A 56,686-nucleotide genomic window follows, 5' to 3' on the forward strand; every position below is an offset into this window, starting at 1 on the left:
GGGCCGGAGCCGACCGTGACGAAGGTTTCCGCCGAGCCCTCCGGCGCGGTGAGCGTGCCGTCGGGGCCGCCGGTCGCCGTGGCCGAGTACTCGATCGCGCCCTGCGCGCCGACCGCGGCGCCCACCGCGGCCCGTACCCTCAGCTGGACCTGCGCGCTGTAGCGGGTCGGCACGTCCCCGGTGTCGCACACGGCGACGGTGCCCGCGTCGTTCGGCGTGCAGTTGTCGGGCCAGGACACGTCCGCGACCCCGGCGAGCCCGGCGACGTCGACCGTCAGCCGGCCGCCGGTCACGGTGAAGTTGTCGTTGTCGTGGTAGAGACCGAGCGCCAGCGACCGGTACTGCGCCGTGCCGCCGTCCGGGGCGACGGTGACCGACTGGTCGTACGGTGCCTGGATCCACAGGTGGTCGGACTGCGCTGTGTCGTCGGCAAGCGCGGCCCCGCTCCCCGGACCGGCGACGACCAGCGCGCCCACGGCTGCGGCACATGCCCCGCGGCGCAGCACGCGCCCGACGGAGACAGGACTCATGACATCCCCCATGGCATCCCCAGATGGGACAGAGACGGACTCACTCCGGCGCACTGACCGGCGTCGGACACGAATTGGACGGGTTGGGGAGGGAGAAGGTTGTCTGCGGAGATCGTTTTCTTACCGTTTTCTTGAGAGGCGTCGCTCTCGTCTCAGGACCGGCTCCCCGCCGACCTGATCGCCGCCTCCACCGCCCCCATTCGTTCCGCCAGCAGGCCCAGTGCCGCGACCGCGCGGGTGAGGGCGTCCGTGTCCGGGCCGCCCAGGGTCCGGGTGCGGACGTGGGCCTTCTTCAACTCCGCCCAGCAGGAGGCCTGTTCAGGCGTCAGAGTTCCTCGCAGTTCCGCCAGCTTGAGCAGGTTCGCCTCCGCGTCCGTCGTCAGGGTCTGCGCCTCGGCGCGGTAGTGGTCGTCCAGGACGGCGGACAGTTCCTCGGCGTTCATGGAGGGGCGGATGCGCTGGGCGATGCGGTTGAGATTGCGGTAGGAGCCCTGGAGGCGAAAGAGGGGTTCCGTGCGGGTCGTGGCGGGCCGGGTCGCCGAGGAGATGTACGCCGCGTTGACCGCCAGCACCGTGTCGCGGGCCGTCAGCAACTGACGCAGGACCGCGAGGATCTGGGTCAGTTCCGCGGGGGCGTAGGGGTGGGTCAGGCGCTCGGGGTGCGCCGTGGGGTCGTTCTCGGCCAGGCGGAGCAGGAGGTCGAGGTCCGCGCGGTCGCGGCCCGCGACCGGGGCCAGCACCGGGTTGGAGGTCAGCGCGTTCTCGACGAAGCTGAGGGCGAAGGTCTTCTCCTTGCCCGTCAGTACGTCGCCCAGGTTCCACACGTCGGCCCGGTTGGCCAGCATGTCCGGGACGCGGAAGCCCGTGCCGGACTCGGTGTAGGGGTTGCCGGTCATGCAGACGGCGAAGCGTTTGCCGCGCAGGTCGTAGGTGCGGGGCTCGCCGGACCGTACGCCCTCCATCCGGCGCGTGCTGTCGCACAACGGGACGAATCTCTGGAGGAGTTCAGGGCTTGTGTGCTGGATGTCGTCGAGGTGGAGGAGGGTGTTGTTGCCCGCGGCCAGGGCGAAGTTGATCTTCTCGACCTCCTGGCGGGCGGCCGCGTTCGGGGCCTCGGCCGGGTCCAGGGACGTGACGGACCGGCCCAGCGACGGGCCGTCGACCTTGACCATGAGGAGCCCCAGACGGTCGGCGACGTACTCCATCAGCGTCGTCTTGCCGTAGCCCGGCGGGGAGATGAGCAGGAGCAGGCCGCCGGTCGGGGGGCGGCCGTCGGGGCCGGCCGTGCCCAGTTGCCCGGCCAGGCTGTCGCCGATCAGGGGGAGGTAGACCTCGTCCACCAGACGGTTGCGGACGAACGTCGTCATGACCCGGGGGCGGTGGTCGTCCAGGCGGACGCGGGCGCGTTCGGCGGTCAGCAGGGCGGTACGGCGGCGCTGATAGACGCGGTGGCCGGGGACCGACCGGGTTCTGAACTCCTCGGTGCGGTGCAGGAATTCGTCGATACGGAGGGTGAGGGTGCCGGCCGTGACGCGGGGGTGGGTGCCCAGGAGGCCGTCGACCGTCGCGGTCAGCGGGGCGTCCGACGTGTAGCGCGTCAGCCCGTGGCAGAGTTCGGCGGCGACCGCCTCCGCCAGGCCGCCCCCGGACGGGTCCACGTGGCCGCTCGCGGTGGCGTACGCGGACAGCCACGCCTCCACGAGCTGGCGGCGGGCGGCCGGGGCGGCGAGGGCGGCGAGATCGTCGTCGTAGGCGGAGATCCCCGCCGTGCGCCGGAACTTGTCCAGGAAGTCCCGGGTGCCCGCGCTGATCACGAAGCCGTCCGGCTCGGCGGTCAGTTCCTCGAAGAGGTACGCCGCCGCACCGGTCGCCTCCTCGGCCGCACCGGGCGCCACCCCGGCCGTGCCGCCCGCCTTCGCGCGGTCGGCTCCGCCCGCCGCCCGGGCCGCGCCAGCGGTCGGCGGCGCGGGCTGGGCGGCGCCGATCGCGGACGCGAGTTCGCCGAGGAAGTCGGTGACCGCGGGTGAGAGCCCGAAGGTCTCCGTCGCCCGGGACAGCGAGCGGGCTCGGCGGGTCCAATCGGCCCGGGATTCGGGTGTGGTGCCGTGCGCCCAGAAGAGCTGGGCCGTGGCACGGGCAGCGGGCTGGTGGCGGAGAAGGCCGGCGGAGGCGTGCAGGCGGAGGAGGCTGGTGAGGATGGCGGTCGCGTCGTGGTCGTGGACGCCGCGTTCGTAGCCCTCGTCGTACGACTCCTCGGCCGCGCGGCGGACCAGCGGTGCGAGGTCGGTGCCGGTCAGCGCGGCGGCGCCGTGTTCGTGCAGGAGGCGGGCGGCGAGGTGTTCGGCGCGGTAGACCTCGGGGGACTCCGAGGGCAGCGGGCGGTCCCAGTAGGGGCGGGTGGCCGCGAAGTCGGGGTCGGTGACTGGGGCGCGGTAGTCGGTGCCGGTGATGGCGAGGGCCAGGCCGTCGGTGCCGTCCGGGACCAGGGTGAGGGCCGGGGGCTCGGTGGTGACGGTGAAACGGTGGCGGCCCAGGCGCAGGGTGCGGCCGGCGTCGGCGTGCAGGTCGCTGCGGTCACGCAGGGCGCGGGCGGCCTCCTGGCGGGCGGCGGTGAGGCGTCCGGTCAGTTCCTCGGCGCGGGTGCGGTCGCCGAGGGCGCGCAGGGCGTCGGCGGTGCGCTGGACCTTGGTGACCATCGGGTCGGAGGCGAAGTACGCGCCGATCGCCTCGGCGTCGGGGAGGTGGGCTGCGCGGCGGGTCACCGTCTCCAGGACGCGGTGGGCCGAGACGGTCAACTGCTCGGATCGGCGCGCTTGTTCGTCGGTGAGGGTCTGTTTGCGGGCGGCGAAGGTCTCGTGGATCTCCGTGCGTTTGTCGGCCAGTTGGGTGAGGAAGTCGTCGAAGTCCGCGAAACGGGCCTCCAGGTCCTCCAACTGGACCAGCAGACGGGCGAGTTGTGTGTCGCAGGACTCCGGGTCGGGGGTCGCGGCGAGGGCGCCGGTGACCGACTGGGCGAGCAGCGCCAGCTCCGCGGCGAACTCCGCCCGGCCCTCGCTCCCCCGGAGGTCACGGCGGCGGGTGTCCAACACCGCCCGGGCGCGATTGACGCCGCCCAGCACGTCGGCGACCCGCTGAAGGACGGACGTACGCACCGTGGCCTCGGCGATGTCCAGGCCGGTCACGACGTCGGTGACCGTGCGCAGCTGCTCGGCCAGGTCGTCCAGGCGGGCCGCGAGAGGTGCCGCGCCTGCCGCTGTGGTGAGGGCGTCGGCCTCGGTGAGCAGGGCCTCGATGTCCGTGTGGTAGCCGGCGAACGCGTCCTCGCGGGCCAGCGCGGTCATCGCCCGCTGACCGAACCCGGCGAGATCGGCCTCTACGCCGGCCGCGAGGGCGTCGATCCGGGCGGCATCCGCGTACCGCAGCTCCTTGAGGGTGAGCAACCGCCCCTGCGCGCGGCGGAGTTCGGTCAGCCCTCCGGCCCAGCCGGCGGCGTCGCGCGGAGCCTCACCACGCAGGCGGCGGACGAGGGCGGTGACCCGGTCGGCCGCCTCCGTCAGCGCGTCGGCGGCCCGGCGGGTCAGCTCCCGGACGGTCGCGAACTCGGCCAGCACCTGCTCGGCCGTGTCCCGTACGTCGTCCAACGGCGCGCGGAGATCGCCGAGTTCGGGGTCGCCGAGCCAGTGGTGGGTGTCGGCCGCCCGGACACAGGCGGCGACCAGCGCCTCGTACACCTCGGTCGTGGGGGTCATCTCGGCTGCCGTCGCCGTGAGGGACAGACAGTCGGAGATGCCCCGGACGAGGTCGGCGTTGCCGACACGGGCCAGCGGACCGGGGCCGACGGGGCGGGCGGCGGCGTACGTGTCGGAGACGTACGGCGAGCTCCACAGCTGCACCGGGTGCACGCGGGCGGGCTCGTCCGAGTCGCCGCGCAGGACCACCAGCGCGCCGTCCTCGAACAGGGCCCAGCCGTGGCACGCCAGCGGGGCCGCCACCTCCTGGCGGACCAGGTTGTACGACAGCAGCAGGCCGCGGCCGCTCACCCGCGCGTGGTACGCGAACAGGACGTCCTCGCCGTTCGGCGAGCGCACCGTCCGCTCGAACTCCAGATCACCGGTGTCCACGCCGTCGAAGGTCTTGTACGCACCTGTGGCCAGGCAGTATCCGCCCGGGAAGACGATGCCCTGGTCCTCGGGCAGCCGACGGCAGGACCGGCCGATGCCGTCGAGGCGGACGACCGTCCTGGTCAGCGTGTTGAAGACCAGGTGGCGGTGGGTGTCCTCCTTGTAGGGACGCACGCGCAGCAGGATCAGGGCGCCCACGCGCGCGTAGGCGATCTCGGCGTCGGCGAGGGACTGCAGCGGCTCGTCGACCGGCTCGCTGTGGACGCCCTCGGCGGTCTCGGTGTCGTTGTCGACCTTCACGGTGAGGATGCCGCCGGAGGTGCCGACGAACACCTCCTCCTGGACGGAGACATGCGGGTGGCGGCCGAGGACGTGGTCCTCGCGGGTCGTCTCCGTCCAGGTGAAGTCATGGGCGGGCGGCGGGACATGGTCGCGCTCGCCACGCGCGTCGAGGAAGGAGACCCGGCCGTCGGTGGCGAGCGCCCAGCGCAGGACCCGGATGTCGTCCGCCTGCTCGCCGATGCGGAACACGGCGAGCAACCTGCCCTCTGCGTGCCGCAGTTGAAGCAGCCGTGCGTCGCGGTAGTAGCGGTGCAGCTCGGTGAATTCCCGTACGAAGGCCGGGTCGTCGAGCAGTCCCGGCACCGCGTTCTCGGGCAGGCGGTTCAGGTCGCGGTCGTAGAGGGCGAGGACGCCGGTGACCGTTGTCTGCGGTGCGGGGCCGGCGGGCGGGGCGCAGCCGAGGAGCAGGGCGTCCCCCACGGCGACGAGGTCGCGGGGCAGTCGGCTCTGCTCGGTGCGGAGGGCGGCGGTGCCGGTGAGCTCCAGGCGGGTGGAGCCGAACTCCTCCGCCCTGCGGATGTTCAACGCCTGTGCTCGGCGGGCGAGTTCGTCCGCCCGGTCGGCGAGGCGGTCGCGCAGGATTTCGTACGTGCCGTCGCGCGGACCGTCCGGCGATACGGCCGCCGTATCAGTACTGCCGGCTTTCTTCGTGGTGCCGGTGACACCGGTGTCCTGGCCGGTGGTCATGGATGCCTCTCAACGGGTCGGAAAGGGCCCGGAGCCGCCGTCCCCTGTGCGGCGGCTCCGGAACCGTCGGCGGATCGGAGCCCGGCGCGGGCCGTCAGGCCCTGACGCTGCCGTTCAGAGCGGCCAGCGGAGTGTCCGCCAAACCCAACTCCCCTGCACGGTCGAGCAGTTGCCGCAGCGCTCCGGACTCCGAGCCGCCCGTCTTCATGAGCTTCATCAGCAGGGCCGAGACGGTGAGGTTCTGCACGTCGGCCGTGGAGACCGAACCCAGGACGCGGGCCAGGTCGTCGGTGAAGCTGCCGGTGCCGTCCAGCCAGGGCCGGGCGAGCGCCTGTGCCGTCTCGGAGTTCCGCACGAAGCCGTCGACGCCCTTGCCGAGCCCGACCGCGGAGACCAGCCGGTCGAAGAAGACGGAGTCCCCGCCGACGATGTCGATGTCGGCGTTCTCCAGGCCCGTCGCCAGGACCGTGGCCTGGGCCTCGGCGACCTGCCGCTGCACGTCGAGGCCGGCCAGCCGGACCTCCTTCTCCGCCTGGAGCCGCAGCCGGTACTCCTCGTGACCGCGCGAGGCGTCGTCCAGCGCGGCCATCGCCGCCGCCTTCTCGGTCAGGCCCTCCGCCTCCGCCTTCAGCTTCTCGCCGATCGCCGTCGCCTCGGCCAGCGCCTTGGCCCGCGCGCCCTCGGCCTCGGCCCGCAGCAGCGCCCCGGTGCCCTCCGCCTCCGCGCGCATCCGCGCCTCGGTGGCCACGGCCTGAGCGCGCCCGGCCTTCTCGGTGACCTCGGCCTCCTTGTCGCGGACCTGCACCGCCGCGAGCCCCTCCGCGGCGGCCTCCGCCTGCACGCCCTCCGCGAGCCGCAGCTTGGCCCGGGCGTCGAGGTCGGCCGACTTCAACCGGGCCTCGGCGAGGGTGAGTTGCTCGGCCGCCCGGTGTTTGGCCGCGGACTCGGCCGCCTCGGCGGCCTTGATGTCCTTGACCAGCTTCTCCTGTGCCTCGGCCTCCGCGGCGATGATCACCGACTGCCGCTCCCGCTCGGCCTCCTCGACCACGCGCAGCTTCTTGATGGCCTCCTCCTGCTCGGCCACCGTACGGTCCACCGTGATCCGCTCCCGGACCACGTCCGCGACCTCGCGGCGTTCGGCCTCGACCTCCTTGTCCTTGGCGATCTGCGACAGCGAGGTCTCCCGTTCACGGGCGATGACCTCCAGCAGCCGGTCCTTCTCGATGCGCTCGTTCTCCACGGCGATGACCCGCTCGCGGTTCTTCTGCGCGACGGCGATCTCGCGGGCCTGGTTCTCGCGCTGGACGCCGAGTTGCTCCTCGGTGCGCAGGAACGCGGTCTGCGCGCCCAGGCGTTCCTCCTCCTGCACCTTCGCGGTGACGGCCTCCTCCTTGGCCCGCAGCGTCTCGACCTCCCTGCGCTGCCTGATCTCGGCCTCGGACTGCCGGCGCTCAAGCTCCAGGATGGTCTCCCGGGCCTCCACGTCCTGCCGGGTGATCTCCTTCTGCTCGGTGCGCTGGTACTCGTTGGTGCGCACGTGCTCGAGGGTCGTCAACTCGGTGATCTTCCGGATGCCCTGCGCGTCCAGGATGTTCGCCGCGTCCAGCTGGGTCAGCGGCGTCTGCTCCAGGAAGTCGATGGCGGCGTCGTCGAGGTGGTAGCCGTTGAGGTCGGTGCCGATGACCTGGATGATCCGGTCCCGGAACTCCTCGCGCTTGGTGTACAGGTCGACGAAGTCCAGCTGTTTGCCGACCGTCTTGAGGGCCTCGGAGAACTTCGCGGCGAAGAAGTCCTGGATCGCCGCCGGGTCGCTCGCGGTGTGCGTGCCGATGGCCTGGGCGACCTTGATGACGTCCTCGACGGTCTTGTTGACCCGCACGAAGAAGCTGATGTGGATGTCGGCGCGGATGTTGTCCCGGCAGATCAGGCCCTCGCGGCCGGTGCGGCGGATCTCGATGGTCTTCACCGAGATGTCCATGTACTCGGCCTTGTGCACCACCGGCAGCACGACCGCCCCGGTGAAGGTGACGTCCACCTTCTTCGTCTTGGAGATGATCAGTGCCCGGCCCTGCTCCACCTTGCGGAACAGTCGGCCGACCACCAGCAACAGGGTGAGCGCGATGAGCAGCACGACGGCGACGAGCACGCCGATGCCCACGGAGATGGCGTTCATGACATGAGCCTCTTGGGTCCTGTGGAGGAGAGAAGGGAGAAGCGCGGCGCGTGCCGGTGATCAGCCGGAGTCGGGGCGCGGGTCGAGCGCGCCGTCGTAGGGCGCGACCCAGAAGAACTCGCCCACGTCGTCGTAGGCGTAGAGCAGGGCGGTGCTGCCGCTGGTGAGGGCGTTGCTCACGCTCCTCGCGTCCTCGCCCGTCTGGCGCACCTGGACGATCGCGCTGGAGCCGTCCGCCGCCCGGACCTCGGCCTGTCCAAAGGTGCCGTCCACCCGTCCCGTGCGGACGGTGCAGACCAGGCCGACGAAGTCCTGCCGGGAGGGGCCGGGCGCGTCGGGGAAGAGGTGACGCAACGGCCGTACCAGCAGCCGGGTCGTCCACCAGGCGGCGACCACCGCGCCGGCCAGGACCACGGCCCTGACAGCGACGCGGGCGAGCCCGTTCGGCGCGAGCGGATCGAGCAGCACCGTCGCGCTCAGGCTGACGAACCAGGCGATCGCGGTGAGCAGTGAGAAGGCGACCGTCACCGGTACGCCGCCCATCCCCCAGGCCTCGACGTTCCGGTGCCCGTGGAAGCCGTGGTGGTCGGCCGCCCCGAGGGCCGCCAGCAGCCAGAAGACGACGACCACGGCGAGGGCCGAGGTGAACAGGATGGTGGGAAGCCCCACGGCGGCCGCGAGAAACGCCCGCATGATCCCGACCCCCCGTCCAGGGTCCCGGTGCCGAAGTCCGGCACCGGGACCGCCCGTTGTGCTCCCCTGGCGCTCATGGTGCGCGCGTCGCGCGCCCCCGCGCATTGCCGGTTTCCGGCAGTGTTCACTAGGGTTTCGATGCCGGGCAGGCGCTAAGAAAGCGTCACCGGCGCGTCAGGAAAACGGGGGACGAAGTGGCGGAGCACGCGATACCCGACCACTATCTGGACGGGTATGCCCAACTGCTGGCCGACGTCTCCGCGACCGGCCGGCGGCTGACCCGGGGCGAGCTGGAGGCCCGGCGGGCTCTCGGCGAACAGGCCGCGGAGGCCGGACTCGGGCTGCGCGCCCTGGTCGACGCCCACCTCGCTGCCACCCGCGCCGCCTGGCCCCGCACCCCCGGCTCGGCCGACAGCACCCTGGCCGCCGTACAACAGGTCGTCGACGCCTTCGCCGAGGGCTACGAACGCGCCCAACTGCTCGCCGTACGACGGGAGGAGGCGGCCCGCCGCGAGTTCATCGACGACCTCCTCTACGGCCGCAGCGACCTGGGCCGGCTCGCCGAGCGCGCCGAACGCTTCGGCCTGCGCCTCTCGCACACCCACGCCGTCGCGGTGGCCGAGGGCCCGACGGCGTACGACGAGGCGGCGCCGGTCCCCCGCCGCGTGGAACGCTCCCTCAACGCCCGCTTCGGCGAGCGCAACATCCTGTTCACCACCAAGGACGGCCGGATGCTGTGCGTCGCGCCCGGCGACCAGGACGAGGTCATCACCCACTTCGCCCGGCAGGCGTACGCCGCCACCGACGGCGGCCGGGTCGCCGTCGGCCGACCGCAGCACGGGGTCGGCGGGATCGTCCAGTCCTACGAGGAGGCCCTCAACACCCTCGAACTGGCCCAGCGGCTCGACCTGGATGACCCGGTGCTGTACGCCGCGGACCTGCTGGTCTACCCCGTCCTCACTCGCGACCGGCAGGCCATGGCCGACCTGGTCCAGGACGCCCTGGGCCCGCTCACCGCCGCCCGCGGCGGCGCCGAGCCCCTGCTCGCCACCCTCAGCACCTACTTCGACTCCGGCTGCGTGGCCGCGGAGGCCGCCCGCCGCCTGTCGCTGAGCGTGCGTGCCCTGACGTACAGGCTCGAGCGCATCCACAAACTCACCGGTGCCGACCCGGCCGACCCCGCGCACCGGTACATGCTGCAGACAGCGGTGATCGGTGCGCGGCTGCTGGGGTGGCCTGGCCGGGAACTGTGAGCGCGGTTACTGGTTCCAGCTCTCGTCGTACGGGTCCGACGGCGTCGGTACCGGTTTGGCCGACGTGATCTTCAAGTACGGGATCGGGCCGTTGTTCACCGGGTCCTTGATCTGCTGGGTGGTGTAAGTGCCGGTCACTTCCAGCCACTTGTCCGGCTCCAGGACCGGCGGGACCTTGCCGGTCAGGGCGATCTTGACCGGCTGGGCGTCCGCGGCGCAGCAGTTGAGGGCCATGCGGACCAGGTACGGGGCGCCCGTGTGGTCCAGGGCGACGAAGCCGGTCACGTGTATCTGGCGGCCCGCCAGGGAACGGCCGTGGTCGTAGACGGCACGGCCCGCGTAGTCGACCACGGTGAGGTTCAGCGGGCCGGTCGCGGGCAGCTTGTTGTAGCCGTACGGCTGCTGCAGGGCCGTACCGGTGCGCATCGCGCTGTACGAGCCGAGGGCCGGCGGGGCGACGAGGATGAGGGCGAGGAGGGGGAGGACCAGGAGCCAGGAGATGCGGGGTTCGCGGTGCGTGTGCTCGTGGGCGTCTTCCTGCCCGTGCTCGTGGTCATCGCCGTGGTCGTGGGCTTCCGTCGCCTTGGGCTTGCGGCCTCGCCACTCGTACCAGACCGTCGCCAGAGAGGCGAGGATCAGGATCGCTCCCGACGCCAGCAGCAGGGGTTGCAGGCCCGCCTTGACGTAGCGCAGGTAGAGGTTGGTGAGGCCGGCGTGCAGCAGGGCCGCGCCTGTCAGGAACAGGATCGCCGCCTGGGCCTGCCGGTTCACAGCAGCACCGCCCCGGTCAGGACCGCGCCGACGATCGCCAGGGCGAAGGTGGCGGGCGCGAACCGCAGGGCGAAGCCCCGGCCGAAGGTGCCGGCCTGCATCGCGAACAGCTTGAGGTCGATCATCGGTCCCACCACCAGGAACGCGAGTTTGGCCGTCAGGGAGAACTGGGTCAGCGAGGCCGCCACGAACGCGTCCGCCTCCGAGCAGATCGACAGCAGTACGGCGAGGACGGCGAGGGCGAGGATCGCGACCAGGGGGTTCTCCGCGGCCGTGCGCAGCCAGCTCGCCGGGGCCAGTGCCTTCAGCGTCGCCGCGGCCATCGCGCCGACGACCAGGAATCCGCCCGCGTGCATCACGTCGTGCCGCACCGAGTTCCAGAAGGCGGCGCCCTTGCTGGGGCCCTCGTAGTGCGAACGCTCCGGTGTGCGCAGCCAGTCCGTGCGGCCGAGGCGCTGCCACAGCCAGCCCATCACGCAGGACACCAGCAGGCTGGCGAGGAACCGGGCGAGGACCATCTCGGGGTTGCGGGGGAAGGCCACCGCGGTCGCCGTCAGCACGATCGGGTTGATCGCCGGGGCGGAGAGCAGGAAGGCGAGCGCCGCGGCCGGGGTCACGCCCCTGCGCACCAGCGCTCCGGCCACCGGGACCGACGCGCACTCGCAGCCGGGCAGCATGGCGCCCGCCATCCCGGCCACCGGCACCGCCAGCGCCGGGCGGCTCGGCAGCGCGCGGGCGAAGAACGAAGGCGGCACGAACACCGCGATCGCCGCCGAGAGCAGCACACCGAGGACCAGGAAGGGCAGCGCCTGCACCAGCACGGCCACGAACACCGTCATCCAGCTCTGCATCACCGGCGCGGACAGGGCACCCCGGATGGGCCCCTGCAACAGCACCACGGAGAGCAGCAGCAGCGTGAGGACGAGGGGTGACTTCGAGTCGGCGGGCTTTGTGTCGGCGGCCTTTGCGTGGGGCGACTTCGAGTCGGGAGACTGCGCGTCGGCGGGCTTCGCGTCGGCGGCCGCAGCGTGGGGCGACTGCGCGTCGGCGGGCTTCGTGTCCGGCGACTTCCGGTCAGCCGGCTGCTTGTCCGGCGACTTCGGGGCCGCGGACTTCGGTGGTGTCTCTGTCGGCGGGGCCGGGGCGTGGCTGTTCGGCCCTTTGAGGGCTTCTTCGGTGATGGCCACGGGCGAGGTACCTCCGGTGCTGCGGCAGGGCGCTGGTTCCCTCCCCTTCACTACGGCGGAAGGACGGTGAACGTTCACTGGTTGCTGGAACCACCTGTCTCTTTGGGGCAGTCTTTGACCTCGTGGGGAGCGTTCCGAGTCAAGGTGTGCCGAGTGGTGACCCCTCCGGGCACATGGTGGTGTGCGGCGACGACGGCCTGGCACACCGCCTGGCCGCCGAACTGCGCGGTGTGTACGGCGAACAGGTCACGCTCGTCGTGCCGCCCTCCGAGCGGAGTGTGCGCCCGCCGGTGGTGGGGCGGGCCCGGGCGACCACGGCGGCGCTGCTCGACCGGGTGAGCGCGGCGGTCAACCGCGCGGGCGGCAACGGTGAGCCCGTCGCCGGCGCCCCCGTCGCCGGCGCCCCCGTCACGGAGGCCACCGAGCCGAACGAGGCGGTGCTCGCCGCCGCCGGCGTCGAACGGGCCGCCGCGCTGGCGCTCGTGTACGACGACGACGAGACCAACATCCGCGCCGCGCTCACCGCCCGCCGCCTCAACCCCAGGCTGCGGCTCGTGCTGCGCCTGTACAACCGGCGGCTCGGCCAGCACATCGAGGAACTCCTCGACCAGGCGGCCGCGTTGGCCGCGGGCGACGGCGACGGAGCCGGCGTCGACGCCTCCACGACCGTGCTCTCCGACGCCGACACGGCCGCGCCGGCGCTGGTCGCCACCGCCGTCGCCGGCACCAGCAAGGTCGTACAGACCGACGGGCTGCTGCTGCGGGCGGTGGAGCGGACGCCGCGGCCCGGGCAGGTGGCCGAGCCGGGGCTGGCCACGCTCGCGCTGCTGTCCCCGACCGGCAACGGCTCGGACGTCCCGGAGGGCTCCGGACCCGGCGACGAGGGGCCGTCGCTGCTGCCCGACGCGCAGGCGGTGCGCGGCGCGACCGGACGCGGGACGGTCGTCCTGGAACAGGTCTCCTACGCCGGCCCCTCGCTGCCTCCGGCGCGCGGTGCCGTGCCGTTCGCCTCGCTGTTCTCGCGGCGGCTGCGGTGGTCGCTGGCCGGGATGGTCGCCTGCGTGGTCGCGCTCGCGGTCGCCCTGTGGCTGGTGACCGGGATCCATCCGCTGAAGGCCTTCTATCTGACGCTGCTCGATCTGTTCGCCATCGACGACCCGGCCATCGGCGCCTCCGTCGGGAGACAGATTCTCCAACTCCTGTCCGGGCTCGTCGGGTTGCTGCTGCTGCCGGTGCTGCTGGCCGCGGTGCTCGAGGCGCTGGGCACTTTCCGGAGCGCCTCCGCGCTGCGCAAGCCGCCTCGGGGGATGGGCGGTCATGTCGTCCTCCTCGGACTCGGCAAGATCGGTACGCGGGTGTTGACGCGGCTGCGGGAACTGAGCATCCCCGTGGTCTGCGTGGAGTCCGATCCCGAGGCGCGGGGGCTGGCCACGGCCCGGCGGCTGCGGGTGCCGGTGGTGCTCGGGGACGTCACACAGGAGGGGGTGCTGGAGGCCGCGAAGATCCATCGGGCGCATGCGCTGCTCGCGGTGACCAGCGCCGACACGACGAATCTGGAGGCCGCGCTGTACGCGCGGTCCGTGCGGCCGGATCTGCGGGTGGTGCTGCGGCTGTACGACGACGACTTCTCCACGGCCGTGTACCGGACGCTCAGGGCCGCCCATCCCCGGGCGTCCACCCGGAGCCGGAGCGTGTCGCACCTCGCGGCCCCCGCGTTCGCCGGGGCCATGATGGGGCGGCAGATCCTGGGCGCGATTCCGGTGGAGCGGCGGGTGCTGCTGTTCGCCGCGCTCGAGGTGGCGGGGCATCCGCAGTTGGAGGGGAAGACCGTCGCGGAGGCGTTCCGGGCGGGGTCCTGGCGGGTGCTGGCGCTGGACACGGGGGCTTCCGCCGGGCGGCGGGAGGAGTCGGCCGCGGAGGAGGCGTACGAGGACGGGCGGAACTCGGGGCTGGTGTGGGACCTGCCCGACGCGTATGTGCTGAGCGGGACGGACCGGGTGGTCCTCGCTGCCACGCGGCGGGGGTTGGCGGAACTGCTGGGCCGCCGTCCCCCGGAGCGCGCGGTGCCGGGGGCCACCGCCCCCGGACACCCGCTCCGACCCTGACCGGACCTCGTCCTCGACCGCCGGACGGGCCGACAGCACATAACCGGGGCCGGGAACCTCCCGTCAGCCCAGATGCCGGTCCGCGAAGTCCAGCTCCAGGCGGACCTGTTTGATCCGTTCGTCCACCACCAGTGAGCCGTGCCCGGCGTCGTAGCGGTACACCTCGTGGGTCGCCCCTCTGGCCTCCAGGCGTTTGACGTAGTTCTCGATCTGGCGGATGGGGCAGCGCGGGTCGTTGACGCCGGCCGAGATGTAGACCGGCGCCGTGACCTTGTCGACGTAGGTGATCGGGGAGGACGCCTCGAAGCGGTCGGGGACCTCCTCCGGGGTGCCGCCCAGGAGGGTTCTGTCCATGGCCTTCAGCGCCTCCATCTCGTCGTGGTACGCCGTGACGTAGTCGGCGACGGGGACCGCCGCGATGCCCAGCGTCCACGCGTCCGGCTGGGTGCCGAGGCCGAGGAGGGTGAGGTAGCCGCCCCAGGAGCCGCCGGTGAGGATCAGCCGGGCGGGGTCGGCGAGGCCCGAGGTCACCGCCCATTCGCGGACCGCCGCGATGTCCTCCAGCTCGATCAGACCGACCCTGTGCTTGAGGGCGTCCGTCCAGGCGCGGCCGTAGCCGGTCGAGCCGCGGTAGTTGACACGGACCACCGCGTAGCCGTGGTCGACCCAGGCCGCCGGGCCCGCCGCGAAGGAGTCGCTGTCGTGCCAGGTGGGGCCGCCGTGGATGTCGAAGACCGTGGGCAGGGGGCCGGTGGCGCCCGCCGGCTTCTGCACCAGGGCGTGGATGCGGCCGCCCGGGCCCTCCACCCACACGTCCTCCACCGGGACCGAGCCGGGGGACTTCATGCCGGGCGGGTCGAGGACGACCTCGCCCGTGGTGGAGCGGACCGCCGACGGCTGGGCGGCCGAGGACCACAGGTACTCCACGGCGCCGTCGGGGCGGGCCGTCGCACCGGAGACCGTGCCGGGCGGGGTCGGGATCCGCTCCAGGGAGCGGCCGGCCAGGTCGTACCGGAAGAGTTCGCTGCGCGCCTCGAAGCTGTGGGCGATGAGCAGGCCCGTGCCGTCCGGGTACCACTCGGCGCTGACGTCGCCGGGCAGGTCCAGGGCGAGATCGGTCTCCTCGCCGGTGGCCACGTCCCACACCGCCGGCTCCCAGCGGCCCCGGCGCTGGTGTCCGATGAGCAGGCGCGTGTCGCCCTCGACCGGGGCGAAGCCGAGGACCTCCAGGCCGAGCTCCTCGGTGCCGCCGCGGGTGTCGTCGAGCTCGGCGACCGCCGTGCCGTCGGGGCGCAGGACGCGCAGCGCGGAGTGCATCGCGTCTCCGTGCTCGGTGTGCTCGATCGCGATCAGCGAGCCGTCGTGGGAGAGGTCGCCGACACCCGCGGACTCGCGGTGGCGGTAGATCTCCACGGGGTCCTCGCCGGTGCGCACGAGGTGGATCGTCGTACCGTCCTCGTCCGTGGAGCGGCCCACGACGGCGGTGCGGCCGTCGCGGCCCAGGGCCAGGCCCGCCGGGTAGGAGGCGTCCAGGCCCGGTGCGGCGGGTTCGTCCGCGCCGCCCGTGAAGGGCTGTCTGCGCCAGACGCCGAACTCGTCGCCGTCCTTGTCGTCGAACCACCAGATCCAGGCGCCGTCCGGGGAGAGCACGCCGTCCGTCGTGCCGTTCGGCCGGTCGGTGACCTGGCGCTGGACGCCGGTCGAGCGGTCCCAGGCGTACAGCTCGTACGTCCCCGTCGCGTTCGACACGAACAGGGAGCGGTCCGGTGCGTCCTCCGCCCAGTCGGGCAGCGACACCCGCGGCGCCCGGAAGCGCTTCTCCCAGTCCGGCATGTTCTCGTTCTGTACCTGATCCGGCGCGTCGGACCCGTTGCTCTCAGTCATGGCCCCATAGTGCCCGTCCCCGCCGACAATTCGCTGGCCCGGGACCCAGGCTGTGGATAACTTCTACCCGGCACTTACCGAACACCCGTCCAAGCAGGTCAGGAAGGCGCGATCATGTCCTCCACCGTCCCCGCCGAGGTCCCCTCCGACTGGCGTGAGACCAACCGTGCCAACTGGGACGAGAGGGTCCCGCTGCACGCCACCGGAGACTTCTACGACCTCGACGGTTTCCGGGCCGGCAAGGAGGCCCTGCGCTCCTTCGAACTGGCCGAGGTCGGTGACGTGACCGGCAGGACCCTGCTCCATCTGCAGTGCCACATCGGCACCGACACCCTCTCCTGGGCCCGGCACGGCGCGGCCCGCGTCGTCGGCCTCGACTTCTCCGCACCGGCCGTCGAGGTGGCCCGGGGCCTCGCCGCCGGCCTCGGGTTCGGGCCGGAGCGGGCGGAGTTCGTGGCGGCGGACGTGTACGACGCGGCGAGCGCGGTACCGGAGCCGTCGTACGACATCGTCTACACCGGGGTCGGGGCGTTGTGCTGGCTGCCCGACGTCCGGCGGTGGGCCGAAACGGCGGCCGCGCTGGTCGCGCCCGGCGGGTTCCTGTATCTCTGCGAGTTCCATCCACTGACCGACGTCCTCGACGACGAGACCGGTTCGCGGGTGGTGCGGGACTACTTCGACCGGGCCGCGCAGGTGTACGACTACCCCGGCACGTACGCGGCGGAGAGTACCGACACCGTCCACAACCGGACCGTGGAGTGGCAGCACCCGCTCGGCGAGGTCGTCTCCGCCCTGGCCGCGACGGGTCTGCGCATCGAGTTCCTGCACGAGCACGACGTCTCCGTCTTCCAGCGCTTCGAGACGTTCGAGCGCCACGACGACGGCTACTACCGCTTCCCGCCGGGCCGCCCGGGCATCCCGCTGATGTACTCGCTGAAGGCGCGCAGGGTCTGATTGTCAGTGGCGGCGTGCACACTCTTCGGCATGACCGATCTGCGCACGACAGTCGAGAGGTTCTGGGCCGCCGCCGAGGCCCGGGACTGGGACGCCTTCGCGGGCACGCTCGCCGAGGACGTCGTCTACACCCTCCCGCAGACCCGCGAGAGGATCAGCGGCCGGGAGCGGTACGTGCGGTTCAACCGGGAGTATCCGGGTGACTGGCATCTGCGGATCGAGCGCCTGGTCGCCGAGCCGGGGCAGGTGGTCAGCTGGACGCACTTCGCGGTGGGACTGGAGGAGATGTACGGCATCTCCTTCTTCACCGGGGACGAGGACGGCCGTATATCCGCGATCACCGACTTCTGGCCGGAGCCGTACGAACCTCCGGCCGGACGGGACCACCTCGCCGAGCGGTACTGAACCCCCCTGCCCGGCTCACCGGAACGGCACCGTACCGTTGAAGGCGTGTACCGGTTTCTGCTGACGCCCCGGTGGTGGGGGATCAACGTCTTCGTGCTGCTCGCCATCCCCTTCTGCATCTTCATGGGGTCCTGGCAGCTGAGCCGGTTCGAGGGCCGGGTGCAGGACCACCGGGAGGCGACCGAGCGGGTCACGACGGACCGGCACGAGTCGGCCCGGCCGCTGCGCGAGCTGCTGCCGGTGAACAAGGCGACCTCCGGCAGGCAGGCCACCGCGACCGGCCGGTACGACAAGCAGTTGCTCGTCCCGAACCGCCGGCTGGACGGCAAGCAGGGCTTCTACGTGCTGACACTGCTGCGGATGGACGGCGGCGAGGCGCTGCCCGTGGTCCGCGGCTGGCTGCCGGGCGCCGCCGATCCGGCGAAGGCACCCGCCGCACCCACCGGTGAGGTCACCGTCACCGGCGCGCTGCAGGCCTCCGAGACACCGGGCGACAACGGCGTCAGTGCGCAGGGCGGGCTGCCTGCCGGGCAGACCGCGGCGATCAGCGCGGCCTCGCTGGTGAACCTGGTGCCGTACGGCGTGGAGGACGCCTGGATCACGCTCGACAAGGCCGACTCCGGGATGAGGGCCGTGCCCGCGACGGCGCCGCCGGACTCCGGTCTCGACCTCAAGGCCTTCCAGAACCTCGGCTACACCGGCGAGTGGTTCGTCTTCGCCGGCTTCGTCGTCTTCATGTGGTTCCGTCTGCTGCGCCGCGAGATCGAGTTCGCGCGGGACGCGCGGATGGGTCTGGTCCCCGAGGAGGAGACCGTGTCCCAGGCCAGCCCGTCCGGCGTCTGACAGCCAGGCGTCTGACAGCCAGCCGTCTTGCGGCAAGGCGTCCGACGGCAAGGCTTCTTACTGCGAGGCGTCAGGACCCGGCCAGCAGCCCGGTGTAGTACACGACACCCGCGCACGCGCCGGACACCGTCGCCGAGACCGTCGGCGAGCCCGCCTCCGCGGTGTGGGAGATCACGACGGACCCGTCCGCCGTGCCACCGTCCTCGGTGAACATCTGGGTGCTCACCCCGCTGTCCGTGCCGCTGGACGCGGAGCCGGAGGTGGTGCCCGAATCCGGTGTGGGCGTGGGGCTCGCGGTGGAACCGCCGTCCGTGGTGCCGCCGTTGCCCGTGCCGGTGGTGGGACAGGTCTCCGTGGGCACCCAGGCGAACTTCACCTCGTAGGAGGCGCCCGGCGCGAGCAGCAGCGAGGTGACCTCGGTCGCCGGGTCGGGCAGCGCGGCCGCCGCGTCCCCGGAGACATGATGGGACGTGGTGATCTTCGTGGCGTCGGCCGCGCCCTGGGCGAGCGTGCTCACCGAGCCGGGGCCGCCGACGGTGCAGGCGGCGGAGGAGACGTTGACGACGCGGAACGTGCCGTACACCGCGCCGGTGGAGTCGGGCGCGGCGGTCGTCCCGGTGGCCGAGCCCAGCTGGGCCGCGGTGCACACCGCGGCGGACGCGCTGGCGGACGACGGGCCGGTACCGGCGCTGGCGCCCATGCCGGCGCCGTTGTTCTTGCCCTTGCCGTCGCCCTTCGTGTCGCCCTTGCCATGGCCCGGGGCGGTCCCGGAGCCGCCGCCCGCGGTGCTCTCACTGCCGTCCGCGTTCTTCCCCTGGCTCGCCCCGCCCTGCGCCTGGGAGGCCTGGCCGGCGACGGAGGGGTTGACGTCGGAGCCGGTGGAGTTGGAGACGTGCACCAGGGCCGGCACGGCGGTGCCGATGAACAGGGCCGCCGCGGCCATGCCGACCATGGCCTGCCGCTTGCGTGCCCGCCGGGCGGGCACGGCACGGCGCAGATGGTCCAGGGTGCCGTCGCGCGGCTCGACCGTCTGCACCGCCTGGTGCAGCATCCTGCGCAGGGCCAGCTCGTCCGGGTCGAGCCCTTCGGCGCTCCGGTCCTCGAGGCCGTCGTTCACAGTTCCGTTCCCAGCGTGCGATTGGCTGTGTTCTTGCTCGTTCGTGCGCGTCGGCTCGTGCCACGCGAAGGGCTCATGGCGCTCGTGGGAGTCATGGGACTCGCCGTCCTTGCTCATGCCGGCGCCTCCATCGCGAGGCGGAGAGCCGCGATGCCCCGGGAGCCGTACGCCTTGACCGAGCCCAGCGAGATGCCGAGCGTCTCGGCGACCTGAGCCTCGGTCATGTCCGCGAAGTAGCGCAGCACCAGGACCTCGCGCTGGCGGCGCTGCAGCCCCTTCATCGCCTTGATCAGGGAGTCGCGCTCCAGCTGGTCGTAGGCGCCCTCCTCGGCGCTCGCCATGTCCGGCATCGGCTTGGACAGCAGCTTGAGGCCGAGGATGCGGCGGCGCAGGGCGGAGCGGGAGAGGTTGACGACCGTCTGCCGCAGGTAGGCGAGCGTCTTCTCGGGGTCGCGGACGCGTTTGCGCGCGGAGTGCACCCGGATGAAGGCCTCCTGGACGACGTCCTCGCAGGAGGCGGTGTCGTCGAGCAGAAGGGCGGCGAGGCCCAGCAGCGAGCGGTAGTGCGCGCGGTAGGTCTCGGTGAGGTGGTCGACGGTGGTCCCGGCGGCCGTCACGTCCTCGACGCCGTCGCGCTGGTTCGGTATGCGGGTGGGCCGCGCCGCTGGCATGGGCGCGATCACCGGCATGCCGCCGGGCGCGCCGGGCATCCGGGGTCGGCTGCGGGTCGCAGCGGAGAAGTCGAGAACCTGAGCCACGCCAGTTGGACACGCTTCCCCCCGGGAGGGTTGTACGTGCCGGGCGTCACTTTCGCGTCATGTGCCGCAATCGGCCGTCTCGCTTCAGGCGGTACAACTGACCGTGCGCCAAACGCCCTCATGCGTACCCGCTCTTCCCCTGTGTCCTGAATGACCGAGACGTCCCCACGCCTCGGGCCGCATCCCCGCCGACCCCCTGAAGGGCGTTCGCAAAGACGCTCCCCGCCCTTCGCGCGGTTGCGGAGAGCGGGGAGAAAAATCTTCGGACGCCGAGCGGGTCCACAGCAAGTGGTCCGGACCTTCGACCGGCTCACACTTCGTTTATAGATCATACAAACTGACCCGAAGTGGCCCGGTGGCCGGTGACCCAGGTGTCAGGAAGGTGGTCCGGTGGCCCGGCGACCCGGATGTCAGGCCGGCGTCAGGCCAGCTCGGCCGCCAGCAGCTCGGCGATCTGTGCGGTGTTGAGGGCCGCGCCCTTGCGCAGGTTGTCGCCGCAGACGAAGAGTTCGAGCGCCGTGGGGTCGTCGAGGGCGCGCCGCACCCGGCCAACCCAGGTCGGGTCGGTGCCCACCACGTCGGCGGGGGTGGGGAACTCACCGGCGGCCGGGTTGTCGAACAGGACCACCCCGGGCGCGGTGGCGAGGATCTCGCGGGCCCCGTCCACACTGACCTCGCCCTGGAAGCGGGCGTGGACGGTCAGGGAGTGCGTGGTGACGACCGGCACCCGGACGCAGGTGACGGCGACCGGGAGGTCGGGCAGCCCGAGGATCTTGCGGGTCTCGTCCCGTACCTTCATCTCCTCCGAGGACCAGCCGTCCTCGCGCAGCGACCCGGCCCACGGGACGACGTTCAGCGCGACCGGCTCCGGGAACGGCCCCGTGTTGTCGCCCACGGCCCGGCGCAGATCGCCGGGACTGGTCCCGAGCTCGGTGCCGGCGACCAGCTCGAGCTGGCGCCTGAGCGTGTCGACACCGGCCCGCCCGGCACCGCTCACCGCCTGGTACGAGGAGACCACCAGCTCGCGCAGCCCGAACTCGGCGTGCAGCGCGCCCAGCGCGACGATCATCGACAGCGTGGTGCAGTTCGGGTTGGCGACGATCCCGCGCGGCCGGCTGCGGGCGCAGTGCGGATTGACCTCGGGCACCACCAGCGGCACCTCCGGGTCCATCCGGAAGGCGCCCGAGTTGTCCACCACCACCGCGCCCTTGGCGGCGGCGATCGGCGCCCAGTGCGCGGAGACCTCGTCGGGCACGTCGAACATGGCGACGTCGACCCCGTCGAAGGCCTCCTCCGACAGGGCCACCACCTCGGTCTCCGTGCCGCGCACGGCCAGCTTGCGGCCGGCCGAGCGCGGGGAGGCGATGAGCCGGATCTCGCCCCAGATGTCCGCGTGCTGGGACAGGATCTGCAGCATGACGGTACCGACGGCCCCGGTCGCCCCCACGACCGCGAGCGTCGGACCAGGCCTTGCCGTCACGTTCCCGCCTGCCGCGCGACGCCCGGCAGGCACGGCCTCGTCATCGCCCGGTGCCCCCGTAGACGACCGCCTCGGCGGTGTCGGAGTCGAGGCCGAAGGCGGAGTGGACGGCGCGGACCGCCTCCGTGACGTCGTCGGCGCGGGTGACGACCGAGATACGGATCTCGGAGGTCGAGATCAGCTCGATGTTCACGCCCGCGTCGGACAGCGCCTCGAAGAAGGACGCGGTGACGCCCGGGTTGGTCTTCATGCCGGCGCCGACCAGGGAGATCTTGCCGATCTGGTCGTCGTAGCGCAGCGAGTCGAAGCCGATGCCGCTCTTCGCCTTCTCCAATGCGTCGATGGCCTTGCGGCCCTCGGACTTCGGGAGGGTGAAGGAGATGTCGGTCAGCCCGGTGGACGCGGCCGACACGTTCTGCACGACCATGTCGATGTTGATCTCGGCGTCGGCGATCGCGCGGAAGATGACGGCGGCCTCGCCCGGCTTGTCCGGCACGCCGACGACCGTGATCTTGGCCTCGGAGGTGTCGTGCGCGACACCGGAGATGATGGCCTGCTCCACCTTCTGGTCCCCAATCGGCTCACTGCTGACCCAGGTGCCCTGCAGCCCGCTGAAGCTGGACCGGACATGGATCGGGATGTTGTAGCGGCGGGCGTACTCCACGCACCGGTGGAGCAGCACCTTGGACCCGGACGAGGCGAGTTCCAGCATGTCCTCGAACGAGATCCAGTCGATCTTCCTGGCCTTCTTGACCACCCGCGGGTCGGCGGTGAACACACCGTCGACATCGGTGTAGATCTCGCACACCTCGGCGTCGAGGGCCGCGGCCAGCGCGACGGCGGTCGTGTCGGACCCACCGCGCCCCAGCGTGGTGATGTCCTTCTTGTCCTGCGAGACACCCTGGAACCCGGCGACGATGGCGATGTTGCCCTCGTCCAGCGCCGTCCGGATCCGCCCCGGCGTCACGTCGATGATCCGGGCTTTGTTGTGGACCGAGTCGGTGATGACGCCGGCCTGGCTGCCGGTGAACGACTGGGCCTCGTGGCCCAGGTTTTTGATCGCCATGGCCAGCAGCGCCATGGAGATACGCTCTCCGGCGGTCAGCAGCATGTCGAACTCACGCCCGGCAGGCATCGGGGATACCTGCTCGGCGAGATCGATCAGCTCGTCCGTCGTGTCGCCCATCGCGGAAACGACGACAACCACCTGGTTGCCGTTCTTCTTCGCTTCCACGATCCGCTTGGCGACGCGCTTGATGCCCTCGGCATCGGCTACGGAGGAGCCTCCGTACTTCTGCACGACAAGGCCCACGTGCGCTCCTCGCTCAGTCCGTGTGTGTCGGCTCAGTTTAACGAGCGCCCGAAATCCGCCCCCGCGGTATCGCATGGTGAGATTCGTGCGCCCAGGTCAGCGCCTGCCCAAGGAAACGGCCGGGGAAAAGTGCAGCGCGTCACAAGGGACGGCTGCGAAATTAGGGTTCAAGCACCGGTGTTCGCCGTGTGCGCGTACTGCTGGTGGCGAAGGGGCTGCGGGGACGGGCCGGGTGTGGGGGGTCGGATACGGTCGGGTGATGGAGATTTTGCGCTACGTGGCCTTCAGTACCGACCCGGCCGGAGGCAACCCCGCGGGTGTGGTGCTCGATGCCGCCGGGGCCGACGACGCGGCGATGCTGGCGGCGGCTGCCGAGGTCGGTTACTCGGAGACGGCGTTCGTGGTGCCGTCGGCGGACGGCGCGCTGGACGTCCGGTACTTCAGCCCGCTCGCCGAGGTGCCGTTCTGCGGGCACGCGACGATCGCGACGGCGGTCGCGCACGCGGAGCGGCACGGCACCGGACGGCTGCTGCTGCGCACCCAGGCGGGCCCGGTCACGGTGAGCACCGAACGGACGGCGGACGGCACGGTCATGGCGACCCTGGTGAGCGTTCCCCCGCGCACCGCACCGCTCCCGGAGGCCGACCTCGCCGAGCTGCTGGCCGCCCTGCGCTGGTCCGCCGAGGAACTGGACCCGGCGCTGCCGCCGCGCGTGGCCTTCGCCGGCGCCTGGCATCCGGTGATCGCCGCCGCGACCCGGGAGCGGCTGGCCGACCTGGACTACGACATGGACGCGCTCGGCGCCCTCATGGACCGCAGGGGCTGGACCACCGTCGACCTGGTCTGGCGGGAGTCCCCGACCGTCTTCCACGCCCGCGACCCGTTCCCGCCCGGCGGGGTCGTCGAGGACCCGGCGACCGGCGCGGCGGCGGCCGCTCTGGGCGGCTATCTGCGGGAGCTGGGCCTCGTGGCGACACCCGCCACCGTGACGGTCCACCAGGGCGCGGACATGGGACGGCCGAGTACGATCACCGTGACCGTTCCGGAAGGAGCGGACACCGGGATCGGCGTTACCGGAGCGGCCGTACCGATCCGGCCGGCTACTGACCCCGCCTGATCCCGAGCGGTCCGCCGATCTCCTGCGCCATCACCTTGCCCGCCTCGAACTCCAGCGTCTCGTCGCCCATGCTCTGGTCCGTGTCCAGCCCGTCCAGCTCCTCCAGGGGCTGGTTGAGGCGGACGTGGATGAGGACGGACTGCAGGGCGCGCAGGGCGGCGGAGGCGGTGGGACCCCAGTTGGAGAAGTAGGAGAACTGCCACCACCACAGGGCCTCCGTCACCCGGCCGGCGCGGTAGTGGGCCATGCCGTGGCGGAGGTCGGTGATGACGTCGGCGATGTCGTCGGAGAGCCGGGCCGGAACCGGGGCCGTGCGCGGCTCGTAGGGGTCGAAGACCTCCGAGTAGACGTCGACCGGGTCCAGCAGACGGGCGAGGTTCTCGCGCAGTTCGTCGACATCGGCGTCCGGGCCCGTGTCCGGCTCGTAGCGCTCGTCGGGGACGATGTCCTCGTGCGCGCCGAGCCGACCGCCGGCCAGGAGGAGCTGGGAGACCTCCAGCAGCAGGAAGGGCACGGCGGAGCCCGGCTCGTCGCCCTTCGCGACCTCCGTCACCGCCACCAGGAAGCTCTCCACCTGGTCCGCGATCTGGACCGCGAAGTCGTCCGGGTCCCGCGTCGTGGCATGCAGCGTGGCGTCAGACATCTAGGAGTCGTCTCCCCTCGAAGGCGCGGCCGAGGGTGACCTCGTCCGCGTATTCCAGGTCGCCACCCACCGGGAGGCCGCTGGCCAGGCGGGTGACCTTGAGGCCCATGGGCTTGATCATCCGGGCGAGGTACGTCGCCGTCGCCTCGCCCTCCAGATTCGGGTCCGTGGCCAGGATCAGTTCCGTGACCGTCCCGTCGGCCAACCGCGCGAGAAGTTCTCGTATACGCAGGTCGTCGGGGCCGACACCCTCGATCGGGCTGATGGCGCCGCCGAGCACGTGGTAGCGGCCCCGGAACTCCCGGGTCCGCTCGATCGCCACCACGTCCTTCGGCTCCTCCACCACGCAGATGACCGAGGGGTCGCGGCGGGTGTCACGGCAGATGTTGCACAGCTCCTCCTGCGCGATGTTGCCGCACGTCGCACAGAAGCGGACCTTCGCCTTGACCTCCATCAGGGCCTGGGCGAGGCGTCGTACGTCCGTCGGTTCCGCCTGCAGGATGTGGAAGGCGATCCGCTGGGCGCTCTTGGGACCGACGCCGGGCAGCCGCCCCAGCTCGTCGATGAGGTCCTGCACCACGCCTTCGTACACGGACTGCCGTCCTTCCCGGGGGGTTCCTTACACGTACGTACGGTAGTTGGCGGACGCCCCTCTTAGAAAGGCGGGCCCGGTCTCGACAACGGCTCAGAAGGGCAGGCCCGGGATGCCGCTGCCGCCGCCGAGGCCCTGGGCGAGCGGGCCGAGCTTCTGCTGCTGGAGGTTCTGGGCGTTCTCGTTGGCCGCCTGGACGGCCGCGACGATCAGGTCGGCGAGGGTCTCGGTGTCCTCGGGGTCCACCGCCTTGGGGTCGATCCGCAGGGCGCGCAGCTCACCGGCGCCGGTGACGGTCGCCGTGACCAGGCCTCCGCCCGCCTGCCCGTCGACCTCCGTCCGCGCCAGCTCCTCCTGCGCCTTCTGCAGGTCCTGCTGCATCTTCTGGGCCTGCTGGAGCAGCTGCTGCATATTGGGCTGGCCACCACCGGGAATCACGATTCAGCTCCTGGATTCGTCGTTTCATCCGTTGTGTTTCCGTTGGCACGAGCCTACGTGGTCCGCGCAGCCATCGCCCCGCCACTCTTTCGAGTGAGATTGCCGTGACTGCCATACCTGATCAAGGCCCTCTTGCGGGCGGAAAAGCGGCGAAAGGCACGCCCGCGCCACCCATTGGGCGGTAGGAAGGGTTCCGCTGAGCGGTAGGAAGGGGTCCGCGTCGGCATGCGATGTCACGCAACGTGAGCGGCCGTGATCAGTAGGGAGTGCCGGGTGGGTCAGCCGGAGATGCAGCCCGAGGGTCCCCCTCAGGACGAGCGGGGCGAGGGCGCGGCCGGACTGCGGCCGGGGGATCTGGCCGGGCGGTCCTTTCCCCTCGGGGACTGGGGCGAGCCGGCCGAGCGGCTGCACGAGCTGTACCGGTGGGTGGAGCGCGGGGCGCTGGAGACGGCGGCCTGGTATCTCGCGGACCGGGTGTGGAAGCGGCGGGGCGCGCGGACGCTGCGGGCCGGGGCCGCCGCAGGGGCGGTCACCGGGGCCGCGATGCCGTTGCTGGACCTGACCGGGGTGCTCGGCGGGGCGGCCGCCTGGGGCTATCTGGCGCTGCTGCTGGCCGTCGCGTGTGTGGCGGTGGACCGGTTCTTCGGGGTGACGTCCGGCTGGATAAGGGACGTGGCCACCGCGCAGGCCGTGCAGCGGCGGCTGCAGGCGCTGCAGTTCGACTGGGCGTCGGAGAGCGTGCGGGAGGTCCTGGGGCCGACGGAGGGGACGGCCGGGGAGGCCGCCGAGCGGTGTCTCGGGGTGCTGCGGCGGTTCTCGGAGGACGTGACCGAGCTGGTGCGGACCGAGACGGCCGACTGGATGGTGGAGTTCCGGACCGGGTCGGCACCGATGGGGATCCAGTCGGCGGTGGCGTCCCCGGCGCGCGGCACGGACGGCGCCGGCCTCAACGGCCGTTTCCCCCTGCCCCCGGGACCCAACTCCCGCCCCAACATGCCCCGTCAGCGCCCGCCCGAGCCCAGGTGACCTCACGGTCGGACGGCAGGACGAGCTCTCCCGTCGGCCTCCCGTCGATCTCCCGTCGGCCTTCCATCAGTCCCCCGTCAGTCCCCCGTCAGTCCCCGGAGCACAGCCCCGTGGCCACCGTCGCTGAGCACGGCAGATGGCCGTGGGCCCGGATGACGTTCTCGTTGGCGGTGTCGCCGATGTAGGCGAGGAAGGCGGCGGCCAGGGAGCCGGAGGAGGGGGTGCCGTAGGTGTAGGCGTACTCCACGCCCCGGTAGGGGTACTCGCTCCTGCCGTACTCGATGTCCTCCACGGAAGGGGCGGCGCCGTCGAGAGGGACGGTGCGCAGTCCGGGGTGGCCGGAGGAGGCCAGGGTGAACTCGGAGTAACCGAGCGCGCCCGGGATCCGGGCCACCGTGGCCAGCACGTCCTCGGTGGAGTCGAGTTCGCAGCGCATGACCGGTGCGGAGGTGTCGTCCTTGTGTACGCAGTCCAGGGAGGTGCTGGGCACGCGCTCCCAGGTGCCGAGCACCCGGCGCTGGAAGATCTGCCGGGTCCCAGAGTCGGCGTTACGGCTGACCAGGACGATGGGCAGGTCGGGCAGCGAGGCGTCCAGCTGCTTCCAGCGGGTCACCTCGCCCCGGTAGACGCGGCGCACGTCCCGCACCGACAGGCCCTTGGCGGGCAGCCGGACGCCGTCGTTGACGACGAGGGTGAAGACGGACAGGGCGATGCGCCGGCCGACCAGCTTGCCCGGTCCGCCGATCGCCGGGCCGTCGGAGAAGGCGACGACCGAACGACTGTCCGCGGAGAGCGCGTTGACGCCCGCGGAGCTGCCGCGCGCGTCCACGGTGATGGCGGAGTCCGGGCACTTGCGCTGGTAGTCCTTCGCCAGGTCCCGTACGACGGGCGCGAAGGCGGTCGAGCCGGTGACCGTGAGGCGGCCCTTCTCGCAGCCGATCGGGACCGGGTGGTCGTCGCGGGCCACGACGATCCCCGCGAGGGTGAGGACGCTGACCGTCAGCATGATGGTGATCAGCCGGGCGGCACGGCTGAACAGGGGCGGTTTCTCGTCGGGCGTGGCGCTGCGGTTGGGGTGCACCTCGCCTTCCCGGATGCCGCCGAACAGGCGGATCTCGCTGCCGACGTCGCCGCCGGAGAGCAGCACCAGCAGCTTGTAGTGGTCGCCGCGGTTGAGCGGGACGCGCGGGATGCGCAGGGTGTTGCCCTCGTAGCCGAAGCCCCGGGTGGGGGTGAAGTGGTCCATCAGGTGGTCGGTGTCGGAGGGCTGGGTGACCGAGACTCCGCGGATGGTGCGGTCGTTGAACACCGCGGTCAGGCCGTGGACCTCGGGGCTGGTGTAGTCGTCGCGGTCGATGCCCTGGGAGCCGTCGTTCTCGACCCGGATCAGCACCAGGGTGGCGTCGGACATGCCGGGGGCCTCGTCGAAGAGGCCGAGTCTGACGTTGGCTCTGCCCAGGCGTACGTCGTCGCCGATGGGGTTGTCCATCTGGACGCGGTAGCCGATCCTCCCCCACTGCCTTAACGGCGTGGGCGGTGCCCCCAGCGGCGCGGCACCCGGCGCTCGTACCAGACCATGACGCCGGACGCGGCGATGCCGAGCACGGCCGTGCCGACCGCGACGACGTTCTCCGGGCTGAACCACTGCACTTGGGCGCCCCCGCAACTCCCCGAGCCGGATCAGGGAGGTCACCGTACGTCCGTGCGAGTTCAACTTCCTTAAGCGCAGCGGTACTTGAGGTTACTGTCGGGTGTAGTCAAGCTTCTCGCCGTTGCTGGTGTTGACGCGCTGGAGGGTGCCGTCGGGGAGCAGGGCGATCTCGGTGGCGCTGCCCGGTTTGCAGTAACCCGAGTCGCCCTCGGTGACGTTGGACGGGCCGATCTCCAGCGGCCCGTCGCCGCTCGGGGCGGCGGTGAGCCGGGCCTGGAAGACGCAGTGGTAGTCGCCGCTGGTGGTGGGGCCGTCCGCGACGAGGGTCAGTACGGCGTCGCCCACCTGCCCCTGTCGGATGGTGAGTTGGCGGGTGTTCTCGCCGTCCTTGTTGGTGATGGTGGCGGTCCAGGTGCCGAGGTAGCCGGCCGGGACCGACCCGTCCGTCGGCGCGGAGGTCGTCGGGGAGGCGGTGGTCGGGGACGGTTGCGTGGTGGTCGGGCCGGGGCTCGGGGGCGCGCTGGTGGTCGGGGCCGGGCTCGGCTTGTCGTCGCCCTGGTCGCTGCCGCCGCCGTTCATGAGCGCGTACACGGAACCGCCGGCACCGAGCGCGACGACGAGGGCGACACCGACCAGCAGCGCCGTGGAACGGCCGTTCCTGCCGGGCGGGTCGGGCGGCGCGGTGACCGGTCCGGCGTAGGAGGAGGGACCGTACGGCGGGGTGGAACCGAGGGCTCCGTAGGGACCGGCCTGGGGGTACCCGTAGGCGGCCTGCTGCTGGGGGTGTCCGTACCCGGCCTGCTGCTGGGGGTGCTGCTGCGGGTACCCGTAGGCGGGGTGACCGGGCGGCGGGGTCTGGCCGTGGCTCGGCGGGGGCGTCTGGGCACCGCCCTGCCCCCCGACGACGGTGGGCAGATGATTCAACGGCGCGCCGCCGCCCGGCTGACCGGGAGGCGCAGGGGCGACGGACGGCCGCGGCCCCGGGTCGGCACCCGAACCGACTCCGGCGCCGGCATCCGCGCCCGCGCCGGAACCAACGCCCGGACCCGACCCCAAGCCTGCGCCCGGCCCCGCCCCCAAACCGGCACCGGACCCCGCCCCCGCACCGGTGTACGGCCCCCGCGAGGTGTCGTCAGCGGCCGCCGCGTGCTCGGGTGAAGCCCCGCGCTTCTCGAACGAAGGCCCCGCCGATCCCCCCGCCCCGCCCCGCTCCCCGGGCGACCCGGCCCCCGCGTTCCCCGGCGCACCCACCGCTGCCGAACCCGCCGCCCACGGCTGCCCCGCCGCGCCACCGGTCCCCGCACCCCCGTCGGAACCGCCGCCCGTGGCGATCCCCTCCCCCGCCGTCCGCTCCGGATCCTCCGTGTCCAGCAACTGCACGGCGTGCCGCCCCAGTTGGGCCACCAGGGCGCTCGGCAGCCACGGGTCGCGGGAGCGGCCGTCCTGGACGGTGTCCTCGGCGCCCGTGCGTTCCAGGACCTTGTCCAGCGTCGGGCGGGCGGCCGGGTCCTTCTTCAGGCAGTCGCGTACGAGGTCGGCGATCCCCTCCGGCACGCCCTCGAGGTCGGGTTCCTCCTGGGCGATGCGGAACATCAGGGCGTGCACACCGCTGTTCGCGGTGCCGAAGGGCAGGGCGCCCGTGGCGGCGTACGCCAGCACGGAGCCCAGGCAGAAGACGTCGCAGGCCGGGGTGATCCGGTCGCCGCGCACTTGTTCCGGCGCCATGAACCCCGGCGAGCCGACCAGCGCGCCGGTGCGCGTCAGTCCCCCGTCCGTCACCGTCTCCAGCGCCCGCGCGATGCCGAAGTCGATGACCCGTGGTCCGTCGATGGTGACGAGGACGTTGGACGGCTTGAGGTCGCGGTGGATGATCCCGGCGGCGTGGATGTCCTTGAGGGCCTGCGCGAGCCCCGCGGCCAGGATGCGCACCGAGCGCTCCGGCAGCGCTCCGTGGTCGTGCCCCACGACCTGCTGCAGGGTGGGCCCGGCGACGTACCCGGTGGCGACCCACGGCACCGCGGCCTCCGTGTCGGCGTCCAGGACCGGTGCCGTCCAGTACCCGCCGACCTGCCGCGCGGCCTGTACCTCCTGCCGGAACCGCGCCCGGAACTCCTCCTGCGCGGCCAGCTCCCGCCGCACCAGCTTGACCGCGACGGTCCGCCCGCGGTCCGACCGGGCGAGATACACGAACCCCATCCCGCCGGCCCCGAGCCGCGCCAGCAGCCGGTACGCCCCGATCCGCTGCGGATCCCCGGCCCCGAGCTTCTCCATCGCAGGTCCCCCCGAAATCCCCCGATACGCCCCTGTACGACAGCCCCACGATAGTGCGGGCACGGGGAGAGGAGGGCGGGAGCGGTGTCTACGGTTCCGTAACGGGTGGTCCCAGTTCGTCCAGCACCTTGGACAGCCGTTCCATGGCCTGGACGGCCTCCGCCAGTTCGGCTTCCCCGAAGGCCTCCGCGAGCCGGTCGGCGAAGGCCGCGTGCCCCGGGTTGATCCGGTGGTTCGCCGCGCGCCCCTCCTCGGTCGGCGCCAGGAGCTTGGCGCGGCGGTGGGCCGGGTTGGGCCGGTACTCGGCGAGCCCGCGTTCCACCAGCAGGTCGGCGATGCGCTGCACGCTCTGCCGGGTGATGCCCATCGCCCGCGCGATCCCGGCGACCGTCAGCGGCTCCCCCAGCACCGCGCCGAGCACCTGCCACCAGGCCGCGGTGAGCCCGGAGGGCCTGGCCAGCTCCTCGGCCACCCCGAGGAACTGGCCGTTGAGCCGGAAGACCCCGAGGGCGCTGCGGCTGAGCAGGTCCTGTCGCTTCCGGCTCACCCCGCGGCCGCCTGCTGCAGCACGGCGAACGCCTCGGCGTCCGAGTCGTGGTGGAGCCGGTACCAGGCGTCGAGCAGCTCGCCCTCGTACACCCCGAGCAGCCGGAAGACCTCCCGGGCGAAGGCGACGGGCTCGGTGGGTCCGGCCGTGACCAGGTGCCCGTCGGTGACGGCGTCCGCGTCGACGTACCGCTCGCCGCCCCGGTAGCCGGTCGCGGCGAGGTAGAAGGAGACCGCGCTGGTGTGGTCGCGGTCGTCGAGCAGCCCCTCCCGCGCGAGTCCGGCGGTGGCCCCGCAGATCGCGGCGACGGGCGTCCCGGCGTCCAGGAACTCCCGCGCCTTGCGGGCGAAGGGCGCGAGGTCGTCGCCGGCGTCCCAGGCGTCGGCGCCCGGGAGGATCAGCAGGGAGCTGTCCTCGGGTCGTACGTCCTCGAGTGCGAGGTCCGGCTGGACGCGCAGTCCGCCGATGCTGACGGCCGGGTCGAGGCTCGGGCCCACGGTGCGGATGCCGTAACCGGCACGGGCGAGGTAGGCCGTCGCGTACCCCGTCTCCCAGTCCGCGAGGGTGTCGTACACAGCGAGATGGACAACCTTGGCATTCATGACAGCATGCTCCCATTTGGACAGCATGCTGTCAATGTTGGAGAGGTCGACAACCTGTCGCGGAAACCCCCGGACCACAGACATGACGCCAATACCGCGCCCGCGTTCGCGCTGCCTAGGCTCGCCGCCATGACCCCTCAGCCACACCCCGAGGCCGGCGCCGCCGTGAAGGCCGCGGACCGCGCGCACGTCTTCCACTCCTGGTCCGCGCAGGAGCTCATCGACCCGCTCGCCGTCGCCGGTGCGGAGGGGTCGTACTTCTGGGACTACGACGGGAAGCGGTATCTCGACTTCAGCAGCGGGCTCGTCTACACCAACATCGGCTACCAGCACCCGAAGGTCGTCGCCGCGATCCAGGAACAGGCCGCACACCTGTCCACCTTCGCGCCGGCCTTCGCGATCGAGGCCCGTTCGGAGGCGGCACGGCTGATCGCCGAGCGGACCCCGGGCGACCTGGACAAGATCTTCTTCACCAACGGCGGCGCCGACGCCGTCGAACACGCGGTGCGGATGGCGCGGCTGCACACCGGGCGGGCCAAGGTCCTCTCGGCCTACCGGTCGTACCACGGCGGCACCCAGCAGGCCGTCAACATCACCGGGGATCCCCGCCGTTGGGCCTCCGACAGCGCCGCCGCCGGGGTCGTGCACTTCTGGGCGCCGTACCTCTACCGCTCCCGCTTCTACGCCGAGACCGAGGAGCAGGAGTGCGCACGGGCGCTGGAGCACCTGGAGACGACCATCGCCTTCGAGGGGCCCGGCACGGTCGCCGCGATCGTCCTGGAGACCGTGCCGGGGACGGCCGGGATCATGGTTCCGCCGCCGGGGTATCTCGCCGGGGTGCGGGAGATCTGCGACCGGCACGGGATCGTCTTCGTCCTGGACGAGGTCATGGCCGGGTTCGGGCGCACCGGTGAGTGGTTCGCGGCCGGCCTGTCCGGTGTCACTCCGGACCTGATGACCTTCGCCAAGGGCGTGAACAGCGGGTATGTGCCGCTCGGCGGTGTCGCGATCTCGGCGGCGATCGCCGAGACCTTCGCCCGGCGGCCCTACCCCGGCGGGCTGACCTACTCCGGACACCCGCTCGCCTGCGCCGCCGCCGTCGCGACGATCAACGTGATGGCGGAGGAAGGGGTCGTCGACAACGCGCGGCGGCTCGGCGAGGGCGTCGTCGCGCCCGCGCTGCGCGAGCTGGCCGAGCGGCACCCCAGCGTCGGCGAGGTGCGCGGGGTCGGCATGTTCTGGGCGCTGGAGCTGGTGAAGGACCGCGAGACGCGCGAACCGCTGGTGCCGTACAACGCGACCGGCGAGGCCAACGCGCCGATGGCCGCCTTCGCCGCCGCCGCGAAGAAGCACGGCCTGTGGCCCTTCGTGAACATGAACCGCACCCACGTGGTCCCGCCGTGCAACGTCAGCGAGGCGGAACTGAAGGAGGGCTTCGCGGCACTGGACGCGGCGCTGTCGGTCGCCGACGAGTACACGGCGCAGGCAAGTTACCGCGGGTAGTCGATCGCTCGCCCTCAGGTGCCGCACCATGCCGCGCACAGCTACGCGGGTAAACACCGAGGGAACCCGAACGCGTAAGGTGGCGTGCTCGTAGATAGGGACGAGTACGCCACCCGACGTTTTCGAGGAGACGCCCCGACCATGCCCGGCAGCAGCGGCAACGGCTCCGTGACCCGCAGCACCCTGCGGCAGCAGATCGCCGACGCGCTTCGCGACGAGGTGCTGGCCGGCCGGCTCCAACCGGGCCAGGAGTTCACCGTCAAGGAGATCGCCGAGCAGTACGGCGTCTCCGCGACCCCCGTGCGCGAGGCGCTGGTCGACCTGTCCGCGCAGGGACTGCTCGACGCCGACCAGCACCGCGGCTTCCACGTCCACGAGTACTCGACCGCCGACTTCCGGGGCATCGTCGAGGCCCGCAGCCTGATCACCGACGGCATGTTCCGCGCCCTGGAGACCGGCGCCGGCCGTCTCCCACCCCTCGACGACGCCCGCGCCAACGCCTCCCTCGCCGGGGTGCGGCGGCGCGGCGAGGAGGCGCAGCGGGCCTCGCTGGCCGGTGACCTCACCGTGCTGATCGGTTACGACCTGCGCTTCTGGCACGAGCTCGGCGTCATGTTCGGCAACCCCTATCTCGCCGACTTCCTGCACCGGCTGCGCGTGCAGTCCTGGGTGTGCGCGGTGCAGCATCTGCGGCGGCTGAAGGACCTGCGCGGTGCCCTGTGGTCCGGTCACACCGATCTGGTCGACGCCCTCGCCCGCCGGGACACCAAAGCGGCGCGGTCGATCGTCGCCGGGTACAACGACCACGCGCTGGCCCTCATCGAGGGGCTGGCCGACCGGTGAGCGCCCTGGACACGGAGGCCGTTGGCCTGCCCGTCGGCCCGCCGGTGAACCTCTCCGTCGTCATACCGGCCTTCAACGAGGAACTGCGGCTCGGCCCCACCCTGGACGCGGTCACCGGCTATCTGCGCGACAACGAGGACCGCTGGGGCACGTGGGAGGTCGTCGTCGCCGACGACGGATCCACCGACGGCACCGGCGCGCTGGTCACCGCCCGCCGGGACCCCCGGATCCAGCTGGTCACCAGCCCCCGCAACCGCGGCAAGGGCAACGCCCTGCGCCTGGGGGTCGCCGCCACCCGCGGCCGGCGGGTGCTGGTCACGGACGCCGACCTGGCGGCGCCGATAGAGGAGCTGGAGCAGCTCGACAAGGCGCTCCGCGAGGGCGGCTCGGCGGCCATCGGCTCGCGTTCCGTGCCCGGCGCCACGATCGAGGGCCGCCAGCACCGCATACGCGAACTGCTCGGCCGCGCCGGAAACTTACTCATACGCCGGATCGCCGTGCCGGGGATACGCGACACCCAGTGCGGCTTCAAGCTCTTCGACGGCGACCGGGTCCGCGAGGCCTTCGCCGCCTCCCGGCTCAACGGCTGGGGCATCGACGTCGAGGTCCTGCGCCACTTCCACCGCGCCGACTGGCGGATCGCCGAGGTCCCCGTCCGCTGGTCCCACCAGCCCGGCTCCAAGGTCCGCACCCTCGACTACGCCCGGGTCCTGACCGAGCTGGCCCGGCTGCGCGCCCGCACGGTGCGCCCGGCGGACCTGTTCGTCACCCTCGTCTTCCTGCTGATGTCGGCGGCCCTGTACTCGGGCCGTCTCTTCGACCCGAACCACCGCTATCTCCCCGACTCCCTCCAGGACCAGAACCAGTGGGAGTGGTTCTTCGCGGTCACCGCCCACAACCTCGCCCACCTGGACAACCCGTTCTTCTCCGACCTGCAGGGCTTCCCCGACGGGGTGAACCTCATGGCCAACACGGTCATGCTGGGCCTCACCGTCCCCTTCGCGCCCCTCACCCTGCTGGCCGGCCCGGCGGTCTCCCTCAGCGTCTGCATGGCCCTGGGCCTCGCCGCGACCGCGGCGGCCTGGTACCGGCTGATCGTGAAGCGGGTCGTACGGCACCGCCCCGCGGCCTTCGTCGGCGCCTCACTGGCCGCCTTCGCGCCGCCCATGATCAGCCACGCCAACGCGCACCCCAACTTCGTGATCCTGTTCATGATCCCGCTGATCGTGGAGCGCGCCCTGCGCCTGTGCGAGGGCACCCGGGTCGTGCGGGACGGCGTGGTGCTGGGCCTGATGGCGACGTACCAGATCTTCCTCGGCGAGGAGCCCCTGCTGCTCGCGGCGCTCGGCATGCTCCTGTTCGCGGGCGCCTACGCCGTCGCCCGGCCGGACGTGGCCCGGACCGCCTGGCGGCCGCTGCTGAAGGGACTCGCGATCGCGGGCGCGGTCTGTCTCCCCCTGGTCGCCTATGCGCTGACCTGGCAGTTCGCCGGTCCGCAGAGCTACAAGAGCATCCTGCACGGTGACAACGCGGGCAACAGCCCCCTGTCCCTGCTGTCCTTCGCGGAGCGCTCGCTGGTCGCGGGCGACGAGCTGCGGGCGAACTCCCTGTCCCTGAACCCGACCGAGCAGAACGCGTTCTACGGCTGGCCGCTGGTCCTGGTGGCGTTCGCGATCGTCGTACGACTGTGGGAGCGGGCCCTGGTCAGGGTGCTGGCGTTCACCGCGGTCGGCGCGGCGCTTCTCTCCCTCGGCCCGGAGATCCGCGTCCCGATGACGGACGACGTCTACCCCGGCCCCTGGGCACTGCTCGCCAAGATGCCGCTGTTCGAGTCGGTGATCGAGGGCCGGGTCGCGATGATCTGCGCGCCCGTGCTCGGCATGCTGCTCGCCCTGGCGCTGGAACGGCTGGCGGCGACGCGGAAGATCGGCACGCAGTACATCGGCCTGCTCGGGATCAGCCTCGCCCTGATCCCGCTGATCCCTGCCCCGCTCAAGGCGGTCGAGCGCCCGCAGACGCCGGCCTTCTTCACCGACGGGGCGTGGAAGGCGTACGTGGGCAGGGACGAGTCCCTGGTGATCGTGCCGCTGCCCGACTCCGGGTACGCCGAGCAGCTGCACTGGCAGGTCGAGGCGGGCCTCGGCTTCAGAATGCCCGGCGGCTACTTCAACGGCCCCTACGGCCCGGACCGCATCGGCATCTACACCGCTTCCCCCCGCTACACCTCGAACATGCTCCGTGACGTCCGCTACAGCGGGAAGATCCCCACGATCGGCAAGAACTGGCGGGCCCAGGCCCGGCGCGACCTCGCCTTCTGGAAGGCGGGAGCGCTGGTGGTGGCCCCGCAGCCCAACGACGGCGCCCTGCGCACGGCCGTCACCGAACTGGTCGGCCATGGCGGGAAGTGGGTGGACGGCGTATGGGTATGGGACCTGCACAAGGGGAGCTGACCTGAGCCGGCCTGTCCGAACGGGGCACTCCTCGAGCCGCACCGACTACCCTGCCATGACTGACCACCTCGCTAGGGAGCCCTCTTTGGCCTGTGACCTGTGGCTGGTACCGCTCGTCGACGTGTTGTGCCACACCCCCGACAATCCCTTCGCCGACGAACTCGCGCAGTACAACGGCGTGCTCGCCGCGGCCGGGCTCCCCCCGGTGCCGGTGTACCAGTACATGCCGGGCCTGTCCGGCGAGGTCGCCCCGGTGGCCGGCTTCGACTACGACGCCCTGCACTTCCTGCGCCGGGTCTACCTGCTGCAGGTCTGCGGGCTGCCGATGACGCCCGTCGACGAACTGGGCGGCGACTACGAGCAGTTGCTGGAGATGTTCGAGTCGACGGCCCAGCAGTCGCATCTGGTGTGGCACTACGACCACGCCGGCGCCTACGTCCCCGTCGACTTCCCGCACCCGCTCTCCAACGACGACCTGCTGGCCGGCGGCGGCCCCCTGGGCTCCTCCCAGGCCCTGCTCCGCGAGCTGGAGTACGTCGCCCCGGCCATCGGCATCGACCCGGCCAACCCCCCTGCGGCGCCGGAACCGCCGCGGGCCCCCACGGAGTTGGAGGAGCCGGCCGTCCCGGCGCCGTACGACCCGAGCCCCTTCGCCCGGGAGCGGCACGTGTGGCTCGGCCTGCACGCGGCGGCGACCCGGAGTCTGGCGCAGGGGTCGATGATCGTCTTCAGCTGAGGCTCAGCCGAGCTGCGCCAGGCCCCGCTTCAGGTCCTCGGCGTTCATGACCGGGGTGTAGCTGATCTCGGCTTCCATGTCGAGGAAGAACGGCTCGGCGATCGTCGGCATCTGCGCGCTGTCCTGCATGTCGAAGACCAGGAACATGGTGCGCTTGCCGTGGTCGGTGGTGAAGTAGGCCGCCTCGGGCTTGATGTGTTCGATGGACTCCTGGACCAGCTTCATCATGGTGCCGTTCCGGATGGCCTCGTTCGTCTTCTCCGTGTTCATGGACGCCTTGAGCAGTACGCGCATCGCACTCACCTTCTTCTGATCGACGCACAGCTGCACGAGTCCACGGTATGCCCGATATATACAGATCGCCCTTTCGTGGACCTTCACTGCTCCCGGGGGAGCAGAGCCGGTGCCTCCCCGGGTGCGACGCGCCGGCCGCCCCGCGCGCGCAGGCTGGGACCACCGACGAGGGGAGACGGCGATGATCCTGGTGACCGGTGCGACAGGCCATGTGGGCGGCGAGCTGGTACGAGTGCTGACGGCCGCCGGCCATCCCGTGCGGGCGATGACCCGCCGCCCGTCCGAGGCCCGGCTGCCGTCCGGGGCGGAGGCGGTGTACGGCGACGCGGACGACCCCTCGACCCTTTCGGCGGCGTTCGCGGGCGCCTCCGGGGCCTTCCTGATGTCGGCGCAGGGCGTCGGCACGACCCCGCCGGGCCCGACCCACGACCTGGCCCTCGCGCAGGCGGCGGCGCGGGCCGGGGTCCGGCGCGTGGTGAAGCTGTCGGTGCTGGACGGCGGCACGGGCCCGGACGTGATCGCCCGCTGGCACGCGACGGCGGAGGCCGCGGTGACGTCCCGCGACTGGACGTGGACCCTCCTGCGCCCCGGCCGCTTCATGTCCAACGCGCTGCAGTGGGCGGCGCGGCTGAGGTCGGGCGACTCGGTCTCCCTCCCCTTCGCCGACCGCCCGGCGGCGAGCATCGACCCCGCGGACGTGGCGGAGATCGCGGCCCGCGCCCTGACCACCGACTCCACCGAACACGCGGGCGCGACCTACGAGTTGAGCGGACCCCAGTCCCTCACCCCGCTCGATGAACTGGCGCTCCTGGGCGAGACCCTGGGCCGCGACCTGCACGCCGCCGGCCTCCCCCCGGAGGCCGCCCGAGCGGGCATGCGGCGCTACGGCTTCCCGCCCGAGGTCATCGACGCGATCATGCACCGCACCCTGAACAGCGACCGCGGCGCGGAGGTCCTGCCGACGGCGGAGAAGGTACTGGGACGCCCGGCGCGCACGTTCCGGGAGTGGGCGACGGCACACGCCGGGGCGTTCAGCCGGTGACCCGGGCGGTCGGACCGCCCGGGCCCCGCTCCGGTCATCCGAAGACCGGCGTCCCGTCCTGCGTCAGCCGCCAGTTGGTGACCGCGAAGTCAGCCGGGTTCAGCGTCCCCTTCGACGTCACGTAGTCGATCATCAGCTGGCGGATCTCGTTCGTGGAGCTGTACGCGATGTCCGCCGAGGCGATGTGCGGGTAGCCCGAGCCGCCGTTGGCGCGGTAGTTGTTGACGGCCACGACGAAGACCTGGTCGTCGGCGACCGCCGTGCCGTTGTAGGTGAGGTTCTTGATGCGGGAGCCCTCGGGCTGCGCGATGTCGATGTCGTACGCGACGCCCGCCGCCGTGTCGTACATGTAGTCCCAGAAGTTGTTGGCGTTGGTCAGGGTCGCGGTGTCGACCTTCGTGTCCGACGGGACCTGGTGGTAGTACTTCGCCGCGAACTCCAGGTAGTCCTTGAGCTGGGCGCCCGTGAGCTTCTTGCCGTACAGCGTGTTGTCGTAGATGTAGAGCCCGGCGATGTCCTTGATGGTCACGCTGCCGGCCGGGATGTCGGCGGTGCGGCTGAACGGCGCGGCGACCGAGATCAGGGGCAGCGCGGCGTCGCTCGCCGACAGGCCCGCCTTCACCGACTGCATCTGGACCTCGTGGATGAAGTCCATGATCGGGACGTCCTTCCAGCAGGACTCCGCCGCCGAGAGGTCCTGGGTGCAGGAGCCCACGGCCGTGTTGACGTACTTCACCACGAGGTCGTGGTCGGCCTTGAGGAGCTTGGTGATCTCCGGGTCCTCCTCGACGCCCTTCGGGTCGAGGGTCTGGGCCGTCTTCTTCGTCACCTTCCACTGCCCGCAGTCCAGTTCGAGCTCGAAGTCGAAGACGGTGAGACGGTAGCCCCAGCAGTACGGCTCGGAGAGCAGCACCTCCTCGCCGGTGTCCGCGTTCTTGACGGTGTACGAGGACACCTCCTTGTGCGTGTGGCCGACCAGGATCGCGTCGATGCCGGGGACCTGCTCGGCGACGAGGTTGGAGGCGTTCTCGACGTACGGCAGCGCGTCGCCCCACGACGTGGAGCCGTCGAGGCCCGAGTGGTCCGTCAGGAAGACGACGTCACAGCCCAGCGCGCGCAGCCGCGGCACGTACTTCTTCGCCTGCTCGACGAGCCCCGGGAAGACCATCTTCCCGTTGACGTTGTCCTTGTCCCACAGCGCGATACCGGGGTTGGTCAGGCCGAGGATGCCGACCTTGATGTCGGGGGCGCCGGGGACGCGGATGCGCTTGACCGTGTACGGGTGGAAGGCCGGCCGCAGGGTCTTCGCGTCGAGGGCGTTCGCGCCGAGCAGCGGGAAGTGGCACTGCTTCTCGAACTTGCGCAGTACGTCGATGCCGTAGTTGAACTCGTGGTTGCCGAGCGCGGCGGCGTCGTAGCGCATGTGGTTCATGGCGACGGCCATGGGGTGCTTGGGCCCCCTCTTGCCGTCCTTGCCGGTGATCGGGTCGACCCGCGCGAAGTAGTACGCGAGCGAGGTGCCCTGGATGATGTCGCCGGCGTCGACGAGGAGGACGTGCTCCTCGCCCTTGGCCTCACGCTGCTGCTTGATGAGGGTGGCGACCCGCGCGACACCGACGGAGTTGCCGGCCTTGTCGCTGTAGGCCGCGTCCTTGTAGTAGTCCCAGTCGAAGACGTGGCTGTGCAGGTCGGTGGTGCCCAGGATGGAGAACGACCAGGTCTTCCGGTGGTGCTCGGGCGCGCGCTCGGCGGCCTGCGCGGTACCGCTGCCGACCGCTCCCGCGGCGGCGACGGCGGCCCCGGTGACGGCCGACTTCTTCACGAACTCCCGGCGGTTGAGCGGACTTGCGGGCATACGGGCTCCTGGGAACGGAGGGACTGGAGAGGGCGCGGCGGCGGGACTACCCGCGTAGATGGTTGCGCCCCGTCACTTCCGTACGGAACCAGGAGCAAGCCATGGGCCGGTCAAGGAAGTCCATGACCGGCCCAACTGCCCAGACACAAAAGGGGCCTAAAGGAACGAGTTGATCTCGATCGTCTCGTCCCGGCCCGGGCCCACCCCGATCGCGGAGATCGGCGCGCCCGACATCTCCTCCAGTGCCTTCACGTAGTTCTGGGCGTTCTTCGGCAGGTCGGAGAAGGACTTCGCCTTGGTGATGTCCTCGCTCCAGCCCGGGAGGTACTCGTAGACCGGCTTGGCGTGGTGGAAGTCGGTCTGGGAGTACGGGAGTTCCTCGACGCGCCGGCCGTCGATCTCGTAGGCGACACAGACCGGGATCTCGTCCCAGCCGGTGAGGACGTCGAGCTTGGTGAGGAAGAAGTCGGTCAGGCCGTTGACGCGGGTGGCGTAGCGGGCGATGACCGCGTCGAACCAGCCGCAGCGCCGGTCACGGCCGGTCGTCACGCCCCGCTCGCCGCCGATGCGGCGCAGCGCCGCGCCGTCCTCGTCGAACAGCTCCGTCGGGAAGGGACCCGAGCCGACACGGGTCGTGTACGCCTTGAGGATGCCGATGACCCGGCTGATCTTCGTCGGCCCGACGCCGGCGCCGGTGCAGGCACCGCCCGCGGTCGGGTTCGAGGACGTCACGAACGGATACGTGCCGTGGTCGATGTCCAGCAGCGTGCCCTGGCCGCCCTCGAAGAGCACGACCTTGTCGTCCTCCAGCGCCTGGTTGAGCACCAGCACGGTGTCGGCGACGTACGGCCTGAGCTTGTCGGCGTACTCCAGCAGCTCCGCGACCACCTGGTCGACGGCGATCGCGCGCCGGTTGTACAGCTTGGTGAGCATCTGGTTCTTGACGTCGAGCGCCGCCTCGACCTTCTGGGTGAGGATCGACTCGTCGTAGAGGTCCTGGACCCGGATCCCGACGCGGTTGATCTTGTCCGCGTAGGTCGGGCCGATGCCGCGTCCGGTGGTGCCGATCTTCCGCTTTCCGAGGAAGCGTTCCGTCACCTTGTCCACCGTCACGTTGTACGGCGTGATGATGTGGGCGTTGCCACTGATCAGGAGCTTGGACGTGTCGACGCCGCGGGCGTTCAGTCCGCTCAGCTCGGAGAGCAGGACCGACGGGTCGACGACGACACCGTTGCCGATGACCGGGGTGCACCCCGGCGAGAGGATCCCGGAAGGGAGCAGGTGAAGGGCGTACTTCTGATCGCCCACGACCACCGTGTGGCCGGCGTTGTTGCCGCCCTGGTAGCGCACCACGTAGTCGACGGAACCGCCTAGCAGGTCCGTCGCCTTTCCCTTGCCTTCGTCACCCCACTGAGCACCGAGCAGCACAAGTGCGGGCACGCGCGTACACCCCTTCCGGGCGGGGCATGTCCAAGGTCAGGGGCGCACGCGTAGGGTTTCCCGCCGCGTGCACCACGACCGGCCGCGAGCAACGTTGGCCGCGAACCGTCGGACCGGATGGCCCCGGAATAGACGAAGCCCCTGGCGCAATAGCGCAAGGGGCTCTTGCACAAAGATGCTACCCGAGGAAGCGAGGCAGGACCGAGGTGGCGACTTCCGCGACTTCCGAGGCGAGTTCCGATCAGCTGCTGGTGGTGATCGATCCGGTGGCCCGACGGACGGACGGGGAGTCGGTTCGCATCGCGAAAGACGTGCTCAGCGCGGGTGCGCAGACCAAGGTCTGTCTGCCGGAGGGGCCGGAGGAGTTCGCCCGGGCGCTGATCAGGCGGGGGTCGCGACGGCCGGTGGTGGTGGGTGACGACCGGGCTCTGGTGCGTGCGGTGTCCGTGCTGCACCGGCGGCGGGAACTGGCCGGATGTGCGCTGTCGATGGTGCCGGTGGGTGCCGCGCTGACGGTCGCCGGGGCGCTCGGGGTGCCCATGGGGACTGTGGCGGCGGCGCGGGCCGTCCTGGACGGGGCCGAGCGCCGGCTGGACCTCCTGGTGGACGACAGCGACGGCGTGGTCCTGGGCGCGCTGCGGATCCCCTCGGTGGTCCAGCGGGAGCCGGTCGCCGAGGAGGGGCGCCCCTGGCTGCGTACGGCCCAGTCGCTGGTACGGACCCTGGTCCCGGCCCGTGAAACCACGCTCCCGGCACCCCGGCCGGCCCGGCTGCGCGTCGAGGTCGACGGCGTCACGCTGGTGGACCTCGACCAGCCGGTGGAGACGGTGTCGGTGACCCCGGGCGCCTGCGGGGTGGCCGAGGTGGAGGTCCGCCCCCTGTCGGTCGGCGCGGAGGCGTCACCGCTCCTGGCCCGGGGCCGTACGGTGAGCGTCTCCGGGGCGGATTTCCGCTACCGGGCGGACGCGGGCGTGTGGGGGCCGGTGCGCAGGCGGACGTGGACGGTGTGGGAGGGGGCCTGGGGCCTTACGGTGCCGGCGGCTCGGTAGGGGGAGCCCGAAAGCCGGAGTCCACGGGCCGCCACTCGCCGCTCAGACCGGCCGGTCGAGTACCCCGCCTTGATCGGTTTCGTCCTTGAGGCCCACCCCTGTGAGCCCCAGCGCCCGCCCCCGCTCCATGAGCCCCGCCAGCTTCTCCGCCGCCGCCTCGTAGGCGAGCCCTGAGGGCGGCCGGATGTTGCTCAGACAGTTCCGGTCGGCGTCCGTCGTCACGCCCGGGACCGGCCGGTGGGTCAGATAGGCGCCCAGGGAGTCCGCCGCCGACATGCCGGGCCGTTCACCGACGAGGACCACGACCATCGTCGCGCCCATCGCGGACGCGACGTCGTCGCCGAGGGCCACCCGGGCCTGTTCGGCCAGGACCACCGGCGCGATGCTCCACCCGGTCAGCCGCGCCGACGTCTCCCGCACCATCGCGGCCGCGTGCTCGTGCACCGCCCTGCTGGACAGCCCGTCCGCCACCACGAACACCACGTCCCAGTCGCCGGTCGGCAGATGGGCGCGGTCCACGGCCTGCAGCCGACGGCCCAGGTCGGGGCGCTGCAGATAGGTCAGCCGGTCACCCGCCGCGCTGCGCACCCGTACCGTCGGCGTCCCGCTCAGCCCGGCCGCGACCACCTCCGGCTCGAAGGGCGAGTGGACCGCGTCCCGGGCCGCGGCGTGCGCGGTCTGGAGTTCCAGGCGGTGCGCGGTGGGCAGCCCGGAACCCGCCCGGCCCAGTCCGATGCGTGCCTGGGTGTGCCGCCGCAGCGCGGCCCACAGGGGCGGGTCGTCGGCGGGCACCGCCGCCTGGGTGTCCGTCATGCCGCCAGTTCCCTTCCGATCGCCGTCAGCGGATGCGAGGCCACTTCACGGATCCGGCCCCGCTCGTCCAGCAGCCCGGTCGACTCCAGCCAGGTCTCGAACTCCGGCGCCGGGCGCAGGCCGAGCACCTCCCGGAGGTACAACGCGTCGTGGTAGGAGGCCGACTGGTAGTTGAGCATGATGTCGTCGCCGCCCGGTGTGCAGATCACGAAGGACGCGCCCGCGACGCCGAGCATGGTGAGCATGGTGGCGACGTCGTCGTCATCGGCGTCCGCGTGGTTGGTGTAGCAGATGTCCAGGCCCATCGGCAGGCCGAGGAGTTTGCCGCAGAAGTGGTCCTCCAGAGCGGCCCGGAGGATCTGCCGGCCGTCGTAGAGGTACTCCGGGCCGATGAAGCCGACCACCGTGTTCACCAGCAGCGGGCGGTACCGGCGCGCGACCGCGTACGCCCTCGCCTCCACCGTCTGCTGGTCCACCCCGTGGTGCGCGTCCGCCGACAGGGCGCTGCCCTGTCCCGTCTCGAAGTACATGACGTTGTCGCCGACCGTCCCCCGGCCGAGCGCCCGGGCGGCTTCGTACGCCTCGTCCAGCAGGCCGAGCGTCACCCCGAACGCCGCGTTCGCCTTCTGCGTGCCGGCGACGGACTGGAAGACGAGGTCCACCGGGGCGCCGCGCTCCATCAGGTCCACGCTCGTCGTGACGTGGCACAGCACGCAGGACTGGGTGGGGATGGCGTAACGGCGGATCACCCCGTCGAGCAGCTCCAGCAGGTCCCGTACGGCCTTCGGGCTGTCCGTCGCCGGGTTGATGCCGAGCACCGCGTCACCGGAGCCCAGCAGCAGACCGTCGAGGAGAGCCGCGGCCACACCCGCCGGGTCGTCGGTGGGGTGGTTCGGCTGCAGCCGCGTCGCCAGCCGCCCCGGCAGCCCGATCGTCGACCGGAACGCCGTCACGACCCGAGTCCTGCGGGCCACGGACACCAGGTCCGCGTTCCCCATCAGTTTGGACACCGCCGCGACCATCTCCGGTGTGAGCCCCGGCGCCAGCGCCGTGAGCGCAGGGCCGTCGGCCGCCAGCAGCCAGTCGCGGAACTCGCCGACCGTCATCCCGGCCACCGGTGCGAAGGCGGCCGCGTCGTGCGTGTCGAGGATCAGCCGGGTCACATCGTCGGTCTCGTACGGGATCACCGGCCGGGTCAGGAAGGTCGCCAGCGGCACCTCCGCCAGGGCCCAGCGCGCCGCGACCCGTTCCTGGGCGCTCGCGGCGGCGATTCCCGCGAGGCGGTCGCCGGAGCGTTCGGGGCTCGCGGCGGCCAGCAGCCGGGCGAGCGAGTCGAAACGGAAGCTGTGACCGCCGAGGGTGGACGTGTAGCTCATGGCGGCGACCGTACGGGCCGTGTGTTGCGACCGGATTTCTAAAGGTCTGATTGACAAACATTTAATGCGACGGCGCCCTTTCGCGACTCATTCGGGCTGCAGAGTTCCGGTCCAGTACAGCTATGGACCACCAGGAGAGAGGCCACCCGATGGCAGTGGACGAAGGACTCGCCCCGGCGGCGAAGACGGCCGGCACGGAGACGGTTCACCGACTGAAACCCAATGCCGTGGGCCTCCTGGGCGTGGTCTTCATGGCCGTCGCGACCGCCGCGCCGATCACCGCGATGACCGGCAACGTGCCCTTCATGGTGTCGTCCGGCAACGGCATCGGCGCACCGGCCAGTTATGTGGTCGCAATGGTCGTCCTGGCAATCTTTTCCGTCGGCTTCACGTCGATGGCCCAGCACATCACCTCCACCGGCGCCTTCTACGGCTTCATCTCCTACGGCCTCGGCCGCACCGCGGGGCTGGCATCGGGGCTGCTCGCGACCTTCGCCTACGCCGTGTTCGAGCCGGCGCTGATCGGCATCTTCTCGACCTTCGCCACCGGAACCCTCAAGGACCAGACGGGACTTGACATCCCGTGGTGGGCCTTCGCGCTGGTGATGCTCGCCGTCAACGCGACGGGCACCTGGTTCGGCGTCTCGGTCGCCGAGAAGCTCCTCGTGGTCCTGCTCGGCACCGAGGTGACCGTGCTCGCCGCGATGGCGATCTCGGTCGCGCTGCACGGCGGCGGCCCGCACGGCTTCACCTTCGGCCCGGTCAACCCGGTCAACGCGTTCAAGGGCACGTCCGCGGGACTCGGCCTGTTCTTCGCCTTCTGGTCGTGGGTCGGCTTCGAATCGACGGCGATGTACGGCGAGGAGTCCCGCGACCCGAAGAAGATCATCCCCAAGGCGACGATGATCAGCGTGCTGGGCGTCGGTGTCTTCTACGTCTTCGTCTCCTGGATGGCCATCATCGGCAACGGAGAGACGGAAGCCGTCAAGGTCGCCTCGTCGGCGAACCCGCTCGCGCTGTTCTTCAACCCCACCGAGCGCTACGTCGGTCACTGGGCGGTCGACCTCATGCAGTGGCTGATGATCACGGGCTCGCTCGCCTGCGGCATGGCCTTCCACAACTGCGCCTCCCGCTACATGTACGCCCTGGGCCGCGAAGGCGTGCTCCCCTCCCTGCGGAACACCATCGGCCGCACCCATGCCCGGCACGGCTCCCCGCACATCGCGGGCCTGGTGCAGACGGGGGTCAGCGCGGTGCTGATCGTCGGGTTCTGGCTGACGAGCAAGGACCCTGCCAACGCCCTCTACGTCCTGCTCGCCATCCTCGGCACGATGGCGATCCTGATCGTGCAGGCGGTGTGCTCGTTCGCGGTGCTGGTCTACTTCCGCGGCCACCACCCCGAGAGCCGGCACTGGTTCAGGACCTTCACCGCACCACTCGTCGGCGGCGTCGCGATGCTCGCGGTGGTGCTGCTCCTGGTCTCCAACATGGATGTCGCGGCCGGCTCCGAGTCCGGCTCGCCGCTGCTGAAGGCGACACCGTGGCTGGTCGCCCTGGTCGCGGCGACCGGTGTCGGCTACGCCCAGTACCTCAAACGACGCTCCCCCGAGCGGTACGCCCTGCTCGGGCGGACGGTCCTGGAGGAGACCAGGGAGCGGTAGCCCCGGCCACACCCGTGCCCGTCACCCTCTGGAAGAGGTGACGGGCGCGGGCTTCCGGCCGGTCAGTCGGAGAGCCACGTCCGACCCTCGCGGCTCAGCCCGACCCGAACCGCTTCTCCCGGTGCACCCGCCACCGCTCCATCATCTCCGCGACCTCGCTCTCGACGAACTCGAAGAAGGCGAGGGTCTCGGCCATGCGGCGGCCGGCCGGGGTGTCGGGGCCCAGGCTGTTCACGCCCTCGCGCAGGGCGCCCTCCCAGCGCTTGATGATGGCCTCGCGGTTGGTGAGCGCCTCGTACCACTGGTCGCCGTGCACCCGGTACCGCTCCCGCCGCGACCCCGGCTCCCGCTCGCGCGAGACCATGTGGGTCATCGTCAGGTAGCGCACCGCCCCCGACACCGCCGCCGGGCTGATCCGCAGCTGTTCACCCAGTTCGGACGAGGTCATCACCCCCGCGTCGGAGGAGAGCAGCGCCGCGAAGACCCGGGCCGGCATGCGCTGCATCCCCGCCTCGACGAGCTGCGCGGCGAAGCTCTCCACGAACTTCGAGACCGCCTCCGCGTCCCGCCCCACCTCGTCCGTCATGGTCACCACCCTAACCGGGCTTCGAAGACTTCCGCACCTTCACAAATTTCTGAAAGAAGCGTACGTTCTGAACCATGACGAAGGCAATCACGGTCGCCGGGCTGCACAAGTCCTTCGGCCGTACCCACGCCCTGGACGGCCTGGACCTGGAGGTCGAGGCCGGCGAGGTGCACGGCTTCCTCGGCCCGAACGGCGCCGGGAAGTCCACCACCATCCGCGTCCTGCTCGGCCTGCTGCGCGCCGACTCCGGCGCCGCGCAGGTGCTGGGCCGCGACCCGTGGCAGGACGCGGTGGAGGTGCACCGCCGGATCGCGTACGTCCCCGGGGACGTGACCCTGTGGCGCAACCTCTCCGGCGGCGAGGTCATCGACCTCTACGGCCGCCTGCGCGGCGGCCTCGACCCGGCCCGTCGCGCCGATCTGATCGAGCGCTTCGAGCTGGACCCGACCAAGAAGGGCCGCGCCTACTCCAAGGGCAACCGGCAGAAGGTCGCCCTGGTCGCCGCGTTCGCCTCGGACGTCGACCCGCTGATCCTGGACGAGCCGACCTCGGGACTGGACCCGCTGATGGAGGAGGTCTTCCAGCGCTGCGTGGAGGAGGAGCGGGAGCGCGGCCGGACGATCCTGCTCTCCTCCCACATCCTCAGCGAGGTCGAGGAGTTGTGCGACCGGGTCAGCATCATCCGCAAGGGCCGTACCGTCGAGACGGGCTCCCTGGCCGACCTGCGCCATCTGACCCGGACCAGCGTCACGGCCGAACTCGCGGGCGCCCCCGACGGGTTGGGGCGGCTGCCCGGGGTGCACGACCTCGACGTCCAGGGCCGCCGGGTCCGGCTCCAGGTCGACACGGACAAACTCGACGCCGTCCTCAGGTCGTTGACGGAATCCGGCGTGCGGTCGCTGACCTCCACTCCCCCCACGCTGGAGGAACTGTTCCTGCGCCACTACCAGGAGGCGTCATGACCTCCCTCGCCGGCACGGGCACGCTGCTGCGGTTCTCGCTGCGCCGCGACCGGGTGATGATCCCGGTGTGGGTGGCGATCAACGCCCTGATGGTCATGTCCATGCCGAACACGCTCAAGGGGCTGTACGGCACCGAGGCCGAGCGCGTCGATCTGCTGCACCAGGTCGCCACCAACTCCTCCTTCCGCGCGCTGATCGGCCCGGCCTTCGGTACGGACCTGGGCGCGCTGACCGCCTGGCGCGTCGGCGTCTACGCGGGCGCGCTCGCCGCCGTCACCGCTGTGCTGGTCGTCGTACGGCACACCCGGGACGAGGAGGAGAGCGGCCGGCAGGAACTCATCGCCTCCGGCGCCGTGGGCCGCCGCGCCTCGCTGACGGCGGCACTGCTCGCGGCGGCCGTCCCGAGCTGCGTGCTCGGTCTGCTGGTGGCGGCGGGGCTGGCAGGACAGGGCGCCACGGGTGCGCTCGCCTTCGGCCTCGGGCTGGCGGGCGTCGGCATGGTCTTCGCGACGCTGGCGGCGATCGTCGCGCAGGTGACGGAGAGCGCGCGGCTCGCGCGGGGCCTGACGGCCGGGCTGCTGGGCGCCGCGTTCGTGCTGCGCGCGGCGGGCGACGCGGCGCGGACGGACGGCTCCTCGGCGTGGACCTGGGTGTCGCCCCTGGGCTGGCTGGAGAACCTGCGGGCCTTCGCCGGCGAACGCTGGTGGGTGCTGGGGCTGTTCGCGGCGGCGGTGGTGGCGCAGGGCGCGGTGGCGTACGCGCTGGCGGGCCGCCGTGACGTGGGCATGAGTTTCCTGCCGACGCGGCCGGGACCGGCGACGGGACGGCTCGGAACCGCGGCCGCGCTGGCCTGGCGGCTGCAGCGAGGAAGTGTCCTCGGCTGGTCGATCGGCTTCTTCCTGGCCGGGGTGGTCTACGGCGGCCTCACGGACGGCGTGGCCGACCTGGTCGGCGACAACCAGCGGGCCCGGGAGATCTTCGAGCGGATGGGCGGGAAGAGCGGCATCACGGACGCGTTCCTCGCCTCGATGACCGGGATGCTGGGGCTGGTGGCCGCGCTGTACGTCGTCGCCTCGGTGCTGCGGCTCAGCGGTGAGGAGACCTCGGGGCGCGCGGAACCGGTGCTCGCGAACGCGGTGGGCCGGCTGCGGTGGGCCGCCGGCCATCTGACGATCGCCTTCGGAGGCGCCGTTCTGATCATGCTCCTGGCCGGACTGGGCTTCGCCGTCGGCTACGGCCACCAGGTCGGGCCCGTCCTGGGCGCGTGCCTGGTACAGGTCTCCGCGGTCTGGGTGATCGGCGGGGTGGCGGTGCTGCTGTTCGGACTCCTGCCCCGGGCGGCCGTGGCGGCATGGGGGGTCGCGGGGGCGGCGGTGCTGATCGGCTGGGTCGGACCGGCACTGGACGTACCGCAGGCGGTGCTGGACGTGTCACCGTTCGGGCATCTGCCGAAGCTGCCGGGCGGTTCGATGGAGTGGGGTCCGGTGCTGGCGCTGCTCGCGGTGGCCGCCGTGCTGGTGGCCGTCGGGCTGGCGGGACTGCGGAGGCGGGACCTGACCACCTGACGGCCTGCGCACGTCCCTCCCGGGCATGGGACAACGTACGCAGGCCGCCGCGGGCTGTCTGACCGCGGCCCTCGGCGCGGGCGCGGGGCTCGCGGTGTGGGCCGTGGACGTCCGAGCCCGACTCTGGCGCTTCGAGCGGGCCCCGGACTGGAGGGTGCTCTACGCCGAGCTGCCGCTGGCGGTCCTGGCCGGGACCGCCGTCGCGCTCGGGCTCTGGGCCCTGGTGCGCCCTATCAGACCGTGACGTCGAGGCCCTGGAGCCCGCGGATCACGAAGTTGGGCTTGCGCACGGGCTCCTGGGCGAGGCTCAGGGTGGGGGCCTTCTCCAGGAGGGCCGTCATCGAGGCGGCCAGCTCGATACGGGCGAGCGGCGCGCCGATGCAGTAGTGGATGCCGGCGGAGAAGGAGATGTGCGGGTTCTCCGCGCGGGTGAGGTCGAGCCGCTCGGGGTCGCGGAAGACCTCGGGGTCGTGGTTGGCGGAGCCGAAGAGCATCGCGATCTCGGCGCCGCGCGGAATGGTCGTCCCGTCGATCTCGATGTCGTCCAGCACCCAGCGTTCGAAGAGCTGGAGCGGGGTGTCGTACCGCATCAACTCCTCGATCGCGGACGGGATCAGGGAGTGGTCGGCGCGCAGGGCCGCCAGCTGGGCGGGGTTGCGGAACAGGGCGTACCAGCCGTTGACCGTGGCGTTGACGGTCGCCTCGTGACCGGCGTTGAGGAGCAGCACGGCGGTGGAGATCATCTCCTGCTCGGTAAGCCGGTCGCCCTCGTCATGGGCGGCGATGAGACCGGAGATGAGATCGTCGCCGGGCTCCTCGCGCCGCTCGGCGATGAGCTCGCGCAGATAGTCCGAGAACTCCACGGAGGCCTGGACGGCCCTGCGTGCCGTCTCCTCGGACGGGTTCAGCTCGTACATCCCGCAGATGTCCGCCGACCAGGGCCTCAGCGGGGCCCGGTCCGCCTCCGGGATGCCCAGCATCTGGGCGATGACGGCGACGGGGAGCGGCTCGGCGACATCGGTGAGGAGATCGCCGCCGCCCTTCTCGACGAGCCGGTCCACCAGATCCCCGGCGAGCTCGCTCACGTACGGCTTGAGCTGCTCGACCGTCCTCGGTGTGAACGCCTTCGACACGAGCCGGCGGATCCGGGTGTGGTCCGGCGGTTCGAGATCGAGCATGCCGTGGTCGTTGAGCGTGTGGAACGGCTCGTGCTCGGCCGGAGGCGGGGTGCGGCCGAAGTCCTCGTGGTCGAACCGGTGCAGATACGTCCGCCCGAGCCGCCGCTCCCGCAGCAGCGCCGAGACGTCCGCGTGGTGCGGGACGAGCCACTGGTTCGTGGGCTCGAAGTACCGCACACGGCCCTTGGCACGGAGTTCGGCATAGGCGGGGTAGGGGTCGGCGACGAACGCCGGGTCCCAGGGGTCGAAGGCTGCCATGCGGGGACGCTAACCCGGGGCACCGGCCTCTGACCAGGGGGGTTCCCACAGCGAGCGCAGACCCGTGTCGAGCAGGCGGGCCGCGCGGTGGACGTCGGCCGTCACCTCGCCGTACAGCTGCTCCGGTGTCTCGGTGCGGTTCAGATGGCGGTGCAGCGACTGGAACTGCAGCGGCCACAGGGCCAGCAGCGCGGACGCGGCGATCCGGGGTTCGGGGGCGTCCGGGGTCGTGCCCGTGCGGTGGGCCAGGATCTCGGCGGCGACGGTGACCTGCTGGTCCGTCATGTCGTGGTGGTAGGCGCGCAGCGACGGAGTGGACCTGGTGAGCGCGGCGAAGCGCAGCAGGGCCGCCTTCGCCTCCGCCGGGTCCTGCTGCGCGGCCAGCCAGGAGGTGAGGGCGGCCAGTTCGGCGGAGAGGATCTCCAGGACGGCCTCGACCGGTGAGCGGGCCGGGTCGGGCAGAACGGTCCGCAGGGAGTCGAGGGTGCTCGCCCCCAGGTCCAGGACCAGTGACTCCTTCGTCGGGAAGTGGTTGAACACCGTCTTCTCCGAGACTCCGCAGGCCTCGGCGATCTCGGCCACCCGTACCGCGTCGAAGCCCCGCTCCAGGAACATCTCGGTGGCCGTGTCCGACAGCCGCTGCCGCAGCTGCCGCTTCTTGCGCTCCCGCAGCCCCTCCCCGGCCGGCTCCTCCTCCCGGCGGCGCAACGCCGTCCAGTCCACAGTGCGCGTGCTCATGACTGGAGCTTAGAGGGCCCCACTCCAATTGTTATTTTTACTGCTACAGTAATTTTTCAGTGACTGTAGATACGAGGTCACCGAGTCCGGATCGGTCTGAGGAGCCCCCATGAGTGCCATCCACATCGTCCGCGACTACCCCCACCCGCCCCGGAAGGTCTGGCGGGCGGTCACCGATCCCGACGTGATCCCGCAGTGGACGGCCACCGGGGCGGGTGCGCGGCCGGAGGGGTTCGCGACCGTGCCGGGCACGGCGTTCCGGTTCGTCGCCAGGCCGAAGCCGGGCTGGAGCGGCGTCGTGGTGTGCGAGGTGCTGGAGGTCCGGGAGCCCTCGCTGCTGCGGTACTCCTGGCAGGACGAGGGCGGCGGTGAGGTGACCGAGGTCGCCTACCGCCTCCAGCCGCACGCCGGCGGAACCCGCTTCACCTACGACCACACCGGCTTCACCGGCGCCGGAGGCTTCCTCATGGCGAGGATCCTCGGCAGCGTCCGGACCAGGATGCTCGACAAGGGCCTGCCCGCCGTCCTCGACCGGCTCGACTAACCCGGCGTCACCAGCCGTGCCTCGTACGCGAACACCGCAGCCTGGGTGCGGTCCCTCAGGCCCAGCTTCACCAGGACGCGGCTGACGTGGGTCTTGATCGTGGACTCGGCGACCACCAGGCGCTCGGCGATCTCCGCGTTCGACAGGCCCTGGGCGATGAGGACCAGGACCTCCGTCTCCCGGTCGGTGAGGTCGCCGTAGGCCGTCATCGCGGACTGCATCGGGCGCGGGGTGCCCGAGAGCTTCGAGAACTCGGTGATCAGTCGCTTCGTCACCGAGGGGGCCAGCAGCGCCTCGCCCGACGCCACCACCCGTACACCGTCGGCGAGTTGGCGGGCCGAGGCGTCCTTGAGGAGGAAGCCGGAGGCTCCCGCCCGCAGCGCCTGGTACACGTACTCGTCGAGGTCGAAGGTCGTCAGGACCAGGACCTTCGCCGTGGTGTCGGAGGCCACGATCTCCCGGGTCGCCTCGATCCCGTTCAGTTCGGGCATGCGGATGTCCATCAGGACCACGTCGGGGGAGAGTTCGCGGACGCGGTCCACCGCCTCACGGCCGTTGACCGCCTCCCCCACGACCTCGATGTCCGGCATCGCGTTCAGCAGGACCGAGAAGCCCTCGCGCACCATCATCTGGTCGTCCGCGATCAGTACGCGGATGGTCATGCGTCCCCTTCACTCACGGTGGCGACGGGCAGGAACACCGTCACCTCATAGCCACCCTCGTCCGTCCGGCCCGCCGTCATCTCGCCGTTCAGCATGGAGACCCGCTCCCGCATACCGGTGATGCCGTGCCCCGCGCCGGGTGAGGGCTTGACCAGCGACGGCTCGGGCGGCGGGGCGTTCACGACCCGCAGGCCGAGCCCGCCGAGCACGTACGACACCTCCACCTTCGCCTCCGCGCCGGGCGCGTGCCGCAGGGTGTTGCTCAGCGCCTCCTGCACGATGCGGTACGCCGACAGCTCGACGCCCTGTGGGAGTTCGCGTACCGCTCCGGTGACCGTCTTGTCGACGGTCAGTCCCGCCTCGCGCACGTTGGCGAGCAGACCGTCGAGGTCGGCGAGCGTGGGCTGCGGGGCGTCCGGGGCCTCGTAGTCCTCGGCGCGTACGACGCCCAGCACCCGGCGCAGTTCGGTCAGCGCCGCCACCGCGTTCTCCCGGATGGTCGCGAAAGCCTTCTCCAGCTCCGGCGGCGGATTCTCCACCCGGTAAGGGGCGGCCTCCGCCTGAATGGCGACGACCGACATGTGGTGCGCGACCACGTCGTGCAGCTCGCGGGCGATCGTGGTGCGCTCCTCCAGGAGCGTGCGCCGGGAGCGCTCGTGGGCGGTCACCGTCTGCTGGGCGTCCACCTCCTGCCGGGCCTGGCGGCGGATGTGCCAGACGGTGACGGCGAGCAGGACCAGGGCGGAGAGGAACAGCATCTCCATGGTGTTCGAGGGCATGTAGTGCCCGCCCTCGAGGAAACTCTCCGACGCGGCGCCGTAGACCGCCGTGAGCAGCCACATCCATGCCGCCGTGCGCGGCCGGGTGCGTATCGCCACGACGGTCAGCACCACCAGGTGGGCGACGAAGTTGCCCGGCAGCCACGGCCAGTCGTCGTCCCAGCCGCCCGTCCACACCGCGGCGAACAGGGACACGGCCATCGACAGCCAGAACGCGGCGACGGGCCGCATCGCCGACAGCAGGACCGGGGCCATGGTGACCAGGCCGAGGACCACGTTGACGCCCGCGCCGCTGTCGTCGCTGTTGGCGGCGATGAGCAGCACGAGGGCCGCGGCCGCGATGACCAGGGCGTGCGGAGTCCAGGTCGCGTACTCCCGCCACCGGCCCGGCAGCCCGCGCACGAGCCGGCTGTCCGCGCCCAGGCGGGGCAGCGGGCGGTAGGCGAAGGCGCCTTTGAACAGGTCCTGCCGCAGCCCGCGCAGGGCGTCCGCGGCCGCCCGCACCTCGGGGCTGCGCGGCTTGTAGGGCTCGAACGAGCTGTCCGGCGGGTCCGGCGGCAGCGGCTGCGTGTGGGTCGTCTCGGTCACGCTCAAAAGGTAGGCGCGGGCCGGGGGCGCGGTCGTCACCAGTGAGGAGGGTCCTTCGGCCTCCCTCTCAGGTACTACGGCCGTCTCAGCTCCGGGTCAGTAGCCCGCCGGCCGCACCAGCCCCGACTCGTACGCGAACACCGCCGCCTGCGTACGGTCCCTCAGGCCCAGCTTCACCAGGATGCGGCCCACATGCGTCTTCACGGTCTGCTCGGCGACCACCAGCCGCACGGCGATCTCCGCGTTCGACAACCCCTGCGCGATCAGCGCCAGCACCTCCGTCTCCCGCTCGGTCAGGTCGCCGACCCGGTCCTTGAGCGGGGCGCGGGGCCTGCCGTCCAGCTGGGAGAACTGGGCGATCAGCCGCCGGGTGATGCCGGGCGCGAGCAGGGCGTCGCCCGCCGCCACCACCCGTACCGCCTCCGCGAGCTTGTCCGCGGACGCGTCCTTGAGCAGGAACCCGGAGGCGCCGGCCCGCAGCGCCTCGTACACGTACTCGTCGAGGTCGAAGGTGGTGAGCACCAGCACCTTGATGTCCGGGCGTTCGCCGGTGATGCGGCGGGTGGCCTCGATGCCGCCCAGTTCGGGCATGCGGATGTCCATCAGGACGACATGCGGGGTGAGTTCGGCGACCTGGGCCACGGCGTCGAGGCCGTCCACCGCCTGGCCGACCACCTCGATGCCGGGCTGGGCGCCCAGCAGCACGGAGAAGCCCTGCCGCACCATCTGCTGGTCGTCGGCGATGAGCACACGGATGGGACTGCTCGTCATGCGCTGTCGTCCTTCTGGGGGTCGGGGAACGGGAGGACGTCGTCCGGGCCGTCCTCGCTGCCTTCGGCGAGCGCGGCGACCGGAATGAACGCGCTGACCTGGTAGCCGCCGTCGGGCTCGGGGCCCGTCCGCAGGTCGCCACCCAGCATGGCGACCCGCTCCCGCATGCCGAGCAGACCGTGCCCCGCGCCCGGCGAGGCGGGAGCGGCGCGTTGGGGACGGGAGTTGACGATCCGCACCCGCAGTCCGTAGGGAACGTACTCGACGTCGACACGGGCGCTCGCTCCCGGCGCGTGCCGCAGGGCGTTGCTCAGCGCCTCCTGCACGATCCGGTACGCCGACAGCTGCACGCCCGACGGCAGGGACCGGCGTGCGCCGACCGTCCGGAGGGTCACCCTCAGTCCGGCCGCGCGGGTGTTCTCCACCAGTGCGCCCAGCCGCTCCAGATCGGGCTGCGGGCTGTGCGGATCGGCGCCCGCGTCGTCGGGGGCGTCCGCACCGGGGCCCTCCGAGCGCAGGACGCCCAGGACCCTGCGCAGTTCGGTCAGCGCCTCGAGCGCGTTCTGCCGGATGCCCTCCAGGTTCTCCCTGAGCTCCGGGGGCGGGTCCGCCACCAGGTGCGGGGCGACCTGGGCCTGGATGGAGATGACGGACATGTGGTGGGCGACCACGTCGTGCAGTTCGCGCGCGATACGGCTGCGCTCCTCCAGCAGGGTCCGCCGGGCCCGCTCCTCCGCGGTCAGCGTGGTCTGCCGGCCGAGCTCCACGCGGGCCTCGCGGCGGCCGCGCAGCGCTGTGCCGAGCACCACGACGACCGTGAACAGGGCGAGGGCGAGGACGCCGGTGGGACGCGCGACGTCACCGCCCCACACGCTCTCCAGGAAGTAGGTGACCAGCACCGTCAGCCCGAGTGCCTCGGCGGCCACCCGGGTCCGCACCCGCAGCGCGAGCAGCAGCAGCACCAGCAGCTGCGCGAGGATCCCGGCCGTGGTCCACGGACAGGTGACCTCGGACCCGGGCGGCACGCCCAGCCGGGCGTGGATCATCAGGGCGCTCACCAGCGTGGCCCCCGTCGACAGCCACCACGCCGGGATCGGCCGCCGCAGGGCGACGACCACGGCGCCGCCCTGCGCGAGAGCCGTCAGGAAGCCGGACCCGAGGCCCTGACTGCCGTTGTCCGTCAACTGGGCCGTGCCGCCCAGCGTGATCCCGAAGGCCGCCACGCACAGCACGGTGTGCGGCAGCCGGCGCAGCCGTGTGGAGGGCGGCAACGGGTCCGCGCGGACGGTCCACAGGTCCTCGCGCAGGGTCCGCAACCCGTCGAGGACCCGGCCCCCGAACACCCGCCGGACGCCCTTTTGCGTCACCCGGACCGCCTTAAACACGACGGGCCCCCGCTTCGGACGGCCGGTCCGGCGGCCGATGCGATCGGACGACGCGTGAACCTCGCACCGTCCGCCGTACGCGCTCGCCGGGGCGCCCGTGCTCGTA

General features: G+C 71.8%; 48 protein-coding genes and 1 pseudogene (2 of these 49 running past the window's edge). 18 read left to right on the forward strand and 31 right to left on the reverse strand.

The annotated features are described in order from the left end of the window. The 4 genes from ACWCQ1_RS14780 to ACWCQ1_RS14795 all read right to left on the reverse strand — a co-directional run. On the reverse strand, positions 1-530 hold the 5' end (the start) of the coding sequence (locus tag ACWCQ1_RS14780) for a COG1361 family protein (protein WP_358598155.1). Its footprint begins 820 nt before the window's first position; 530 of the gene's 1,350 nt are visible here — the first part of the coding sequence; its start codon is at positions 528-530; its stop codon lies beyond the left edge, outside the window. A gap of 152 nt (positions 531-682) precedes the next feature. Continuing rightward, on the reverse strand, positions 683-5,680 hold the full coding sequence (locus ACWCQ1_RS14785; protein WP_451026620.1) for a DNA repair ATPase: 4,998 nt from the start codon (positions 5,678-5,680) through the stop codon (positions 683-685). A 94-nt stretch (positions 5,681-5,774) separates the two neighbouring features. After that, complete coding sequence (locus ACWCQ1_RS14790; protein WP_451026621.1) at positions 5,775-7,853, reverse strand: flotillin family protein; 2,079 nt, start codon at positions 7,851-7,853, stop codon at positions 5,775-5,777. A 60-nt stretch (positions 7,854-7,913) separates the two neighbouring features. Beyond that, on the reverse strand, positions 7,914-8,546 hold the full coding sequence (locus ACWCQ1_RS14795) for a hypothetical protein (protein WP_451026622.1): 633 nt from the start codon (positions 8,544-8,546) through the stop codon (positions 7,914-7,916). A gap of 194 nt (positions 8,547-8,740) precedes the next feature. On the opposite strand from ACWCQ1_RS14795, the gene ACWCQ1_RS14800 reads away from it, so the two are divergent. Further along, positions 8,741-9,799, forward strand: a complete 1,059-nt coding sequence (locus tag ACWCQ1_RS14800; RefSeq protein WP_451026623.1) for a PucR family transcriptional regulator — start codon at positions 8,741-8,743, stop codon at positions 9,797-9,799. Between the two features lie 6 nt (positions 9,800-9,805). On the opposite strand, the gene ACWCQ1_RS14805 is transcribed toward ACWCQ1_RS14800, so the two are convergent. Beyond that, positions 9,806-10,570 carry a TIGR03943 family putative permease subunit gene (locus ACWCQ1_RS14805; RefSeq protein WP_451026624.1) on the reverse strand — a complete coding sequence of 255 codons (765 nt, stop codon included), beginning with the start codon at positions 10,568-10,570 and terminating at the stop codon, positions 9,806-9,808. Next, positions 10,567-11,757, reverse strand: a complete 1,191-nt coding sequence (locus ACWCQ1_RS14810) for a permease (RefSeq protein ID WP_451026625.1) — start codon at positions 11,755-11,757, stop codon at positions 10,567-10,569. Before ACWCQ1_RS14810 ends, ACWCQ1_RS14805 begins: the two co-directional genes overlap by 4 nt. Before the next feature lie 173 nt (positions 11,758-11,930). On the opposite strand from ACWCQ1_RS14810, the gene ACWCQ1_RS14815 reads away from it, so the two are divergent. Then, positions 11,931-13,862 carry a potassium channel family protein gene (locus ACWCQ1_RS14815; RefSeq protein WP_451026676.1) on the forward strand — a complete coding sequence of 644 codons (1,932 nt, stop codon included), beginning with the start codon at positions 11,931-11,933 and terminating at the stop codon, positions 13,860-13,862. Between the two features lie 63 nt (positions 13,863-13,925). Here the strand turns inward: ACWCQ1_RS14815 and ACWCQ1_RS14820 are convergent, their stop codons facing one another. After that, on the reverse strand, positions 13,926-15,746 hold the full coding sequence (locus ACWCQ1_RS14820; protein WP_358598163.1) for a S9 family peptidase: 1,821 nt from the start codon (positions 15,744-15,746) through the stop codon (positions 13,926-13,928). A 114-nt stretch (positions 15,747-15,860) separates the two neighbouring features. Between ACWCQ1_RS14820 and ACWCQ1_RS14825 the strand changes: the two genes are divergently transcribed. The 3 genes from ACWCQ1_RS14825 to ACWCQ1_RS14835 are packed head-to-tail and all read left to right on the forward strand — an operon-like array spanning position 15,861 to position 17,948. After that, the gene (locus tag ACWCQ1_RS14825) at positions 15,861-16,700 is read left to right on the forward strand and encodes a class I SAM-dependent methyltransferase (RefSeq protein ID WP_133044207.1); all 840 of its coding nucleotides are present in this window, start codon (positions 15,861-15,863) and stop codon (positions 16,698-16,700) included. Between the two features lie 30 nt (positions 16,701-16,730). Further along, positions 16,731-17,105: a nuclear transport factor 2 family protein gene (locus ACWCQ1_RS14830; protein ID WP_133044206.1), complete on the forward strand. Its 375-nt coding sequence runs from the start codon at positions 16,731-16,733 to the stop codon at positions 17,103-17,105. A 45-nt stretch (positions 17,106-17,150) separates the two neighbouring features. Continuing rightward, on the forward strand, positions 17,151-17,948 hold the full coding sequence (locus tag ACWCQ1_RS14835) for an SURF1 family protein (RefSeq protein WP_358598168.1): 798 nt from the start codon (positions 17,151-17,153) through the stop codon (positions 17,946-17,948). A gap of 70 nt (positions 17,949-18,018) precedes the next feature. Here ACWCQ1_RS14835 and ACWCQ1_RS14840 read toward each other — a convergent pair whose 3' ends face one another. The 4 genes from ACWCQ1_RS14840 to ACWCQ1_RS14855 form a co-directional block, all read right to left on the reverse strand. Further along, positions 18,019-19,065, reverse strand: coding sequence for a hypothetical protein (locus ACWCQ1_RS14840; RefSeq protein WP_358598171.1), 1,047 nt, complete (start codon positions 19,063-19,065; stop codon positions 18,019-18,021). A gap of 113 nt (positions 19,066-19,178) precedes the next feature. Then, on the reverse strand, positions 19,179-19,754 hold the full coding sequence (locus tag ACWCQ1_RS14845; RefSeq protein ID WP_133044365.1) for a SigE family RNA polymerase sigma factor: 576 nt from the start codon (positions 19,752-19,754) through the stop codon (positions 19,179-19,181). Positions 19,755-20,244: 490 nt separating this feature from the next. Further along, entirely contained in the window at positions 20,245-21,303 is a 1,059-nt protein-coding gene (locus ACWCQ1_RS14850; protein ID WP_133044203.1) for an aspartate-semialdehyde dehydrogenase, read from the reverse strand. A gap of 40 nt (positions 21,304-21,343) precedes the next feature. Then, entirely contained in the window at positions 21,344-22,615 is a 1,272-nt protein-coding gene (locus ACWCQ1_RS14855; protein ID WP_133044202.1) for an aspartate kinase, read from the reverse strand. A 259-nt stretch (positions 22,616-22,874) separates the two neighbouring features. Between ACWCQ1_RS14855 and ACWCQ1_RS14860 the strand changes: the two genes are divergently transcribed. Further along, complete coding sequence (locus ACWCQ1_RS14860) at positions 22,875-23,732, forward strand: PhzF family phenazine biosynthesis isomerase (RefSeq protein ID WP_451026626.1); 858 nt, start codon at positions 22,875-22,877, stop codon at positions 23,730-23,732. Here ACWCQ1_RS14860 and ACWCQ1_RS14865 read toward each other — a convergent pair. The 3 genes from ACWCQ1_RS14865 to ACWCQ1_RS14875 form a co-directional block, all read right to left on the reverse strand. After that, positions 23,716-24,375: a DUF5063 domain-containing protein gene (locus ACWCQ1_RS14865; RefSeq protein ID WP_133044200.1), complete on the reverse strand. Its 660-nt coding sequence runs from the start codon at positions 24,373-24,375 to the stop codon at positions 23,716-23,718. The two genes, ACWCQ1_RS14860 and ACWCQ1_RS14865, sit on opposite strands and share 17 nt — an antisense overlap. After that, on the reverse strand, positions 24,368-24,967 hold the full coding sequence (gene recR, locus ACWCQ1_RS14870) for a recombination mediator RecR (protein WP_009309432.1): 600 nt from the start codon (positions 24,965-24,967) through the stop codon (positions 24,368-24,370). Before recR ends, ACWCQ1_RS14865 begins: the two co-directional genes overlap by 8 nt. Before the next feature lie 93 nt (positions 24,968-25,060). Then, positions 25,061-25,405, reverse strand: coding sequence for a YbaB/EbfC family nucleoid-associated protein (locus tag ACWCQ1_RS14875; protein ID WP_133044199.1), 345 nt, complete (start codon positions 25,403-25,405; stop codon positions 25,061-25,063). A gap of 273 nt (positions 25,406-25,678) precedes the next feature. Here ACWCQ1_RS14875 and ACWCQ1_RS14880 point away from each other — a divergent pair, with 273 nt between their 5' ends. After that, the gene (locus tag ACWCQ1_RS14880; RefSeq protein WP_133044198.1) at positions 25,679-26,431 is read left to right on the forward strand and encodes an SLATT domain-containing protein; all 753 of its coding nucleotides are present in this window, start codon (positions 25,679-25,681) and stop codon (positions 26,429-26,431) included. Between the two features lie 88 nt (positions 26,432-26,519). On the opposite strand, the pseudogene ACWCQ1_RS14885 reads toward ACWCQ1_RS14880, so the two are convergent. The 4 genes and pseudogenes from ACWCQ1_RS14885 to ACWCQ1_RS14900 all read right to left on the reverse strand — a co-directional run bounded on the left by ACWCQ1_RS14885 (position 26,520) and on the right by ACWCQ1_RS14900 (position 31,502). Continuing rightward, a pseudogene (locus ACWCQ1_RS14885) lies at positions 26,520-28,081 on the reverse strand (PstS family phosphate ABC transporter substrate-binding protein). Positions 28,082-28,172: 91 nt separating this feature from the next. After that, positions 28,173-30,353, reverse strand: a complete 2,181-nt coding sequence (locus ACWCQ1_RS14890) for a protein kinase domain-containing protein (RefSeq protein WP_451026627.1) — start codon at positions 30,351-30,353, stop codon at positions 28,173-28,175. 88 nt (positions 30,354-30,441) lie between these two features. Beyond that, positions 30,442-30,900 (reverse strand): MarR family winged helix-turn-helix transcriptional regulator, encoded by a 459-nt coding sequence (locus ACWCQ1_RS14895; protein WP_451026628.1) that lies wholly within the window; start codon positions 30,898-30,900, stop codon positions 30,442-30,444. After that, positions 30,897-31,502, reverse strand: coding sequence for a type 1 glutamine amidotransferase family protein (locus tag ACWCQ1_RS14900; RefSeq protein WP_358598191.1), 606 nt, complete (start codon positions 31,500-31,502; stop codon positions 30,897-30,899). The genes ACWCQ1_RS14895 and ACWCQ1_RS14900 overlap by 4 nt, the downstream gene beginning before the upstream one ends. Positions 31,503-31,631: 129 nt before the next feature. Here ACWCQ1_RS14900 and ACWCQ1_RS14905 point away from each other — a divergent pair, with 129 nt between their 5' ends. The 4 genes from ACWCQ1_RS14905 to ACWCQ1_RS14920 all read left to right on the forward strand — a co-directional run bounded on the left by ACWCQ1_RS14905 (position 31,632) and on the right by ACWCQ1_RS14920 (position 37,034). Continuing rightward, positions 31,632-33,005, forward strand: coding sequence for an aspartate aminotransferase family protein (locus tag ACWCQ1_RS14905; RefSeq protein ID WP_358598194.1), 1,374 nt, complete (start codon positions 31,632-31,634; stop codon positions 33,003-33,005). 141 nt (positions 33,006-33,146) lie between these two features. Continuing rightward, entirely contained in the window at positions 33,147-33,848 is a 702-nt protein-coding gene (locus tag ACWCQ1_RS14910) for a GntR family transcriptional regulator (RefSeq protein ID WP_133044193.1), read from the forward strand. Then, the gene (locus tag ACWCQ1_RS14915) at positions 33,845-36,298 is read left to right on the forward strand and encodes a dolichyl-phosphate beta-glucosyltransferase (RefSeq protein ID WP_451026629.1); all 2,454 of its coding nucleotides are present in this window, start codon (positions 33,845-33,847) and stop codon (positions 36,296-36,298) included. Before ACWCQ1_RS14910 ends, ACWCQ1_RS14915 begins: the two co-directional genes overlap by 4 nt. Before the next feature lie 85 nt (positions 36,299-36,383). Continuing rightward, positions 36,384-37,034 carry a hypothetical protein gene (locus ACWCQ1_RS14920; RefSeq protein ID WP_133044363.1) on the forward strand — a complete coding sequence of 217 codons (651 nt, stop codon included), beginning with the start codon at positions 36,384-36,386 and terminating at the stop codon, positions 37,032-37,034. Positions 37,035-37,037: 3 nt separating this feature from the next. Here the strand turns inward: ACWCQ1_RS14920 and ACWCQ1_RS14925 are convergent, their stop codons facing one another. Next, positions 37,038-37,328, reverse strand: a complete 291-nt coding sequence (locus ACWCQ1_RS14925) for a DUF3303 family protein (protein WP_165954855.1) — start codon at positions 37,326-37,328, stop codon at positions 37,038-37,040. Positions 37,329-37,509: 181 nt separating this feature from the next. Here ACWCQ1_RS14925 and ACWCQ1_RS14930 point away from each other — a divergent pair, with 181 nt between their 5' ends. After that, on the forward strand, positions 37,510-38,370 hold the full coding sequence (locus tag ACWCQ1_RS14930; protein ID WP_451026630.1) for an NAD(P)H-binding protein: 861 nt from the start codon (positions 37,510-37,512) through the stop codon (positions 38,368-38,370). Positions 38,371-38,404: 34 nt separating this feature from the next. Here the strand turns inward: ACWCQ1_RS14930 and ACWCQ1_RS14935 are convergent, their stop codons facing one another. Together ACWCQ1_RS14935 and ACWCQ1_RS14940 are read right to left on the reverse strand one after the other, a co-directional pair. Then, positions 38,405-40,225, reverse strand: coding sequence for a bifunctional metallophosphatase/5'-nucleotidase (locus ACWCQ1_RS14935; RefSeq protein ID WP_451026631.1), 1,821 nt, complete (start codon positions 40,223-40,225; stop codon positions 38,405-38,407). 156 nt (positions 40,226-40,381) lie between these two features. Beyond that, positions 40,382-41,665 (reverse strand): adenylosuccinate synthase, encoded by a 1,284-nt coding sequence (locus ACWCQ1_RS14940; protein WP_133044190.1) that lies wholly within the window; start codon positions 41,663-41,665, stop codon positions 40,382-40,384. A 206-nt stretch (positions 41,666-41,871) separates the two neighbouring features. Here ACWCQ1_RS14940 and ACWCQ1_RS14945 point away from each other — a divergent pair, with 206 nt between their 5' ends. After that, positions 41,872-42,714 carry a diacylglycerol kinase family protein gene (locus ACWCQ1_RS14945; protein ID WP_358598205.1) on the forward strand — a complete coding sequence of 281 codons (843 nt, stop codon included), beginning with the start codon at positions 41,872-41,874 and terminating at the stop codon, positions 42,712-42,714. A gap of 42 nt (positions 42,715-42,756) precedes the next feature. Here ACWCQ1_RS14945 and eutC read toward each other — a convergent pair whose 3' ends face one another. Both eutC and ACWCQ1_RS14955 read right to left on the reverse strand, forming a co-directional pair. Next, positions 42,757-43,527 (reverse strand): ethanolamine ammonia-lyase subunit EutC, encoded by a 771-nt coding sequence (gene eutC / locus ACWCQ1_RS14950; protein ID WP_133044188.1) that lies wholly within the window; start codon positions 43,525-43,527, stop codon positions 42,757-42,759. Then, positions 43,524-44,903, reverse strand: coding sequence for an ethanolamine ammonia-lyase subunit EutB (locus tag ACWCQ1_RS14955; protein ID WP_133044187.1), 1,380 nt, complete (start codon positions 44,901-44,903; stop codon positions 43,524-43,526). Before ACWCQ1_RS14955 ends, eutC begins: the two co-directional genes overlap by 4 nt. A 149-nt stretch (positions 44,904-45,052) precedes the next feature. Between ACWCQ1_RS14955 and ACWCQ1_RS14960 the strand changes: the two genes are divergently transcribed. Continuing rightward, positions 45,053-46,564: an APC family permease gene (locus tag ACWCQ1_RS14960; protein WP_358598209.1), complete on the forward strand. Its 1,512-nt coding sequence runs from the start codon at positions 45,053-45,055 to the stop codon at positions 46,562-46,564. Between the two features lie 94 nt (positions 46,565-46,658). Here ACWCQ1_RS14960 and ACWCQ1_RS14965 read toward each other — a convergent pair whose 3' ends face one another. Continuing rightward, the gene (locus ACWCQ1_RS14965) at positions 46,659-47,150 is read right to left on the reverse strand and encodes a MarR family transcriptional regulator (RefSeq protein WP_133044185.1); all 492 of its coding nucleotides are present in this window, start codon (positions 47,148-47,150) and stop codon (positions 46,659-46,661) included. 74 nt (positions 47,151-47,224) lie between these two features. Here ACWCQ1_RS14965 and ACWCQ1_RS14970 point away from each other — a divergent pair, with 74 nt between their 5' ends. From ACWCQ1_RS14970 to ACWCQ1_RS14980, 3 genes are read left to right on the forward strand one after another with little or no spacing between them, the layout of a single operon-like run. Continuing rightward, positions 47,225-48,112 carry an ABC transporter ATP-binding protein gene (locus ACWCQ1_RS14970; RefSeq protein WP_451026632.1) on the forward strand — a complete coding sequence of 296 codons (888 nt, stop codon included), beginning with the start codon at positions 47,225-47,227 and terminating at the stop codon, positions 48,110-48,112. Further along, positions 48,109-49,677: an ABC transporter permease gene (locus tag ACWCQ1_RS14975; protein WP_451026633.1), complete on the forward strand. Its 1,569-nt coding sequence runs from the start codon at positions 48,109-48,111 to the stop codon at positions 49,675-49,677. The genes ACWCQ1_RS14970 and ACWCQ1_RS14975 overlap by 4 nt, the downstream gene beginning before the upstream one ends. A 25-nt stretch (positions 49,678-49,702) precedes the next feature. Continuing rightward, positions 49,703-49,921 carry a hypothetical protein gene (locus ACWCQ1_RS14980; RefSeq protein WP_358598221.1) on the forward strand — a complete coding sequence of 73 codons (219 nt, stop codon included), beginning with the start codon at positions 49,703-49,705 and terminating at the stop codon, positions 49,919-49,921. Here ACWCQ1_RS14980 and ACWCQ1_RS14985 read toward each other — a convergent pair. Together ACWCQ1_RS14985 and ACWCQ1_RS14990 are read right to left on the reverse strand one after the other, a co-directional pair. Further along, entirely contained in the window at positions 49,911-51,113 is a 1,203-nt protein-coding gene (locus tag ACWCQ1_RS14985) for a cytochrome P450 (RefSeq protein WP_358598224.1), read from the reverse strand. The genes ACWCQ1_RS14980 and ACWCQ1_RS14985 overlap by 11 nt on opposite strands. Before the next feature lie 9 nt (positions 51,114-51,122). Further along, the gene (locus tag ACWCQ1_RS14990; protein WP_451026634.1) at positions 51,123-51,851 is read right to left on the reverse strand and encodes a TetR/AcrR family transcriptional regulator; all 729 of its coding nucleotides are present in this window, start codon (positions 51,849-51,851) and stop codon (positions 51,123-51,125) included. Positions 51,852-51,960: 109 nt separating this feature from the next. Here ACWCQ1_RS14990 and ACWCQ1_RS14995 point away from each other — a divergent pair, with 109 nt between their 5' ends. Then, a complete protein-coding gene (locus ACWCQ1_RS14995) occupies positions 51,961-52,395 on the forward strand; it encodes an SRPBCC family protein (RefSeq protein WP_133044178.1) in 435 nt (144 codons plus the stop codon). Here ACWCQ1_RS14995 and ACWCQ1_RS15000 read toward each other — a convergent pair. From ACWCQ1_RS15000 to ACWCQ1_RS15020, 5 genes are all read right to left on the reverse strand, one after another. Further along, entirely contained in the window at positions 52,392-53,057 is a 666-nt protein-coding gene (locus ACWCQ1_RS15000; protein ID WP_133044177.1) for a response regulator, read from the reverse strand. The genes ACWCQ1_RS14995 and ACWCQ1_RS15000 overlap by 4 nt on opposite strands. Next, on the reverse strand, positions 53,054-54,424 hold the full coding sequence (locus ACWCQ1_RS15005) for a sensor histidine kinase (RefSeq protein WP_358598233.1): 1,371 nt from the start codon (positions 54,422-54,424) through the stop codon (positions 53,054-53,056). The genes ACWCQ1_RS15000 and ACWCQ1_RS15005 overlap by 4 nt, the downstream gene beginning before the upstream one ends. A gap of 96 nt (positions 54,425-54,520) precedes the next feature. Beyond that, positions 54,521-55,195 carry a response regulator transcription factor gene (locus tag ACWCQ1_RS15010; RefSeq protein ID WP_133044175.1) on the reverse strand — a complete coding sequence of 225 codons (675 nt, stop codon included), beginning with the start codon at positions 55,193-55,195 and terminating at the stop codon, positions 54,521-54,523. After that, entirely contained in the window at positions 55,192-56,562 is a 1,371-nt protein-coding gene (locus tag ACWCQ1_RS15015; RefSeq protein ID WP_451026635.1) for a sensor histidine kinase, read from the reverse strand. Before ACWCQ1_RS15015 ends, ACWCQ1_RS15010 begins: the two co-directional genes overlap by 4 nt. A gap of 10 nt (positions 56,563-56,572) precedes the next feature. Beyond that, positions 56,573-56,686: the 3' end of an acyltransferase family protein gene (locus ACWCQ1_RS15020; protein WP_358598243.1), read on the reverse strand. It continues 1,146 nt past the right edge of the window; the window shows 114 of its 1,260 coding nt (coding positions 1,147-1,260); its start codon lies beyond the right edge, outside the window — the gene reads right to left on this strand; its stop codon occupies positions 56,573-56,575.

The organism is Streptomyces sp. NPDC002144, assembly GCF_053593695.1.

Excerpts from the sequence above, each read along its gene's own strand:
- ACWCQ1_RS14785 (WP_451026620.1), bottom strand. The coding sequence starts at position 5,680 with ATGACCACCGGCCAGGACACCGGTGTCACCGGCACCACGAAGAAAGCC.
- ACWCQ1_RS14790 (WP_451026621.1), bottom strand. The coding sequence starts at position 7,853 with ATGAACGCCATCTCCGTGGGCATCGGCGTGCTCGTCGCCGTCGTGCTG.
- ACWCQ1_RS14795 (WP_451026622.1), bottom strand. The coding sequence starts at position 8,546 with ATGCGGGCGTTTCTCGCGGCCGCCGTGGGGCTTCCCACCATCCTGTTC.
- ACWCQ1_RS14815 (WP_451026676.1), top strand. The coding sequence starts at position 11,931 with ATGGTGGTGTGCGGCGACGACGGCCTGGCACACCGCCTGGCCGCCGAA.
- ACWCQ1_RS14820 (WP_358598163.1), bottom strand. The coding sequence starts at position 15,746 with ATGACTGAGAGCAACGGGTCCGACGCGCCGGATCAGGTACAGAACGAG.
- ACWCQ1_RS14825 (WP_133044207.1), top strand. The coding sequence starts at position 15,861 with ATGTCCTCCACCGTCCCCGCCGAGGTCCCCTCCGACTGGCGTGAGACC.
- ACWCQ1_RS14830 (WP_133044206.1), top strand. The coding sequence starts at position 16,731 with ATGACCGATCTGCGCACGACAGTCGAGAGGTTCTGGGCCGCCGCCGAG.
- ACWCQ1_RS14845 (WP_133044365.1), bottom strand. The coding sequence starts at position 19,754 with ATGCCGGTGATCGCGCCCATGCCAGCGGCGCGGCCCACCCGCATACCG.
- ACWCQ1_RS14860 (WP_451026626.1), top strand. The coding sequence starts at position 22,875 with ATGGAGATTTTGCGCTACGTGGCCTTCAGTACCGACCCGGCCGGAGGC.
- ACWCQ1_RS14865 (WP_133044200.1), bottom strand. The coding sequence starts at position 24,375 with ATGTCTGACGCCACGCTGCATGCCACGACGCGGGACCCGGACGACTTC.
- ACWCQ1_RS14890 (WP_451026627.1), bottom strand. The coding sequence starts at position 30,353 with ATGGAGAAGCTCGGGGCCGGGGATCCGCAGCGGATCGGGGCGTACCGG.
- ACWCQ1_RS14900 (WP_358598191.1), bottom strand. The coding sequence starts at position 31,502 with ATGAATGCCAAGGTTGTCCATCTCGCTGTGTACGACACCCTCGCGGAC.
- ACWCQ1_RS14905 (WP_358598194.1), top strand. The coding sequence starts at position 31,632 with ATGACCCCTCAGCCACACCCCGAGGCCGGCGCCGCCGTGAAGGCCGCG.
- ACWCQ1_RS14910 (WP_133044193.1), top strand. The coding sequence starts at position 33,147 with ATGCCCGGCAGCAGCGGCAACGGCTCCGTGACCCGCAGCACCCTGCGG.
- ACWCQ1_RS14925 (WP_165954855.1), bottom strand. The coding sequence starts at position 37,328 with ATGCGCGTACTGCTCAAGGCGTCCATGAACACGGAGAAGACGAACGAG.
- ACWCQ1_RS14930 (WP_451026630.1), top strand. The coding sequence starts at position 37,510 with ATGATCCTGGTGACCGGTGCGACAGGCCATGTGGGCGGCGAGCTGGTA.
- ACWCQ1_RS14935 (WP_451026631.1), bottom strand. The coding sequence starts at position 40,225 with ATGCCCGCAAGTCCGCTCAACCGCCGGGAGTTCGTGAAGAAGTCGGCC.
- eutC (WP_133044188.1), bottom strand. The coding sequence starts at position 43,527 with ATGACGGACACCCAGGCGGCGGTGCCCGCCGACGACCCGCCCCTGTGG.
- ACWCQ1_RS14955 (WP_133044187.1), bottom strand. The coding sequence starts at position 44,903 with ATGAGCTACACGTCCACCCTCGGCGGTCACAGCTTCCGTTTCGACTCG.
- ACWCQ1_RS14960 (WP_358598209.1), top strand. The coding sequence starts at position 45,053 with ATGGCAGTGGACGAAGGACTCGCCCCGGCGGCGAAGACGGCCGGCACG.
- ACWCQ1_RS14965 (WP_133044185.1), bottom strand. The coding sequence starts at position 47,150 with ATGACGGACGAGGTGGGGCGGGACGCGGAGGCGGTCTCGAAGTTCGTG.
- ACWCQ1_RS14970 (WP_451026632.1), top strand. The coding sequence starts at position 47,225 with ATGACGAAGGCAATCACGGTCGCCGGGCTGCACAAGTCCTTCGGCCGT.
- ACWCQ1_RS14975 (WP_451026633.1), top strand. The coding sequence starts at position 48,109 with ATGACCTCCCTCGCCGGCACGGGCACGCTGCTGCGGTTCTCGCTGCGC.
- ACWCQ1_RS14980 (WP_358598221.1), top strand. The coding sequence starts at position 49,703 with ATGGGACAACGTACGCAGGCCGCCGCGGGCTGTCTGACCGCGGCCCTC.
- ACWCQ1_RS14985 (WP_358598224.1), bottom strand. The coding sequence starts at position 51,113 with ATGGCAGCCTTCGACCCCTGGGACCCGGCGTTCGTCGCCGACCCCTAC.
- ACWCQ1_RS14990 (WP_451026634.1), bottom strand. The coding sequence starts at position 51,851 with ATGAGCACGCGCACTGTGGACTGGACGGCGTTGCGCCGCCGGGAGGAG.
- ACWCQ1_RS14995 (WP_133044178.1), top strand. The coding sequence starts at position 51,961 with ATGAGTGCCATCCACATCGTCCGCGACTACCCCCACCCGCCCCGGAAG.
- ACWCQ1_RS15000 (WP_133044177.1), bottom strand. The coding sequence starts at position 53,057 with ATGACCATCCGCGTACTGATCGCGGACGACCAGATGATGGTGCGCGAG.
- ACWCQ1_RS15010 (WP_133044175.1), bottom strand. The coding sequence starts at position 55,195 with ATGACGAGCAGTCCCATCCGTGTGCTCATCGCCGACGACCAGCAGATG.